This window comes from Lachnospiraceae bacterium, from assembly GCA_022794035.1.
Classification (GTDB): Bacteria; Bacillota; Clostridia; order Lachnospirales; family Bianqueaceae; genus CALWPV01.
Window position 1 is genome coordinate 1 of record JAAWDX010000014.1, and the last position, 57671, is coordinate 57671.

Below are 57671 nucleotides of genomic sequence, written 5' to 3' on the forward strand. Positions count from 1 at the left end.
AGAAGTGGCATTTGCATGTCGGTAGACGTCCAAGCACCAATACATACCAACATGCAGAAGTGGCATTTGCATGTCGGTAGACGTCCAAGCACCAATACATACCAACATGCAGAAGTGGCATTTGCATGTCGGTAGACGTCTAAGCACCAATACATACCAACATGCAAAAGTGGCATCTGCATGCTGATATAAAACAAACCCCAGTACCCATCAACAAGACAACAAGTACTGGGGTTTTTAAAGCAATCCCAACTTTTAATCGTTGCTAAGCTGTGAGGTGTAGAGGTGATAATAAAGCCCCTCTTTTTCCATGAGCTCATTATGGCTGCCGGATTCGGCGATCACGCCATCATTGATGTACATGATGCGGTCACAGTCTTTAATCGTGGACAAGCGGTGCGCAACTACGAAAGAGGTACGGTTTTTTAGCAGCTGCTTAATGCCTTCCTGCACCAACAGCTCGGTGTTGGTGTCGATGGAGGAGGTCGCTTCATCCAGAATGAGGATCTTAGGATCGCTCAGCAGCGTGCGCGCAAAGGAAAGCAGCTGACGCTGACCAGCCGAAAGCATATCGCCTCGTTCATTGATGACGGTGTAGTAGCCTTGTGGCATCTTAGAGATGAAATCATCGGCAAATACCTGCTTAGCGGCGGCGATACATTCCTCATCCGTAGCATCAAGACGGCCATAGCGGATGTTTTCGATGATCGTACCGGAGAAGATAAAGGTATCCTGCAGCATGATGCCCATCTGACTGCGGATAGAACGCAGCGTAGCGCCGGCGATATCGGTGCCGTCGATTTTAACTGCGCCGCTCTTGATGTTATAGAACCGGGAAATCAGGTTGATAATGGTGGACTTGCCGGCGCCGGTAGGACCAACCAGAGCAATGCTCTCACCGGGAGCCACCTGAAAGCTGACATCCTTTAGAATCGGACGGTCCTTCTCATATTCAAAGATGACATGGTCAAAATCAACGCCGCCCTGGATCTGCGGCAGCGGCACCGCGCCCTCCGGATCGGTTACCGTAATCGGCTCATCCATCAGCTGGAAGATACGCTCCAAATAAGAAACAGTATTCACCATCTGATTGTAATAGTTAGAAAGCTGCTGGATGGGGCCCCAGAAACGGTTTGCATAGCTGGTCATAGCCACCAGCATACCCACGGCAATTGCATCGCGCAGATAGATAACGCCAATGATATAGATTAAATAGAAAATTGCTTTAGAAATAACCATCGTGATCGGCCAAATGCTGTGGTTGATCGTAACCGCTCGCAGATACGCTTTGCGGGCATCTGTTGCCAGCTCCTCATTGATCCCATAGTTGACCTCTTCTCTGGCGAAGCTCTGCGTAACGCGCTCGCCGTTGATGCTTTCTGCCAAGTAGGCAGTGAAGTTACTATGCTTATTGGCCTGCAGCTGCCATGCACGGCGCTGCTTACGCTTGATACTAAAGATATACACGCAGAATACCGGCAGGCCGGCAAACACGACCAGCGCCAGCTTTACATTCAGCGACAGCATAAAGATGGCAATCAGAATCAGGCTGATGACCTGCAGGATGACGTTGACAATCCCGTTGGTCAGAAAGTCAGATACGGAGTTTACATAGTTAATCACACGCACCAGGATTTTGCCATGGGGGCGGCTGTCAAAGTAGTCAAACGGCAGCTCCTGCAGATGAGTAAACAAATCGCGACGAATATCGCGGATGATGGCCTGTCCGGCCAGTGCAGAGCACCGGGAGCGGAAGCGGTTGCAAAGCGCCTGAACAACAACGATGACAACCAGAGAAAGACCGGCGATGATCAGGCTGCGGATATCCCGGTTAGGGATCATCTCATCGATGGCATTCGCGGTAAAAAGCGGCATCAAGAGTCCGCAGAGAATGGATACCATGCTAAAGAAGAAGGCACCGAAGAAAAGCTTTTTATAGCGCTTGATGTACTGGAAGCTTCTCATGAGGTGCTTAAAATTAAACTCAGTTTCCAGCGTTTCGTCAACATTATATTTGTTGCGTGCCATTATGCCTCACCTCCTAAGCTTAAATCAGCGGCGGTTGCATAGCCCTGCTGAATGCGGTAAATATTGTAGTAATAGCCCTGTTTTTCAAGAAGCTCCTTATGCGTTCCCTGCTCGGTGATCTTGCCGTCTTCGATGATGAAAATGATGTCAGCATTTTTTACAGACGAGATACGCTGCGCAACGATCAAGGTGGTAGCCTTGACCGGTCTTTGCGCTAAGCGCTGCTGTATGTACTGCTCAGTTTCAAGGTCAACAGCAGAGGTGGTGTCATCGAGAATCAGTACGGGGGATTCCATGGCCAGCGCACGTGCCAGTGCAAGGCGCTGCTTTTGGCCGCCGGAAAGACCCATGCCGCGCTCGCCGACGATGGTGTCATAGCCATCAGGCAGGCGGGTCACGAAGCTGTCGGCGTCGGCATCCTCAGCGGAGCGGTACACGACCTCATTGGGGGCGTCGGGCACGCCGTAAGCGATGTTGGACTCTACGGTATCGGAGAATAGAAATACATCCTGCAGGGCAATGCCGATGCTGCGGCGCAGATCCTGCAGATTGTAGCGGCTCACATCGACGCCGTCAAGCTTGACATGTCCCTTATTGGGGTCGACAAAACGCGTGATCAGGTTGAGCACAGAGGATTTGCCGGAGCCGGTGGGGCCCATGATGCCAACCACAGAGCCGGCGGGAATGTGCATGTTGATATCCTTCAGCACAGTGTTGCCGTCGAAGGTGAGAGAAACATGCTCCAGATCAATGTCGCCGCGGATGTTCTGCGCGGAAACAGGCTGATCGGGGCTGAGAATCTCAGGGGTAGAATCATAAAGCTCATGCACACGTTCACAGCTGACTAAAAAGCGCTGTGTATCGTTGATTAAAAAGCCCAGCTGCTGCATGGGCTCGTTGAGCATCCATGAAAGAGAAGTGAAAATGACCAGATTACCCACGGAAATGTCACCCGTGATGACGAGGAGCGCGCCGATAATGATGGCGCAGGCATTCATGATATTGCCGACGGTCTCCATGATGGGCGAATAGGTGACCCATGCCTTGTTGGCGGTCAGGTTCATATCATAATACTTTTCATTTTCGGTATCAAATTTTTCGATCTCGAATTTTTCGCGGCAGAATGCGCGTACCACGCGGTTACCGCTGATGTTTTCCTGGACTACCGTGTTCAGCTTAGAAAGCTGCTGGCGCGCGGCGCCAAAAATCGGACGTACGGTTTTGCCAAGCTTAATGGCTGTCAGGAGCGCAACAGGCGCCAGACAAAGCTCGATTAAGGTGAACTTCCAGCTGATGGAAAAGAACACGATGAGCACAACAATCAGCATGACGAAGCTTTCAAAGATAGAAAAAGCGACCCAGCAAACAAAGTGGTTGATGGCTTCTACGTCACCGGTGCATTTGTTGATCAGATCGCCGGAGCGGTTCGACATGAAAAAGCTGCGGCTTTGCTCGCCAAGCTTTTTGTAGAGAGCGCGGCGAATTTCAAAGGTAGCACGCTGTGAAGCCTGTTCACGAAAGATATTCGCAATAAAGCGAAGCGTGGAGCGCAGCACGATGAGTCCAAAGGCCAGAAGCGCCAGAGGCAGAAGCTGTCCCATGACGGTTTCGGTGGTGATAGAGGCGTCCTCAAACATAGGATAGAGGATATCATCCACGATCTTGCTGACAATGGTGGGGTCTACAACTGTTAATAAATTAAACAGTAGTGCAAGCGCCCAAGCCGTGAAGAGCTTGTACTTTGATTTCCCTAAAAAGGAAAAAGCCCACTTGATTTGATTCATTATTTATACCTCCATTTTCAAGTGTCACTGTATTTTACATCATTTAAAAAGGCTTGGAAAGAAGTTTTTTAAAGTGTTTTGAATAGTCTATTTAAAAATGGAAAATACGCCCCTATGAATTGAAAGGTTCGTTTAAATTCATGCTGGAAAAAAGCGATGGCCTGCGCTATAATAAGAAAAAATCATATTCTTAGGAGGCACTATGCGGTCGATTAATGTTGGAATCATTGGTTTGGGAGGACGAGGAGAAAGTCTGTTAAAGGGCGTGATTCTGCATATGGATCAGGTACGGGTAGTAGGCGTATGCGATTTGTATGAGGACAGAACGCAGATCGGCTTTGAGGCGGTAAAGGAAGTGCAGCATGAGGAGCCGGTAAAGAGTCAGGATTACCATGATATACTTAAAATAGAAGGACTGGACGCCGTTGTGGTCAGTACCTCCTGGGAGACCCATATTCCGATTGCGATTGATGCAATGAAGGCGGGGGTGCGTCCCGGTGTCGAGGTGGGCGCGGCATATTCTTTGGATCAGCTGTGGCAATTGGTCAGAGTATCGGAAGAGACCGGCGTGCCCTGCATGCTGTTAGAAAACTGCTGCTATGGACGCGAAGAGCTGATGATTAAGGGCATGATTGAAAAGGGCGTCTTTGGTTCTATTGTTCATTGCGAGGGCGGCTATCGCCATGACCTGCGGGATGAAGTAAGCTATGGAAGAGAGAACCGTCATTATCGCAATGCGAACTATAAGCACCGCAATACAGAGAACTATCCCACACATGAACTGGGGCCGATCGCGCAGATGCTGGGAATCCACCATGGCAACCGGATGGTCAAGCTCACCAGCACGGCTTCCTGCGCCAGAGGATTGAATGCATATTTAGCTAAAGAAAAGGGTGCAGAATATGATCTGACAGCATATCCCTTTGCACAGGGGGATGTGGTGACAACGGTGATCACCTGTGCGCATGGCGAAACGATTGTGCTGACGCTCGATACCACGCTGCCCCGTTTTTATTCGCGTGGACTACTGGTACAGGGAACGAAGGGCATGTATATGGAGGATAACCAGTCAATTTTTATTGACGGCGTACATAATGAGGATGACTTTTATTGGGATCGTCAATGGGGCAATGCCAAAAAATACAGGGATGAATATGAGCATCCGATCTGGCAGCAGTATCTAAAAGAAGGTGTGCGCGGCGGACATGGCGGTATGGACTATCTGGTATTAAAAGCATTTTTTGAGAGCGTTGCAGAGCAGACGGAGTCGCCGATTAACGTATATGACATGGCAGCATGGATGAGTATTGGCGTGCTGGCAGAAGAGTCGATTGCCAAAGGCGGCGCGCCGGTGGCGATTCCCGATTTTACGAATGGACGTTGGTTAATGGTTCGCTGATTACATCAGCGAACCATGGAAGTTGCTTGCGCAACATTTTTGAATAGAAAATAGGAAGCTGACTACGTCAGCGAACCATGGAAGTTGCTGGCGCAACTTTCCTGATCGGGCAGCGTCTGTTTGTTTTTGGCAGAGTGAGCAGTTGGTTATTTAGCTCATATCGAAAATTAACTGCCCTTTTTCCTTTTTTCAACGTTGCTACCTAGTCATCGCATCGCTTTTAACGTACCTAATCTGCTATTTTCTACGTTATTTTGGCCTAGTCTAGCACCATCAACGTACTAATCTGCCTGTTTGGCACGTTAAAAGCTATTGTTTCTGATTCGCGTAACGTGCTTATGAGTCGTTAAATACGTTAATTTCCACATTTATTCGCGATTCTAACTACCATTGAGGCGATATAAAAATGGCTGTAGGAAAAAGGATTCAGCAGAGCCAAATGGCCCTCTGAAGAGATATACCGTACACGATTACATATCATAAAAAGGAGGAGAAGATGATTCGATTTGGAACGGGCGGATGGCGCGCCGTGATAGGCGATGATTTTATTAAAGAAAATGTTTATAAAGTAGGGCAGGCCGTATATGAATATTTAAAGAGGCATGATCAGCTGGATAAGCCCGTAGTCATTGGTTATGACCGGCGGTTTCTGTCCAGACAGGCTGCTTCCTGGCTGGCGGAGGTACTTGCAGGAAATGGCGTTTCGATTTTAGCAATGAAGCGGAGCGCGCCAACGCCGCTGACAATGCATATCGTTAAAACGCGCGGACTTCATGCAGGGCTGGAGGTCACGGCAAGTCATAATCCCCCGGAGTATAACGGCATTAAATTCTTTACCGATGAGGGCCGCGATGCTTCGCTGGAGGTCACGCAGGAGCTGGAGGAGATTCTGGATAGTCTGACGCCGGAGGAGATTCATGTTTTGCCATTGGAGCAGGCAGTACAGCAGGGGCAGATCGAATATCTGAAGAATCCTTTTAATCCTTTTATGGATGATATTTTAAGGCAGATGGATACAGAGGCGATCCGCGAACGCGGGCTTCGTATTTTGCTTAATCCTATGCATGGCGCCGGTGTGTATCCGCTGATGGTTATTTTCTATACGACCCGCTGTACGGTAGATCTGATCAATGGAGGGCTCGACGCCTATTTTGGCGGGCATATGCCCGCACCGGAGGAATCTACGCTGAAGGATCTGATCCAGAAGGTGGTGGATGAGAAATATGATCTGGGCATTGCCGTAGACGGCGATGGCGACCGGCTGGGCATTATCGACAGCAATGGCCGTTATATCAGTGCAAATGAAATTCTGGTGATGTTGTATTATTATCTGCATGAATATAAGGGATGGAAGGGGCCGGTGGTGCGCAATCTGGCGACGACACATATGCTGGATGCGGTGGCGGCTTCCTTTGGAGAAGAGTGCTATGAGGTGCCGGTTGGATTTAAGTATATTTCGGCTAAAATTGATGAGGTAGAGGCCGTGCTTGGCGGTGAGTCGTCGGGAGGACTGACGGTGCGCGGGCACATTCATGGAAAGGACTCGATCTATGCGGCTTCGCTTTTTGTGGAGATGATAGCTGTCACCGGAAAGTCGCCCTCGCAGTTTATGGACGAGCTGGTAGAAAAGTATGGGCGCTATGAGATGGTGGAGGCCAACCTGCGGTTTGCAGCGGAGAAAAAAGATGCCATCTATGAGCAGCTGATGGTGAAGCGGCAGCTGCCTGATTTTGGGCGGCCCATCCAAAGGACAAGCTATGAGGATGGCTGTAAGGTATATTTTGCGGACCGATCCTTTATTATCTGCCGGTTTTCCGGTACGGAGCCGCTGCTGCGGATTTTTGCGGAAAGCAATCGGAAGGACACGGCGGCGGATTATATTGAGCGCTTTAAGAAGCTGCTTGGCCTGTAAGGCTGGCAGCAGAAAGAGGATGAAGGCGGCAGGGAGAAAATTCCTGCCGCCTCTTGCATTTTGTGCTGCTTTGAGTATAATAAATCATATGATGCAAAACATTTGATTTAGAAAGGGGCCAGCTATGCCGCCAAAAGCGAAATTTACAAAGGAGGAAATCATTGAAGCAGCCTTTAGCCTTGTTAAAACAGAGGGAATAGAAGCCTTAACTTCCAGAGAGCTGGGATCATACCTCGGCAGCTCGGCGAGACCGATCTTTACTGTATTTAAAAGCATGGAGGAAGTACAGCAGGCCGTGATGGAAGCAGCCAAGACGTTGTATAAAAAATATGTTGATAAAGGACTAAGGCAGGAGCATCCTTTTAAGGGTGTGGGGATGCAGTACATTCTTTTTTCGGTTGAGGAGCCCAAGCTTTTTCAGCTTTTGTTTATGACAGAACAAAAGCTGAGGCCGAATCTATCGGGGGTACTGCCTTTGATCGAGGAAAGCTATCAGGAGATTCTTCTGTCAATTCAGAATGAGTATGATATCAGCGAATCTTTAGCAAAACGGCTGTATCACCACCTCTGGATCTATACGCATGGGATTGCCACGCTCTGTGCTACTCAGATGTGTTATTTTACAGAGGATCAGCTCAGCTCGATGCTTTCAGAGGTATTTCTCAGCATTTTGAAAAGGATGAAGGAGTAAAAACGATGATTGAAGTAAAAAACATTATAAAATCATACGGAAACGGAGCAAGCCGGTTTCAGGTGCTGCAGGGAATCAGTCTGGAGATTAAGGAAGGGGATTTTGTCGTGATTCTCGGAGCCTCGGGTTCGGGCAAATCTACTCTTTTGAATGTGATCTCAGGACTTGAACGCCCCGACAGCGGCAGCGTGCTATATGACGGGACAGATATTACAGCGCTTTCTGATCATGAAGTAACAGCGTTTCGCAGGGAGCAGGTTGGATTCATTTTTCAGCAGTATTATCTGCTGCCGCATATGGATGTGGCTCAAAATGTGAAAATGGGTGCAGATCTGGCGGATAACAAAACGTATAAGGAAATAATCGAAGCAGTTGGGCTTGGGGAGAAGCTGCATAAGTATCCGGGTGAGCTTTCGGGCGGCGAGCAGCAGCGGGTTTCTGTGGCCAGAGCATTAGCTAAAAGGCCTAAAGTGTTATTTCTCGATGAGCCAACAGGAGCGCTCGATGAACAAACGGGGAGGCAGGTGCTGGATTATATCTGTACATTAAAAAATCAACATGCTTTTACAGTTGTCATGGTGACGCATAATCTGAATATCGCGGAGATGGCTAGGACGGTTGTCAAAATGAACAGCGGCAAAATATCGGATATCTATCAAAACGAAATTCAAAAGACGGCTTATGAGATTGGATGGTGATCGTGTGCTGATTAGATTCAAAGATGCCTTTAAGCTGATTGGAATTTCTGTTGTTTTAGGCTGCGCTGTGCTGGTATGCACCATGTTTCTGAATTTTTATTTGGATGTGCAGGCGATTCAAAATGAAATCACATCAGAGCTATCTATGATTTTTTATAACGCGCAGGTATCGACGGCTAAGGTTGTCTGTCTTGTGAGCGGCGGCTGCTTGCTCATTACTTCTGTTATTATGCTTTTGTTTTATATTAGACAGTATATCGAGGCTCATAAAAAGGAGCTTGGCATCTTAAAGGCCCTAGGCTATTCAAATTTAAGGATCGCAAGAAGCTTCTGGGTATTTGGCATGAGCGCCTTGGCGGGAGCGGCCATTGGCTTTGCCGGAGCATTTCTCCTCATGCCGCAGTTTTATGCTTTGCAAAATGAGGATAAAATGCTTCCCGAGATGATGATACAGTTTCATTCGAGCATTCTGCTGTATCTCGTAGGATTGCCAGCCGTGCTTTTGGGCGTGCTTTCCATCGGCTATGCCTGGTATAAATTGCATCAGCCTGTATTGCAGCTTTTAAAAAACAGCGGGCAGTCGGCTGTTTCCCCTAAAAAACATAGGACGCCTCAAAAAAAAGCGCTTTTATTTATAGAGGATTTGAAAAAGGATACCTTACGGTCTAAAAAGGCGCTCGCATTTTTTATGATTTTTGCTTCCTTTTGTTTTTCTGCGATGACGCAGATGTCTTTTAGCATGAAGGATTTGTCAAGTGAAATGATGGGGGTCATGATGCTCATCATTGGTCTTGTCTTAGCATTTACGACCCTATGTCTTGCCGTTACAACCGTGATTCAGGGAAATATAAAGACAATTGCGATGATGAGAGTTTTTGGGTATTCACAAAAGGAATGCTGCCGGGCGATTCTCGGCGGATATAGACCGCTGTCGTATATTGGCTTCATCCTTGGAACAGGATATCAGTATGCGTTGCTCCGTGTTATGGTGGATATTGTGTTTAAAGAGGTGGCGGATATGCCGGCATATCAATTTGACTTTCCGGTTATGCTGGTCTGCTTTGGTGTTTTTGCGGCAACTTATGAGTTTCTGATGCACCTGTATGCTAAAAGAATCAAAAAGGTTTCCATTAAAGAAATCATGATCGAATAATGGAAAGTTTTTTTATAAAAAAGCTTTCCATTGAGGGAGAAGGAAAAGCATTGCTATAATACTTTCATTAAAAGAAGGGAGATGAGAGAATGAGGACAATCATCACAAGACAATTTCAGCAATTAACAGACAGTCAGATGGTCTGGGATCTGCTGGTTGATGCGTATCAGGAGAATGAGGTGAAAGCGCCGTTCTTTGAATATGCGCTTACCTCGAGCTGGGCCGATAAGCGCTATTTGCACCGAAATCGTCTGTGGCTAGAGGAGGGTCTGCCGGTGGCCTTTGTGTTTTATGAATCGCCGGTTACGGATATATATTTTTGCCTGAAAAAAGGGTATGAGGAGCTGGCCGATGAGCTGATCGACTATGCGGAAAATGGTATGCCGGGCAGACCAGAGGAAAAAACACTGAAGCTAAATCCCAAGCAGGAGGCGCTCATCAGGGCAGCAGAAAAAAGAGGATATCACAGAGCCTATATAGAAGAGGAATATGTGATTGATCTGGATCAGTCAGAATTAAATTATGAGCTGCCGGCAGGGTTTCACTTTGTCGATGTGCAGAATGTGGATATGGCAGAGCTTGCGCGCTGTACGTGGAAGGGCTTTAACCATGAGGATAAGGGCGCATTTGAAAACTGGACAGCAGACGATCCGGGCACGACCTGGAATCCGCAAAAAGCTTATCTGGGCATCGAAAGCAGCTCGATGGCGCCGCCGCCTCACGCGACGCATGACCTGAATGTAATCATTGCCAATGAGCAGGGAGAGTATGTTTGCTTTTCCGGCATGTGGTGGGTGCCTCAGAATCAATTGGCGTATATGGAGCCGCTTTGCACGATTCCAGCATATCGGCATAAGGGGCTGGCCGCCGCCGCGCTTTCCAGGCATTATCATAGAATGAAAGCGCTGGGCGCCGTTTGCATGACCGGCGGTGAGAGCCCATTTTATAAAAGCATTGGCTATAACAGAAAGATTCAGGAATACGGCTATCGAAAAACAGCGTTCAAGGAGGGATAAACGATGATGAAGCAGGAGAAACAAAAGCTGCAGGAGTGGCTGCTGCAGAAGATTAAGAAAGAGTATCCGGAGGATATCAGTCTGGTCGTTGTGCATGATCATCTGGTGCTTCCCGGCGATGACTTCAAAAAAGCCTTTGACTATTACGTCCCCGCTACGCCGCGGGGCAATGAGCTGGCGCGCACCATGATCATCCACGAGATCGGGCTGGATCTGTACCCGCGCTCATGGGAGCGGCTTGAGGGCATGGCGCGCATGGAGGATTTTAACACCTGCGTTTTGGCAGACGCGCGCATTATCTACAGCCGTACGCCCGAGGAGGCCGCCCGCTTTACAGCCCTGCAGGCAAAGCTGCGCGCCAATCTGCAGGATCCGGCGTTCATGTATCAGAAAGCCCTCGAAAATCTGGACACCGCCATGGAGCTCTTCAAAACCATGATCTTTAAGGAAGATATGAGCTCTTTGCGGCTGGCCGCAGGATATATCCAGAACTATCTGGGCATGGCGCTGGCGTGCCTCAACCATACCTACCTAAAAAATTCCCAAGAGGATCTGTTAGAGGAGCTTCGCGAGATGCCGCTGCTGCCGGAGGGACTGCTGCCAGCGATGCAGCGCGTGATTTATACGCAGGAGGGCGCAGCGCTGAAGCAGCTGTGTTATCAGCTGATCCGGATGGTGCGCCATCTGATAGAGCAGCATCCGGCGCCCGCAGAGGCGGGAAAAGCTTCTAGTCTGCTGGGATTGGCGGATTGGTACCGCGAGCTGTCGTACACGTGGCGCAGGATTCGGTATTATGCAGAGCGCGGCGATGCGCAGCGCTGCTATCAGTGGGGCTGTATGCTGCAGGAGGAGCTGAATGTGGTGAGCGCGGAGTTTGGGCTGGCGAGCATGGACCTATTGGGATGCTATGATCCTGCACATCTGACAGATTTTGCGGAGAAGGCGGATGAGCTGGAGGCGCAGATTGAGGAGGTGCTGCAGGCGCAGGGTATGGCGCCTGTCCACTATGCCTGTGTGGATGATTTTATTAAAGATGAGCAGACGATATAAAAATGCGGCGGATATTCTGCCGGATGATCTGCTGAAGCAGCTGCAGCAGTATGCGGCGGGGGATATCCTGTATGTACCGTCGCCGGAGAAGAGAAAGCCGTGGGGCGCAACGGGCACGCGGCAGTTTTATCTGCAGCGCAACGAGGAGATCCGGAGGCTTTATGCCGGCCGGATGTCAATTGCAGAGCTGGCAGAGCGATATGGCCTCTCGGCGGAGACTATTCGCAAGATTATTTATCAGTAAAAACAGGGCTTGACTCTGACGCTGCGTGATAGCATATACTATGGGCACACGAGGAGGGAGAGCAGATGCGGACAGTAAAGGAAGTCAGTAATTTAACAGGTGTCAGTGTGCGCACACTGCATTATTATGATTCGATTGGCTTGCTGAAGCCGGCGGAGGTTACGGAGGCGGGCTACCGGCTGTATGACGATACGGCGCTGGAACGCCTGCAGCAGATTTTATTGTTTCGTGAGCTGGAGTTCCCGTTAAAGGAGATCAAGGAGATCCTGGAGAGCCCGAATTTTGACCGCAGCAGGGCTCTGGAGCAGCAGATTACGCTGCTGACGCTCAAAAAAGAGCATCTGGAAAATTTGATCGATCTTGCTCGTGGAATTAAAGCGATGGGAGTAAGCAAAATGGATTTTAAGGCATTTGATACCAGAAAAATTGATGCGTATGCCGCGGAGGCCAAGGCTGCGTACGGACACACAGCTCAGTACCGGGAGTTTGAGGAAAAGTCCAAGGGCCGTACAGCGGAAGAAACGCAGCAGATCAATCAGCAGATGATGCAGGTGTTTACCGAGTTTGGCAGTATGCGTCAGCTTTCGCCGGAAGCGGAGAGGGCGCAAAAACAGGTGAAAAAATTGCAGGCGTTTATCACAAAGAATTTTTATACCTGCTCGGATGAAATTTTATATGGGCTTGCTAAGATGTATGCCGGCGGTGGAGCCTTTACAGAAACGATTGATACGGCCGGCGGAAGCGGTACAGCGGAATTTGTCTACCAGGCAGTGAAGCGGTACTGCGGAAAATAACAGCAAAGAGGATGCCTCTGAGAGACATCCTCTTTTTTGTTTATGTGCTTCTGATAGATTATTTTAAGAATGGGAAGGATCCGACAATGGGCGCATCCTTGGCTTTGCCATTGGCAACCTGGAAAAAGCAAATGATCTTTACGACAAAGATAATGCCCATGCAGATAACGCCGGCAATCGGAATTAAGATGGTCCAGCACAGTACTAGGCTGATGATACCAATCAGCATGGTGATGATCTCCAGCTTCAGTGCCTGACGGGAATGGAAGCTGGCATACGGTGAATCGGAAGCAGCCAGCAGAGAAATGATAATGCCCATCGTGCCGAGCAGATAAGCCGCCATAGCGGTGACTTTGTTTTTAGAAATATCCTCTGTCGTATAATCAGCGGTGTGATCGTTGCTGGCATATACGGGAGGAGCCTGATAATACTGCTGATACCCTTGCTGAGCATTGTTTTGGAAGCCCTGCTCATTGGTCTGCTGTGTCCGAGGTCCGGACTGAGGGGGCGTCTGCTGTGTAGTCTGCTCTGAAATCTGAGATTCCGGCGCTGTCTGGGGCTCCGGTGCTGTTTCGGTCGCCGCCTGTTTCATGGAAGCTCCGCATTGCGGGCAGAAAGCCGCCTCGTCAGAAACCTGTGCACCACATTTTGTACAAAAAGCCATATGTATCATCCTTTCGTAACCGGTTCTTGATTAAAAAAGAGACCGGAAATTGATTATTGTTGATAGAAAGTATAAAACAATTTGTTAAAGTTGTAAATAGTAAATTAAATAAAGATTTGCTTAAGATTTGTTTAGGAGAAAGGGAGGAGGGACCCTATTTCACTGCTTCCCTGACCGAGCGGCAAAGCCGCGTGATGTCATCCCATTTTTTCTCCTTTACCAGCGCATCAGGAGCCATGAAGCTGCCGCCGACAGCCAGTACATTGGCGAGCGCCAGATACTCATGCATATTCGAGGCATTCACGCCGCCCGTCGGCATAAAGCGGATACCGGCATACGGACCAGCCAGCGCTTTCAGCGTCTTTACGCCGCCGTACGCCTCAGCCGGGAAAAACTTGCACACCGAAAGACCGAGCTCAAGCGCCATTTCCAGATCAGAAGGGGTTACCGTTCCCGGAATCACCGGAACGCCCTGCTCCTGACACCAGCGCACGACCGAAGGATTGAGCCCCGGCGTCACAATAAAGCGCGCGCCGGCCCGAACGGCCTTTTCTGCCTGCATGGTAGTATGCACGGTGCCCGCGCCCACCAGAACCTCCGGAACCTCGCGGCTCATGCGGGCGATAGTTTCTTCCGCCGCCGCCGTGCGGAAAGTCACTTCCGCGATCGGAATGCCGCCGTCTGCCAGAGCCCGGGCAAAGGGAGCCGCATCCTTAGCGTCGTCCAGTACCACGAGGGGCACAAAGCGGATGGTTTCAAGGACAGATATGATATCAGACATGAGCTTCAGCCTCCTGCATAAATTGTCTTAGCTGCTGCCGGTTAGGAAGCCCGGTGTTGTCGCCGCGGCTCATTACCTGCAGCGCACCGATCGCATTGCCGCGCCGCGCTGCTTCGTCTAAGGTAGCGCCCTCCAGCAGAGCGCTGATCAGTCCGGCGGCAAATCCATCGCCGGCTCCCACGGTGTCCACGACTTTTTCTACGGCGAAGCCGGGGATGAGGGAATGGTGAGCCGAATCAGCCACATAAGCGCCGCGGCTTCCGAGCTTGGTGATTACAGCGCCGGCACCCCGCTGCAGATAAAAATCGCTGATCATCTGGGCGTTGGCACTGCCGCAGAGAATCTCGCCCTCGCCCTCACCGGGCAGAACATAGTCGGCTTTAACCGCCAGCTCATTTAAGGTAGAGACCATCGTCTCCTGATCGGGCCAAAGCTGCGGCCGTAGGTTTGGATCGAAGCTGATCTTGGCGCCGGCCCTACGCGCCTTTTGTACGGCGTAGAAAGCGGCTTCGCGCGTGCTTTCAGAAAGGGCGGGGAAGATACCGGTCAGATGCAGCAGAGAACAATGAGAAAAATCAATTGCATCAATATCTGCGCAGGAAAGCGTGGAAGCGGCGGAGTTCTTACGATAGTAGAAGATCTCGGGATCGCCGCTAGAGACAAGGCTTTTTAGCATGAAGCCGGTCGTATGGGACGAGCTGTAGCGAATCAGTTGTGTGCCGATCTGGTTATCGGCCAGACAATGAGCAACAACGCGTCCAAACGGATCGGAGCCCAGCTTGGTCATATAAGTAACGGCATGCTCCAGCCGGCTCAGGCCGATGGCTACGTTAAGCTCCGCCCCAGCAACAGCAAGGGAGTAGCCCGTAGCCTGATCCAGCGGGCCCTCGCTCTGCGCCATCAAAAGCCCCATCGGCTCGCCGATTAAAATAACACCCTTTTTCATAGGAAATGCATCCTCCGTTTCAAAATATAAGGGTATTATATTGCATTTAGCAGGCGACTGCAAGAGGAAATAGGGACAGGCAGATTATAGATAATACAGGAGCTGCGTATAGGTGGGCAGCGGCCAATCGGCGGCAGCCACCAGCTGCTCAGCCTGATCGGCATCAGCGCGGAGCGACGCCATAGCAGGCAGTACAGTATCCCGATAATAGGCGGCCTGCTCAGAGAGAGAGGGCAGCTGCTGACTGCTCTGCAGAGAAGATTCGAGCGCCTCCAGCTTGCTCAGGAAGGAGGCCGACAGGTCAGAAAGCTGACGGATCAGCGAGAGCTCCGAATCGCAGGTGAGCGAGGCGGAAAGAGCCTTTTTGTCCAGAGCCGCCTTGGTGAGCTTATGCGTGTACTGCAGCACAGCCGGAAGGATCTGATGGCGCGCCATATCCACCATAATGCGCCCTTCGATGAGAATCTTTTTGCAGTATTCCTCCATGAGGATTTCATAGCGGGAATGGATTTCAGAGACCGTAAAGATTTTATGCTTGGTGAACAGCGCTATGTTTTTCTGGGCAATAAAGGGGGCGATTGCCTCTGCCGTACTGGAGAGGTTCAGAAGACCGCGGCGCTCTGCCTCCTGCACCCATTCTTCGGAATAGTTATTGCCGTTAAAGATGATGCGGCGGTGCGCGGCGATATTTTCTTTGATCAGCTGCTGCAGAGCGGCATTAAAATCATCCGCGGCCTCTAGCGCATCGGCAAATTCCGTTAAAGCCTCTGCCACAATCGTGTTTAAAATGATGTTGGGGCCGGCGATGGAAAGGTCGGAGCCCAGCATACGAAACTCAAATTTATTGCCGGTAAAGGCAAAGGGCGAAGTGCGGTTGCGGTCGGTTGTGTCTTTGGGGAAGCGGGGCAAAATATGGACGCCCACCTTCATGACCTCGCTGGAACGCGCATCATAGCTGGAGCCCTGCTCGATAGAATCCAGAATGCCTGTGAGCTCATCGCCTAAAAACATAGAGACAATCGCGGGAGGCGCCTCTTGTGCGCCGAGCCGGTGGTCATTGCCGGCGCTGGCGACCGACATGCGCAGCAGATCCTGATACTCATCCACTGCCTTGATCACAGCCGTTAAGAAGAGGAGAAATTGTGCGTTATCCTGCGGAGAATCGCCCGGCTCCAAAAGATTCATTCCGGTATTGGTGGAGAGGGACCAGTTATTATGTTTACCGCTTCCATTTACGCCGGCAAAGGGCTTTTCATGCAGCAGGCAGGCCAGACCGTGGCGGCGCGCTACCTTTTTCATCGTTTCCATCGTCAGCTGATTATGATCGGTGGCTAGATTGGTATTGGTAAAAATGGGAGCCAGCTCATGCTGCGCAGGCGCTACCTCATTATGCTCTGTTTTGGCATAGATGCCAAGCTTCCAGAGCTCTTCATCCAGCTCCTTCATAAAAGCAGCCACGCGCGGCTTGATACTGCCAAAATAGTGGTCGTCCAGCTCCTGGCCTTTGGGAGGCATGGCGCCGAACAGCGTACGGCCGCAGAGGCGCAGATCCTCACGCTGCGCATACAGATCCAGATCAACCAAAAAATATTCCTGCTCTGGACCAACAGTGGTGATCACGCGTGATACATCGGTGTGGCCGAATAGACGCAGGATGCGAAGCGCCTGCTTGTTGAGCACCTCCATAGAGCGCAGCAAAGGCGTTTTTTTATCGAGGGCCTCGCCGCTGTAAGAATAAAAAACAGTAGGGATGCAAAGCGTCCCGTCTTTGATGAATGCATAAGAAGAAGGATCCCAGGCGGTATAGCCCCTAGCTTCAAAGGTGGCGCGCAGGCCGCCGGAGGGAAAGCTGGAGGCATCGGGCTCGCCCTTAACAAGCTCCTTGCCGCTGAACTCCATGATCACGGCGCTGTCGCCCTGCGGCGTAATGAAGCTGTCGTGTTTTTCAGCAGTAATGCCGGTCATGGGCTGAAACCAATGAGTAAAATGCGTGACGCCCTTTTCGATAGCCCAATCCTTCATTGCGTTGGCAACAACGTTAGCAATGTCCGGATCCAGATGCTTTCCTAATTCAATAGTTCGGCGCAGCGCCTGATAAGTGGTTTTGGGCAGGCGTTCCTTCATGACACGATCATTAAAAACCATCGTACCAAAGGTTTCGGGTACAGATACAAAGTTCATAGCGATTCCTCCATTTCAAAGCATGTATACTCTTCATATAAAAAGGCGCGGCAGAGAAAACCCTGCAGCGCCTTTGCTGTATCTGCCAGAGAGTATAGCGATAATTTGCAGGATTGTCAATAGAAAATTGCAAAAAATAGAAAAAGCGTTGACAGGACAAAACGAAGGTGCTATAATACCAGCCAGTAGACAAGGACGTCTATGGGTAGGCCTTTGGAGGAAGGGCACTCATAGACGCTTTTTTTATAGATGAAATGGAGAAAGCGATGAAACAAACCGAACAGGAGCTGCTGCAGTTTGTGCAGGAGCATGATGTGAAATTTGTCAGATTGGTTTTTTGTGATTTGTTTGGACGGCAGAAAAATATTACGATCATGGCGCAGGAGCTGCCCAAAGCCTTTGCCTATGGCATTTCCTTTGACGGCTCCGCCGTCCTCGGATACGCGACTGTGGAGTGCTCGGATTTATTTTTGGTGCCGGATTGTTCCACCGTCGTCATTCTGCCATGGGAAGAAGAAGCCGGCCGTATGGTGCAGATGTTTTGTGATATTAAAAGGCCGGATGGCAGCGATTTGGAGGAGGCGCCCAGAACGATTCTGAGAAAAGCCGTGCAGCGTGCCGCTAAGCTGCGGTATATCTGCCGCATTGGGACAGAATGTGAGTTTTATCTGTTAAAAACAGAAGAGGGAGCGCCTCTTTTAAAGCCGATGGATCAGGGAAGCTATGCGGATACCACGCCGCTTGATCAGGGCGATTTAATCAGAAGAGAAATCTGTACAGCGCTGGAGGCGCTTGGCATGAAGCCGGAAAGCGCCCATCATGAGAGAGGCAAGGGCCAGAATGAAATCGATTTTCGCTATTCCGATGCGCTCACGGCGGCCGACAGCTTTATGACCTTCAAGTGGGTGGTCAAATCCGTTGCCCATCGGCACCAGCTTTTTGCCAGCTTTCTGCCCAAGCCCTTTTGGGAGGACAGCGGCAACGGGCTGCATATCAATCTTTCTCTGGCGCAGGGCGCGCAAAATCTGTTTCAAACGGGAGATCAGCATAACCCCTATGCGGAGAGCTTTATTCAGGGAATTTTGGATCATGCCGCCGAGATCACAGCCTTTTTGAATCCCATCAACAATTCCTATTGCCGGCTGGGCTGCTTTGAAGCGCCGCGCTATGTCACGTGGTCGCATCAGAACCGGTCACAGCTGGTGAGGATTCCGGCCTCCTCCGGCGAATACAGCCGCATGGAGCTGCGCTCAGCGGATCCGGCCTGCAATCCCTATCTGGCCTTTGCGCTGCTGATTCATGCCGGCATGGAAGGTGTGGAGCAGGGAAAGAAACTGGAGCCGCCCTGCAATCGTAATTTATATGAGGTTAAAGAAGAAGAGGGACTTCCGCTTTTGCCGCGCAATCTGCGGGAGGCCATAGACATAGCAAGGGAAAGCGAGTTTATCAAAAAGGTACTGCCCGAATCGCTGCGGCAAAAATATTTTGCGCAGCAGGAGAGATGGTGGCGGGAATACGGCAATGAAAATCTGAAAGAAGAAATTGCCGCGAATCTGTTAATTTATTAAAGAAATAGATAAGGAAGAGCAGCGCATGGAAAAGGTTTTACTGGTCTCTCACGGAGAAAAAAATCGGGATATTTTCACGCAGCTGTTGGCTGAGTGCGGGCTGACAGAGGTTTATATAGCCAAAAACACAGTGCAGGCCAGACGGCTTCTGGCAGAATATGAGTTTGCGCTTGTGCTGATTGTCTCGCCGCTGTCGGAGGAATATGGCTGTGAGGTTGCTAAAACGGCAGCGAAAACAACGGCCGGCGTGATGCTGATTGTGAAAAAGGATCACGCGGAGGAGATGACAGAGAAGATGGAGCCGGAGGGCATTTTGGTATTCACACCGGGAATGGGCAAGGGCTTTTTCCGCCATGCGGCGAAGCTGCTTCTCGCTGTGCATCAGCGGCTTGTCAAAACCATGCCGCAGCAGGCCAAGCTGGAACAGAAAATCGAAGATATCCGACTGGTAGGCAGAGCCAAATGCCTGCTGATTCAGTATGAAGGCATGACAGAGGAGGGCGCGCACCGCTACATTGAAAAGGAGGCCATGAACCGGCGCATCACGCGGCGCGAAATGGCTGAGACCATATTGCAGAGCTATGAAATAGAATAAACGGAGGAAATTATGAAAACAGTGTATCTATTACTTGAAAACGGCGCATGCCTCGAGGGGCAAGGCTTTGGCGCCCCCATAAACGGCGACGGCGTCCTCGGCGAAGTCGTCTTCACCACGGCGATGACCGGCTATCTGGAAAGCATTACCGACCCCAGCTACTACGGTCAAATCCTCGTTCAAACCTTTCCGCTCATCGGAAACTACGGGGTGATTCCCAGCGACTTTGAAAGCGCAGCCCCCCATCTAACTGCCTATATCGTGAATGACTGGTGTCAGATACCCTCCAACTTTCGGAGTGAGGGAGATCTTGACACCTTTTTTAAGGCCCAAAATATTCCTGCCGTCTGCGGCATTGATACGCGGTATCTCACCAAGCTGCTGCGTGAGCAGGGCACGATGAACGGATACCTCAGCTATGAAAAGCCGGAGTATCAGACGCTTCAGGAGCCGCTTGCCGGCTATCGCATTCAAAATGCCGTCCAAAATGCGGCCAGAGGCTATTTTAAGGAATATCCTTGTCCCAATGCCCGTTATCATGTGGCCGTATGGGACTTCGGCGCCAAAGAAAACATCATCCGCGAGCTCACAAAGCGCGGCTGCTGGGTCACGCTAGTGCCGCCGGATGCATCGGCGCAGGAAATCAGCCGCCTGCCGCTCGACGGCCTGATGCTGTCCAACGGCCCTGGTGATCCGGCTGAAAACACAGCCATCATCAGCGAGCTTCGTCGGCTCTGCCACGAAACCCGCCTGCCGATGTTCGGAATCTGCCTGGGACATCAGCTCCTAGCCCTCGCGCACGGCGCGAAAACAGGCAGGCTCCCCTATGGACATCGCGGTGCTAATCAGCCGGTTAAGGGGCTGGATTCGGGGCGCATCTATATGACCAGTCAAAATCACGGATATGCGGTAGAAAGCTCCAGCCTGCCGCCGGAGGCGCAGGAAAGCTTTATCAATCTAAACGACGGCAGCTGCGAAGGGATCACCTATACAGATCATCCGGCTTTTTCCGTGCAGTTTCATCCGGAAGCAAGCGCCGGGCCGCTGGACACTGGATTCTTATTTGACCGCTTTTTAGAAAAAATCGAGGAGGAAAAGCAACATGCCGCTGAGTAAAACCATTCATAAGGTGCTGGTGATCGGGTCAGGCCCCATTGTGATCGGGCAGGCCGCCGAATTTGACTATGCAGGCACGCAGGCCTGCCGCGCATTAAAAGAAGAGGGCCTGGAGGTGGTGCTGGTCAATTCCAATCCGGCCACCATCATGACCGATCATGCCATGGCCGATCATATTTATATCGAGCCGCTGAATCTGGAGACGGTCCAGAGAATCATCGAAAAGGAGAAGCCCGACAGCCTGCTTTCCACCCTTGGTGGCCAGACGGGGCTCACGCTCTCGATGCAGCTTGCGAAAAGCGGCTTTCTGGCGCAGCATCATGTGCAGCTTCTGGGAGCGGATCCGGAAACCATCGATAAGGCGGAGGACCGGCAGCGGTTTAAGGATACGATGGAGGCCATCGGCGAGCCGGTGATCCCTTCGGCGGTGGTGAATACGCTGGAGGAGGCGGAGGCCTTTGCCGCGCAGATTGGCTATCCGGTGATCGTGCGGCCGGCCTTTACGCTGGGCGGATCAGGCGGCGGCATTGCGCAGGATGAGAGGCAGCTGCGGGAGATTGCGGAGGCAGGGCTGCGTCTGTCGCCGATTACGCAGGTGCTGGTAGAGCGATGCATTGCCGGCTGGAAGGAGATCGAATTTGAGGTCATGCGCGACGGCAGCGGCAACTGCATTACCGTATGCTCTATGGAGAATATGGATCCGGTGGGGATCCATACCGGTGATTCGATCGTGGTTGCGCCGGCGCTCACGCTGGCGGATAAGGAATATCAGATGCTGCGCTCGGCGGCGCTGAATATCATTCAGGCCATGGGCATTGAGGGGGGCTGCAACTGCCAGTTTGCCCTTCATCCGGGCAGCTTTGAATATGCGGTGATCGAGGTGAATCCGCGGGTGTCGCGCTCCTCGGCGCTGGCTTCGAAGGCAACGGGCTATCCGATTGCACGCGTGGCGGCAAAGATTGCGCTGGGCTACCGGCTGGATGAGATCACCAACGAGGTTACGGGCAAAACGAAGGCCTGCTTCGAGCCGGCGCTCGACTATGTGGTGGTTAAGCTTCCCAAATGGCCGTTTGACAAATTTGTGTACGCAGACCGCAGGCTCGGCACGCAGATGAAGGCGACCGGCGAGGTAATGGCCATCGGAAAGAGCTTTGAAGAGGCACTGCTCAAGGCCGTGCGCGGCGCGGAGATTGCGCAGTATGATCTAAACAGAGAGAGGATGCGCACTTTGACGGATGAGGCCCTGCAGGAAAAGCTGCTGGCGCAGGATGATGAGCGGCTCTTTGCCCTCTATGAAGCGCTGCGCCGCGGCGCCAAAACGAGCGAGCTGCATGCGCTGACGGGGATTGATCTATGGTTTTTGGAAAAGCTGCTGCATATTCAGAGGCTCGATGAGGCGATGCACCTCCAAGAGGTGGATCAGGCGCTGTACCGTACGCTGAAAAAATGGGGCTTTCCGGATCAGGTGATCCCGGCCGGCAGCTGGCAGCATGAGCCGGCGGCCTATCAGATGGTGGATACCTGCAGCGCGGAATTTGCCGCGCGCACGCCCTACTTTTACGGCGCGCACGGCTGCTGCGACGAGGCCGGCGCTTTTATTGCGGCGCGGCCGCAGAAAAAGCCGGTGGTCATGGTGCTTGGCTCCGGGCCGATTCGCATTGGACAGGGCATTGAGTTTGACTATGCCTGCGTGCACTGCGTATGGGCGCTGCAAAAAGCAGGCTATGAGGTCGTGATTGTTAACAACAATCCGGAGACCGTGTCTACGGATTTTAATACGGCCGACCGGCTCTATTTTGAGCCGCTTACGCCGGAGGATGTGCTGGATATCGCAGCCATTGAGCAGCCCGTCGGCGCCGTGGTCTCGTTTGGCGGTCAGACAGCGATCAAGCTTACCCAGTGTTTGGCGGAGCATCAGATCCCGATTTTAGGGACGCCGCCCGACAGCATCGACGCGGCGGAGGACCGCGGTCGCTTTGACGCGCTGCTGGAAAGTCTGGGCATCAAACGGCCTGACGGGCGGGTCGTGCACACTGAGCAGGAGGCGCTTGCCGCGGCAAAAGAGCTGGGCTATCCGGTGCTGATGCGGCCGAGCTATGTGCTGGGCGGCCAGAATATGATCATTGCCTTTGCCGATGCCGATATCGAAGAATATATGAAGATCATCCTCGCGCAGGAGGGAGAAAATGAGGTGCTGATCGATCAGTACCTGATGGGGACGGAGCTGGAGGTGGATGCGATCTGCGACGGCGAAACAGTCCTGATCCCCGGAATTATGGAGCATATTGAGCGGGCCGGTGTGCATTCGGGCGATTCCATTGCCGTCTACCCGGCCTGGAACGTATCGGCAAAGCAGACAGAGCGCCTGATTGAGTATTCAACGCAGCTGGCGCTTTCCCTGCAGACCAGAGGGCTGATCAATATTCAATATGTGATCTATGAGGATCAGATCTATGTGATCGAGGTCAATCCGCGCTCCTCGCGCACGGTGCCCTATATCAGCAAGGTGACGGGCGTGCCGATGGTGGAGCTGGCCAGCCGCATCATGGCCGGCGAGACGCTGCGCTCAATGGGCTATCAGGGCGGCCTCTATCCGCATGGCCAGCAGTACGCGGTCAAGGTGCCGGTGTTTTCCTTTGAAAAGCTGCACAACGTGGACACGCAGCTCGGTCCGGAGATGAAATCCACCGGCGAGGTGCTGGGCGTGGCGCGGACGATGGAGGAAGCGCTCTATAAAGGCCTCGTGGCCGCCGGATATGAGATGAAGAAGCAGGGCGGCGTACTGATCACGGTGCGCGACACCGACAAAAAGGAGATCGGCGAGATCGCGCGCCAGTATGCCAAGCTGGGCTTTGCACTGTTTGCGACAGAGGGAACGGCCCGCGTGCTCAGGGAGCAGGGGCTGACGGCGCAGCCAGTAAAGAAGATTCATGAGGGCGCAGATAACACAAGAGCGCTTCTGGAGAGCGGCCGCATCCAGTACATCATTTCGACCTCTGCCAAAGGCCGGATCCCGGCGAGGGACAGCGTCAAAATCCGCCGCAAGGCGGTTGAACTGGGCATCCCCTGCCTGACATCGCTCGATACGGCGAGAGCGCTGGCCGGCAGCCTGCAGAGCCGCTACCGCGCATACAACGTGGAGCTGGTGGATATGAACCGGCTGCCGCACGAAAGCCGCAGGAGAGCCTTTGTGAAGATGCAGGGCTGCGGCAATGACTATATCTATTTTGACTGCTTTGAGCAGCCGCTCGAAAATCCGGAGGCGCTCAGCGTGCAGCTTTCGCAGGAACACTTTGGCATCGGCGGCGACGGCATCATCCTGATCGAACCCTCGGCGGTCGCAGACGGGCGGATGCGGATCTTCAACAAGGACGGCAGTGAGGGCCGCATGTGCGGCAACGGGATCCGCTGCGTCGGCAAATACTTATACGACAGCGGAAGGGTGAAAAAAACGGAGCTTACGGTCGAGACAAAGAGCGGCATTAAGCGGCTTTCGCTGGAGGTGTTTGACGGCCAAGTGCTGAGCGTGACGGTGGATATGGGACCGGCGGTGCTGGCGCCGGAGCAGATCCCAGTGCGGCTGGAGGGGCCGCAGGTGGTGGACCGACCGGCTCTGGTAGGCGGCCGCGAGCAGCGGATCACCTGCGTGTCGATGGGCAATCCGCACTGCGTGATCTTTGAAACGGATGTAGAAGGGCTGGCGCTGGAAGAACGGGGCGCCTGCGTGGAGACGGATCCGCTGTTTCCGGAGAGCGTGAACACGGAATTTGTACAGGTGCTGGATGCGCACACGCTGCGCATGCGGGTTTGGGAGCGCGGCAGCGGCGAGACATGGGCATGCGGCACTGGAGCCTGCGCGGCGGCTGTGGCAGCGGTTTTGAATGGATATTGTGCGAAAAATGAAGAGATTACCGTGCATCTGCGCGGCGGCGATCTGAAGATCCGCTACACCGACGAAACGGTGTACATGACGGGCGCGGCAGTGACGGTATTTACAGGGGAGGTTGCAATCTGATGGCGGCAAAATATATTTTTGTAACGGGCGGCGTGGTATCCGGGCTGGGAAAGGGCATTACGGCGGCCTCACTGGGGCGGCTTTTGAAGGCGCGGGGCTTTAAGGTGGCCGCACAGAAGCTGGATCCTTATATCAATATTGATCCCGGCACGATGAGTCCCTATCAGCACGGAGAGGTGTTTGTGACGGAGGACGGCGCGGAGACCGATCTGGATCTGGGGCATTATGAGCGCTTCATCGACGAAAACCTGAATCAGTATTCTAACCTGACAACCGGCAAGGTATACTGGAATGTGCTGAATAAGGAGCGGCGCGGCGAATATCTGGGAGAGACCATTCAGGTGATTCCGCATATTACCAATGAGATTAAAGCCTTTATTTATTCGGTGCAGAAGAAAACAGATGCCGATATCGTGATCACGGAGATCGGCGGCACCACCGGCGATATCGAGTCGCAGCCGTTTTTGGAGGCCATCCGTCAGGTCGGACATGAGGTGGGCTATGAAAACCGGCTGTTCATCCATGTGACACTGGTGCCCTATCTCGAATCCTCGGGCGAGCATAAGTCCAAGCCCACGCAGCATTCCGTGAAGGAGCTGCAGTCATTTGGCATCATGCCGGATGTGATCGTGGCGCGCTGCGATCAGAGGATTGATGCGCCGGTGCTGCAAAAGATCGCGGCCTTCTGCAATGTTAAGCCGGACTGCGTGATCGAAAATCTGACGCTGCCGGTGCTGTACGCTGCACCTATGATGCTGGAGGAGGCCGGACTTGCACAGATCGCGCTCCGGGAGCTGCATCTGGAGGCGCCGCATGCGCCGGAGCTTAGCGGCTGGCAGGCCATGCTCGGCCGCATCGAAGGCTGCCGGCAATCGGTGCGCATTGCGCTGGTAGGCAAATATGTCAAGCTGCATGATTCTTATCTTTCGGTGAGCGAGGCGCTGAAGCACGGCGGCTATGAGAGCGGCGTCAGGGTCGAGGTCGACTGGGTGGACAGCGAGCAGATCACGCCGCAGACGGCAGCCGCGCTGCTAGGCGGAGCCGATGGCATCATTGTGCCCGGCGGCTTTGGCGGGCGCGGCATCGAAGGGATGATCGAGGCCGCCCGCTACGCCAGAGAGCAGCATATCCCCTATTTCGGCATTTGCCTGGGCATGCAGATCGCCGCCATCGAATGGGCGCGCCATGTGCTCGGCTATGCGGATGCCAATTCCCGTGAATTTGACGAGGCCAGCCAGCATCTGGTCATCGATCTGATGCCCGACCAGCAGGGGAATCTGCCTAAGGGCGGCACCATGCGGCTGGGAGCTTATCCGTGCAGGGCTGCCGCAGGCAGCAAGCTGCTCATGGCTTATGGGCAGGACGAAATCGCCGAGAGGCACCGGCACCGCTATGAATTTAACAACGTCTTCCGCGAGGCCTTTGAGGCCTCCGGCGCCGTGTTTAGCGGCCTATCGCCGGACGGGCGGCTGGTGGAGGCGCTGGAGCTGCCGTCACATGATTTTTATGTGGGCGTGCAGTACCATCCGGAGTTTAAGAGCCGGCCCAACAAGGCGCATCCGCTATTCAGAGAATTTATCCGCGCCGGCATCCGCTATCAGGAAGGGAGAGCAAAATGAAATTAAATCATCAGTATGAGAAATTAGAGGAAAGCTATTTGTTTTCAACGATTGCGGGCAAGGTGGCCGACTTTCAGAAGCAAAATCCGCAGGCCAGCATCATTCGGCTGGGGATCGGCGATGTGACGCGGCCGCTGTGCACGTCGGTCGATATGGCGCTCGTGGAGGGCGCGCAGGAGCAGGGAAAGGCAGAAAGCTTTCATGGCTACGGGCCTGAGCAGGGCTATGCGTTTTTGCGGGAGGCCATTGCCGCATATTATCAGACGCAGCTGCAGGCAGATGTGAAAACAGAGGATATTTTTGTGAGCGACGGTGCGAAAAGCGATCTGGGCAATATTTTAGATCTGTTCAGCGCCGATAATACCGTGCTGATCCCGGATCCTGTATATCCGGTGTACCGCGATACCAACGTGATGGACGGTCGGCGTATTGTCTATCTGCAGGCGACAAAGGAAAACGGCTTTTTGCCGATGCCGCCGGCCGGCCAGCAGGCGGATCTGATTTATCTGTGTTCGCCCAATAATCCCACTGGCGCGGTGTACAGCCGGGAGCAGCTGGCAGCGTGGGTCGCCTATGCGCTGGAGCAGAAGGCGGTCATCCTGTTTGACGCGGCCTATGAGGCCTTTGTGCAGGAGGGCTATCCGCGTAGCATTTTTGAGATTCCGGGCGCCAGAGACTGCGCCATTGAGTTCTGCTCGTTATCCAAGACGGCCGGCTTTACCGGCACGCGCTGCGGCTATACGGTGGTGCCGCAGGAGCTTAGCAGAGAAGGCATGCGGCTGCATGCCATGTGGCTGCGCCGCCAGATAACCAAGTTTAACGGCGTGTCCTATCCGGTGCAAAGAGCAGCGGCGCAGGTGTTCACGCAGGCGGGCATGATGGGATGCCGGGCGAATCTGGCAGTGTATCAGGAGAATGCGCGGGTCATCGCGGAGACGCTCGATCAGATGGGCATCTGGTACACGGGCGGCGTGCATTCACCGTATATCTGGATGGAGTGCCCGGATCAAATGACCTCTTGGGAGTTTTTTGATGACTTGCTGGCCAAAACGGGCATCGTGGGCACGCCGGGCAGCGGATTCGGCCGAAACGGCGAGGGCTTCTTCCGGCTTACTGCCTTTGGCAGCGTAAAGGATACCCGGGAGGCCATGCGGCGGCTGAAGAGCGTATATGGTGAAGCCTGATGCGGAAAATCAATGAGGAGTGCGGCGTTTTTGGAGCGTATCAGGTGGAAGATGCGGCTTCGGCTGTGTATTTTGGCCTGCACAGCCTGCAGCACCGCGGGCAGGAGGGCGCCGGCATTGCGGTGAGCGACGGCAAAGCGATTGCTCTGCATAAGGGCGCGGGGCTGGTGACGGAGGTGATGGATGCGGCGCATCTAAGGCAGCTGGGCGGCGTGCATGGGATTGGGCATGTGCGCTATGCGACGGAGGGCGGCGCGGAGCCGGAGAATATCCAGCCGCTGATTGCGCGGGCGCAGATCGGCAGCCTGGCCGTGTGCCATAACGGGCAGATTGTGAATGCGGCGAAGCTGCGGCTGGAACAGGAGGAAAAGGGACATATTTTTCACGGCACCAGCGACAGCGAGATTATCCTGCATCTGATCCAGGGGCAGAAGGGGCCGCTGATGGAGAAAATCAAAAAGGCCTGCCGGCAGCTGGAGGGGGCGTTTGCTTTTTTGATTCTGACGGACCGGAGCCTCTATGCGATCCGCGACCGGCATGGGCTGCGGCCGCTTTCGATCGGCTATTACGGAGACGGCTATCTGATCAGCAGCGAGACCTGCGGCTTTGATGCGGTGGGTGGCGTTTTTTGGCGCGATGTGGAGCCGGGCGAGGTGGTGAAGTTTTCGCAAAAGGGGATTGAGTTCTGCTATTACACCGAGGAAATCGAGCAGAGGCTGTGCAGCATGGAGCACATCTACTTTGCGCGCCCTGACAGCAATCTGGACGGGCTTAACGTGCATACAATGCGCAAAAGGACAGGGCGCCTATTGGCGCAAAAGGACGAAGGCACCTTGGAGGCCGATATGGTTGTGGCGGTGCCGGATTCGGCTATGTCGGCGGCCAGCGGCTACAGCGAGACGAGCGGACTGCCGCTGGAGATGGGGCTGATCAAGAACCGCTATGTGGGACGGACCTTCATCGAGCCCACGCAGCAGCAGCGGGAGATGGGCGTGCGCATGAAGCTTTCGGTGAACCGGAGAGTGGTAGAGGGCAAACGGGTTGTCCTGATCGATGATTCTCTGGTGCGCAGCACGACAGCGCGGCGGATCATTGCGCAGCTGCGCAGTGCCGGCGTGAAGGAGGTGCATCTGCGGATTGCAGCGCCTGAGTACCGCTATCCGTGCTTTTACGGCGTGGACACGGCTACGCGCGAGGAGCTCATTTCGGCGCAGATGGACCCGGAGGAGCTGTGCGCCTATCTGAAGGCGGATTCTTTAAAATTTTTAACGGTGGAGGATCTGAAGAAAGCGTATGGCAGCGACCGCTTTTGCTTTTCCTGTTTCACGGGAGAGTATGTAACAGCGCTTTACAAATAGGCCGGGATTTCTTATAATAAATAGAAATACGGATGAGGAGGACGGCCTGTGATTTATCTTTCTTCTTTTGAATTTCCTAATATCGATCAGGAGCATACTTTTTTTATGAATCAGAAGCGAAAATGCTATGACAGCTACTATCCGTTTCAGATTCTGTCAAAGCATGCGCTCACGCATCTAGATTTTGAAGAAATCACGATTTTATATGGCGGTAATGGCTGCGGCAAGAGTACGGCGCTGAATGTCATGGCCGAGACGCTTCGGCTGCAGCGCGATACGCTGTATAACCGGAGCAATTTTTTTGAGACCTATATCGACCTGTGCAGCTACGAGGCGGAGCAAGCGATCCCGGCAGCCAGCCATATGATTACGAGCGATGATGTGTTTGATTATATGCTGAATCTGCGCAGCGTGAACGAGGGGATCGATGAACGGCGCGAGGAGATGTTTCAGGAATATTTGGATGTGAAGCATGCCAAGTTTCAGATGCGGTCGCTGGATGATTATGAGCAGCTGAAAAAGATGAATCAGGCGCGGCGCAGGACGCAGTCTAAGTTTGTACGGGAAAATCTGATGGATAATGTGCGCGAGTATTCAAATGGGGAGAGTGCGTTTACTTATTTTTCCAATAAAATCGGGGATGACGCGCTGTACCTGCTGGATGAGCCGGAAAACAGCCTTTCGCCGGTCAGGCAGCAAGAGCTGGTTCGTTTTTTGGAGGACTCGGTGCGCTTTTTTGGCTGCCAGCTTGTGATTGCTACGCATTCGCCGTTTTTGCTGGCGATGAAGGGCGCGCGCATCTATGATCTGGATGCGGATCCGGTGCAGCTTAGCAGATGGATGGAGCTTCCTAACGTAAGGGCCTACTATGAATTTTTCAAAATGCATGAGCGTGAATTGGAAGAAGGCTCGGTATGAGGCACAAAATTTTAGTAGTGGATGATGAGGCCATGATCACGGAGCTGCTCTCCGATCATTTAGACGATGAGGGCTATGAGGTGTATGCGGCCAACAGCGCGGCTGAGGCGCTGCAGCTGCTGGGGGAGCAGCCCAATCTGATCATACTGGATATCAATATGCCGGGGACAGATGGCTTGGAGATTTGCAAAAACATAAGAGATCATGTTGCCTGTCCGATTCTTTTTTTGACGGCCAGAATTAGCGAGCAGGATAAAATAAACGGCCTGCAGTACGGTGCGGATGATTATATCACCAAGCCCTTCAGCCTAAAAGAGCTTTCGGCCAGAGTGGCGGCGCATCTCAGGCGGGATGAGCGCATGCGCAGTCATGCGGCTTCGATGCTGACATCGGGAGAGCTTCTTGTGGACCTTTCGCAGCGGCGGATTTTTTACCGGGATATAGAAATTGAGGTATCTAAAAGAGAATTTGAGCTGATTGAATTTCTGCTGACAAATGCCGGGCAGGTATTTGACCGGGAACGGATCTATGAACGGATATGGGGATATGATGCAGAGGGCAGCACAGATGTGATTAAGGAGCATATCCGCAGGATCCGCGCGAAGCTCCGTGAGGCGACGGGAGAAGACTATATCGAAACGGTCTGGGGAGTGGGGTATCGATGGAAACGCTGAAAAGAAGATGGCAGAATCTGCCCCTGCGCCGGTTTCTGATGCTGACGGTTTGCCTTTCTATCGCAGCGGTCACATTGCTGTCAGCGCTGATCATTAGCGGCTGCGCTGCGTTTCGGCACTGGCTGCTGCCGGATCCCAATGCGGTATATCTTACCGTAGAAGAGACTTTTTCTGACGGAACCGTTACTAGCAGCATATATCTGATGAATATGGGAGAGGGTTTATCGTTTGCACCGTTTATACGCAGTGAACCAACAGAAGAGGATATAGCACAGATGCGCTATTCTATCGAGAAGATTGAAACCGGCATAGAATCCTTGTCACCGAAAAGAAGGTTCGCTTATCAGTTCTGCGGGATCGTGATGTTCGCCGCGCCGATGGGGCTGGCTTTTGCGGCAATCCTGTGGTGCAGCATGTATTTTTACCGGCGGAAGCTCAAAACGCCGCTTTCTGTTTTATCAGGAGCGGTCAAGCAGATTGCAGAGCAGAACCTGGATTTTGAACTGGCCTATCCCTATGAGGATGAAATGGGTGATCTGTGCCGCTCCTTTGAGGCCATGAGGAGGGCGCTTGATGAAAACTATAGAGCGATGTGGAACATGCTGGAGGAGCGGCGGCTCATGCAGGACTCTGTCGCACATGATCTGCGTAATCCAATCGCCATTATCGAGGGTTACGCCGAATATCTGGAAAAGGGGCTTAAAACCGGAGACATGAGCCGGGAGAAGACAAGCCGTATTGCGCAGAATCTCGGTGCGGCCGCCAAACGGCTGGAGCAGTATACGGAATCCGTCAGGCTTCTGAATCAAACGGAGGAAATGCAGCTTGAACGGAAGGCTGTCAGTGCAGTGCAGCTTTCAGCGAATATCGGGCAGGATCTAACCCTCTTGGCAGAGCAAAAGGGAATTGCCTTACAAATAACAGATGATCTGCCGCAGAAGGAAATCCAGATTGATGAAGCTTTGCTGCACCGCGTTTTGGAGAATATCCTGAGCAATGCGCTGCGTTATGCAAAGCAGGGAATTCAGCTGGCATTTGCAATGGAAGGCCGGATGCTTGTGGTCACGGTAACAGATGACGGAAGCGGTTTTCCTCTGGAAATATTAAAGGAAACGGGAAAGCATTGGATCGCGGCCAACCAAGACGGCCATAGGGGAATTGGCCTTTCCATCAGCCGGCTCCTGTGCCAAAAGCACGGCGGGCAGTTGGAGCTGTCCAATACTTCTGGCGGAGCCTGCGTAAAAATTTCTTTATCGGTTTGACAGATTTTTGACCTTTATCTGCTACGATCTCCTTGTATTTTTACAAGGAGGTCTTTTTTTATGAAAAAATCAATCATTCTTTTGGCGATAGCTGCGCTGATCTGTTCTTTGCTGGGGGCATGCGGACAAAAAACAGAGCCACCTGAGGCCAGCAGCAGACAAAATTCAGAGATACAGCAAAGCAGTGTTCCTTCTGAAAACGGAGAGCTGCAGCTTTTGTCAAACCGATATGGCGAAAGCGCCTGCAATACGGAAAACGGATATTATTATCTGACGACGGAAGGAGCAAAGCTGAGGGACGATACTTACGGAATGCATCTTATGTATATGGATTTTGCTACCGGACGTGAGATTTATCTATGCAGCACGGCAGGGTGCAAGCACGACTCGCTTGACTGTCCAGCCGTATTTTCCTATGATGATTTCCCGTTATACAGCACCCTTCTTTTTGTATTTGGGGATCACCTTTATATAATAAGCCGTGAATATGATTATGACAACACGCTTTCTCAGGGTGTTATAAGCTTCGGAGGAGATGGCAGTACGGTAGAAAGCCGGTCGGCTGCCTTGTATCGCGCCAACCTTGACGGTACAGATCGGGAAAAAATCTATACCTTTGATGCGGCGCTCACGCTTGAGGATAAAGTAATCGGAAACGATAAAGGCATTTATGTCATTACCAAAAAGCTTTCCTCCGATCATGATGGCAATCAGACCTATACCACCTCCTCTGAACGAAAGCTGATGTTCTTAGATCTGAGCACGCTTTCGCTCAGCGAGGTCTGCTCGATGGATTTTGGTGATTCTATTTCATGGAGGATCCTTGACTGCTGTCAAAACAATTTTTTGCTGTGCGGCACCGATTTCGGCCGGGAGATTTCGCGGGAGGAGAAATGGGACGAGGATACGTATAAAGAGATATACAGAAATTCCTCTGAGGTGTATGCCCTATTAAGCAAAGAGGGTGGTGCGCTGAGAGAAATTGCCAGACAGTCAAACGCATGCAGCAATTCAATAAAGCTTCTGGGAGAAAATCTGTATCTGTCTTCGGAAGAGAATCAAAATATCGAAGTGCTGAATATCCAAACAGGTGAAAAAAGGACGCTTTGCGCGCTTGCGCAAAATTTGATCATGGATGCGATGGACGATATGCTTTGCTGCCGGGCCTGGGATCTTTCCGGAGATCCAATATGGTATTTTGTCGATACAAAAACAGGATCTATCACGAGCTCTCCCTTAGTCAATCTGTGCAATGGCTGGTCAGTGGAGTTTCGGGCAGAGACAAAGACGGATGTTTTATTTGTATATGATTATGAGGCAACGGATCATCATGACGGTTCCTATGAAATTCATCAGTATAAGCATGCGCTGATGGCAAAGGAGGACCTGTTTGCCGGAAAGGACAATTACCGAAAAATCGAAATGATCGGACCGGGACAGTAAGGAGAGAAAGAACGATGCTAACACTTGACCATATTACGAAAAAATATAAGGATAAAACCGCGCTGCAGGATGTTGTTTTGGAGCTGGACTGCGGAATATACGGTCTGCTCGGGCCCAACGGCGCCGGCAAGTCAACGTTGATGAATATAATTACCGGGAATATTAGCGCTACGGAGGGCAGGGTCCTGTGGGATGGTACGGAGATTCAAAAGCTTGGCGCGCGCTTTCGCAGCCTGATTGGCTATGCGCCCCAGCAGCAGGGCTTGTATAACAGCTTTTCCGGCAGGCGGTTTCTGGCTTATATGGCGGCGCTTAAGGGAATTCCCTCAAAAGAGGTGCGCGGCGAGCTGGAAAGAGTGCTTTCCTATGTGAATATGCAGGAGGCTGCGGATAGGATGATCGGCAGCTATTCCGGCGGTATGAAGCAGCGGATTTTGATCGCTCAGGCAATTTTAGGAAGCCCGAAGCTCCTTGTGCTCGACGAGCCCACGGCAGGGCTTGATCCTAAAGAACGAGTGCGCGTTCGCGAGCAGATCAAACAGCTTGCCGGGGACAAGATTATCCTTGTCTCTACGCATGTGGTCTCTGATATTGCGCCGATTGCGAAAGAGATCATTTTGATCCGCTCCGGCAGTATCATTGACAAGGCCCCGGTGGAATCGCTTTGCCATCGATATGGGGAGAGCCGTGACCTGGAGGAGGTATATATGCATATTTTCGGAGAGGAGGAGCGCCATGCTGAGGCTGATCCTGTTTGAGCTGAGTAAGATATGGAGAAAACGAAGCTTTCTTTTATCGATGTGCGTGCTGCTTTTAATCCATCTGTTTCTACTCTGGTATACAAATCTGCCGGATGAAACTACAGCGCCGCTTTCTGCGTACAGGCAGCTTCATGCAGAGCTTTCCGGCAAAACAGAAGAGGAGAAGGGGCGGTATATAGCCGGGCTGAAGGAGCAGATAGACGGCGTGTGCTCTGTGCAGAATATTCTTTCCCTGCAGTCCTTTGAAAATGAGATGGGCAGCAGTTTGGCAAAGCAGGAGCTGCAAAATAATCCCGGTGTATTTGAAAAGTATTATGAGCTGTACCAATCGGGGGATTATCTGCAATTTACCGACTCACTTGAGCAGGAGCAGGCGTTTATTGAGGAAATTTACGGCGAACAGCAAAAGGTTTCCGGATATGGAGAGTATCTGCGCTCTATTCAGGAAAATAAAGATAGGCTCAGCGGCATATCTATTTTTGGCGGACAATCAGGCGATGCTTATAGCCTGCGTAACCTGCAGAAGAGCGCGGCGGACTTTGCAGGTCTAACGGACAGCAATATATGCTTTGCTCTCTCGAAGGGGATTGCAGCTGCTATGCAGGGAATGTGGACCGATCTTTTGCTTGTGCTCGGCATAATGCTGTTTGTAGGCAGCCTGATTACGGAGGAAAAAGAAAAAGGGCTGTTTTTGATTACCCGCGGTACGCAGCGCGGTGTGCTGCACAGCATCACGGCAAAGCTGGGAGCGCTATTGATTCACTGTACTTTGCTGGCAGCCTTGTTCTATATTGTTAGCCTGCTCTTCTTCGGGATGACTACTGGATGGGTCAATTTAGGCGCCAGCCTGCAGTCCATCGCTGCCTATAGGGAAAGCAGCCTGAATATTAGCATATTTGACTATCTTGTGCTTTCGGTGATGACAAAGGCGCTTGTATTATTTGGCATCGGGGCAGTGCTGACTGTTTTATGTATAAGGTCCCGCATTGTGGCCCTGCCGTTTCTGGCGGGGATAGGGATCATCGGCATCAGCGCACTGCTGTATTATCTGATTCCGGCAGGATCGGCAATGGCGGTGTGTAAATATCTAAGCCCGGTAGGCCTGATGAAAACAGAGAATTTGTACGGCGGATATTTGAACTTTAATATTCTGGGGTATCCGGTTTCCAGACTGAGCTTATCCCTTGGGCTGATATTTTTGCTCTGCATAGCTGGCGTAGGGGGCAGTTTTGCCGCGTTTTGCCGGATGCAGAGCTTTGCGATAAGAAAGCTGCATCTGCCGTTTTCTATGCCGTTTCATCCGCATACCAATATTTTTCGCCATGAAGGCTATAAGCTGCTGATAGCGAATCATGGATTACTGATTCTGCTATTGTTTGCAGCTCTTTTGGCATATCAAAGCCTAGACCGCAGCTATACGCCGTCTGTGGGCGAGCAGTATTATCAAAGTATTATGACGGAGCTAGAGGGAGGCCTTACAGAGGAAAAGGAGTCGCTTATTTTATCGGAGAAAGCGCGGTACGAAGAGGCATTTCAGGAAATCGAGCAGATTGACAGGATGGCAGAGGCGGGAGAGCTGAGCGCCGATACAGCAGATACCTTAAAATCGCAGGCCAATATGACGCTTGCATTTTACCCGGCCTTCCAGCGGGTGGAGGCGCAGTATGAGCACGTCAAAGCGGACGGCGGCAGCTTTGTCTATGATACAGGCTATCTTTATCTGTTCGGCATTTTAGAGGATGTTTTTTCTGGTGATTTTCTAATTCTGTCTATTGGAATGATACTTGCTGTGAGCGGCGCAGTATCCATGGAATATCAGACAGGTTCTTTTTTCCTGATCGGTGCGACCAAGGCCGGAAAACGGAAGATATTGATTTACAAAGCATGTATATGTGCCTTGATGGCGGCGGCTCTGACTTTGGTTCCGGTACTATGCCGCATATACAGGATTTCTGCAGTTTATCCCCTGCATAGCCTGGGGACGGCGATACAGGATGTGCCTCATTTCAGCGGTTTTGCCGTTCCGATGCCGATTTTATGGTTTATTCTGCTTTTCGTGTTTTCTCAGATATTGTCGGTGGTTTTGGTTTCGCTGTTTACTATGGTGATATCGGCATGGAGAAAAAATCAGACGCAGACGGTGTTTTTTACGCTGCTGGTTCTGGCGGTGCCTATGCTGCTGAAGCTGATGGGATTTGAGGTGGCTAAGTGGTTTTCGCTGTATCCGCTGTATGGGTGGACGGGGATGTAGAGGGGGGGATGATGAAATGAAAGCAAGCGGAGGTAGGCTTCGCTTGCTTTCATTTTATAAAAAAGAATTATGTTAAGTTTGATTGACAATATTCCGAAGATAATTTGACAAAGTTCTTTAATTTGGGTATAGTATACACATGAAATTATACGGGGGAGGTATCGTTCTATGGCTGAAATGATTTCAGTGAAGGAAGCGGCAGCGCGCTGGCATGTAACAGAGCGGAGAGTTTCTAGTCTCTGCAAAGACGGAAAGATTACCGGAGCAAAGAAACAAGGCAATCGCTGGATGATCCCGGCTAATACGCAAAAGCCGGCAGACCAGAGAATTAAATCAGGCGTTTATCGAAAAACGAAGCGGACGCTTAAACTTCCTCTTCCCATTGGTGTATCGAACTATTGCCTAGCATCCTCCGAATATTACTACATCGATAAGACGATGATGATTAAAGATTTTATTGATGAACGGCCTATGGTGACGCTGTTTACCCGCCCCCGTCGTTTTGGTAAGACTCTCAATATGGATATGCTGCGCACTTATTTTGAAAAGAGTGACAGAGATACTTCTGTTTATTTCCAAGATAAAAAGGTCTGGGCCTGCGGTCAGAAATACCGGGATTATCAAGGTAAGTATCCGGTGATTTTCCTGACCTTTAAAGATGTAAAGTTTAATACCTGGGAGAAGAGTTTTAAAGCAATTCGGGATATTTTTGCGAGGGAGACCCAGCGCCATGAGGAGCTGCGAACTAGCAGCAAGTGTGACGAGTACAATAAAAAAATTTATGAAAAGCTGGCCAGTGGAAAGGGCAGTGAAGTGGAGCTTGCCTCGGCGCTGCTTGACCTGTCGAAGATGCTCCACAAGCACTATGATATTGCGCCGATCATTATCATTGACGAGTATGATACGCCTATCCAGCAAGGATATATGCAGGGCTATTATGATAAAGTTATTCAGTTTATGCGCAACTTATTTTCAGGGGGATTCAAGGATAATCAGCATTTGTCCTTTGGTTTTCTCACGGGTATTCTGCGCGTGGCCAAGGAAAGCATTTTCAGTGGAATGAATAATCTGTCCATCAATTCGGTGCTGGACAATAAATATAGCTCCTATTTCGGCTTTACCGCGGATGAGGTGAAGGAGATGGCGGAGTACTATGGTGCAGTTGATAAATACGATGAGATTTGTCAGTGGTATGACGGCTACTGCGTTGGTAAGAGCGAAATTTTTAATCCGTGGTCGGTCATTAACTATTTCAGTAACGAATGTGAACCGAGACCATTTTGGGTGTCCACTGGCAGCAATGATATTATCGGGGAGATCCTTACACAGGCTGATGAGGAAATCTATAATCGACTAACGGCGTTAGTCAATGGAGAAGCCTTCACCACGTTTATCGATACTGGCGTGATTTATCCGCAAATTAAGAATAATCCCTCTACGATCTACAGCTTTTTGCTGGTAACGGGCTATCTGAAAGTGCTTAAAACAACACCTTCTTTTAGTGGAGACTTTATGTGTGAGGTGGCATTGCCAAACCGAGAGATTTCTCTGGTGTATAATAAAGAGATTTTGCAGCGGCTGGAAAAGCTGATCCCTCAGTCTACGGCGATCTCTGTTCAGGAGGCAATTTTTTCCGGGGATACTGTGCGATTGAAATCACAGATTCAAACGCTGCTGACGCAGTCAGTGAGTTTTTTTGATACAGCGGGAGAAAACTTTTATCATGGTTTTATGCTAGGTCTGTGTGCTTTAATGAGCGGCTTCTTTATAACCTCTAACCGTGAATCCGGAGACGGGCGCTATGATATTCAGCTAAGACCAACTAAGGCGGGACTTCCGGGTATCCTGATTGAGTTAAAAGCAGAGAAGGGTTGCAGTGATGAGAAGTTGAAAAAATTGTCTGAAGCTGCCTTGCAGCAGATCAATGATAAGAATTATGACAGTGAGTTGATCAATGCGGGAGTCAAGACGGTCTATAAGTATGGCGTGGCCTTTAGTGGAAAGAAGGTTGAAGTGACGGTTAGGTGAGAATCTTTTCATCATCAGAAAATGGAACCAGAATGGCTAAAAGATAAGGAGTAACATCAGTGGCTGATATAAAGAGAGATCAAGAGCGGGACGAGCTGTTCCGCACTATATATAAAATTGCGACCGACCTTGTCCATGCGGGACATGTGTCGGAATGGGATTTCAAATCTTATGTTCTCGGTACAATGTTTTACCGCTATATTTCCGAGAATTTTGCGGCCTATATCAATGTGGGTGAACATGCGGCTGGGAATATCGATTTCGATTATGCAAAGATGTCCGATTCGGATGCAGAGCCTGCCCGAGAGGGACTAGTGCAGGAAAAGGGATTTTTTATTTTACCGAGCGAGCTATTCTGCAATGTCCGTGCCCAGGCAGATAAAGACGAAAATCTTAATGAAACATTAGAACGTGTTTTTAATCATATTGAAAGCAGTGCTGCCAGCGGAGAGGCAGAAAATGATTTTGCAGGTTTGTTTGATGATTTTGACGTGAATAGTAAATCTATTGGCGAAACGGTCGCAAAGAGAAATAAAGTGCTTGCAGAGCTTTTGAATGGTGTAGATAAAATGCCACTGTTTCAGGCAGATGGTATCAATCCTGATTTGTTTGGTGATGCATATGAATATCTGATGGGTATGTATGCTGCAAATGCAGGGAAAAAAGGTGGGCAGTATTTCACTCCGGCGGATGTCTCGGAATTGCTTGCCCGTCTCGGTACGATAGGAAAAAAGAGAATCAACAAGGTATATGACCCCGCTTGTGGTTCTGGTTCGCTTCTTCTTAAAGTAGAGAAGGTTTTGGGCAAGGAGAATATTGAACAGGGATTTTTTGGGCAGGAAATAGACCTGACTACTTATAACCTTTGCCGCATCAATATGTTCTTACATAACATTGCCTTTGATGAATTTAGTATTGTGCGCGAGGATACACTTCTCAGTCCTCAGCATTGGGATGATCAGCCCTTTGAATTGATCGTTTCTAATCCGCCCTTTTCTGTTCCATGGGAGGGGGATAAAAATCCGCTGTTGATTAACGATATTCGCTTTTCTCCTGCCGGTGTACTGGCACCTGCCTCCAAAGGTGATATGGCGTTTATTATGCACAGTCTTTCATGGCTTGCGAATAACGGAGCCGCCGCAATTGTTTGTTTCCCTGGCATTATGTACCGCGGCGGCGCTGAACAGAAGATCCGCAAATACCTTGTAGATAATAACTATGTGGACGCAATTATTCAGCTACCGTCAAATTTATTTCTTAATGTTACTATATCCGTTGATATTATGCTGTTGAAAAAGAACAAAGCGGATAATGCTATTTTGTTTGTAGATGCATCTAAAGAGTTTGTGAAGGTAACGAAAAATAATAGGCTTTCCGAAGCGAACATTCAACGTATTATTTCTGCTGCCGCCGAGCGAAAGAACGAGCAGTATTTCAGCCGGCTTGTACCAAATGACGAGGTTGGCAATGAACAGAATGCTTATAACCTTTCAGTTTCTACATATGTGGAACAGGAGGATACGCGGGAAAAGATTGATATTGTAAAGCTGAATGAAGAAATCAAGCGGATTGTGGCACGGGAACAGGTATTAAGGGACGAGATTGATAAGATTATTGGGGAGATTGAGGGATGATGGCAATGAATGAAAAAGAACTATTAAAAAAACTGATTGATGAATCTAAGAAACCTTCTATTAGTGAGTGGGTTTATGAAGTTGAGACATTTCTTATCGATACTAAAAATGAAACAAAAGAATCTTCTGATCTTATAAGAACTATTAAACTTTTAGGAGATTTTTCTAATAACTGTGAAAATTTAGTTGCGTTACTTCGTCAGATTTATAAGAAAAAATATGATTGTATAACGATACCGTCTATAACAAAACGAAACCAAATATTTATTGCAATGATGTTTTCCGATGAAACTAATGTATTCTATGAGCAGGCTTATAAAACTGTTATTCAGTCTCTTAACTATTCCGCTATGCGTATTGATGAAAAAGAATACACAGGTTCTATTATCGGAGAAATTCAAATCGAGATATCCGATTCAGTTGCTCTTATTGCCGATTTGACAGGTAACCGAGGCGGCGTTTATTATGAAGCAGGAATAGCAAGGGGATTACAGCTTTGCAATCATCCAATTAAATTGATTTTAACATGTGAGCAAAGCTTTTTTAGCACAGAAAGAGTTCATTTTGATGTAAGTGGAGATAATATCCTTTTGTATAATTCTGTGGATGATTTGAAAAACAAGTTAAAAAATCGATTAAAAACAGTTTTGAATAGTGAGGAAAAATCATGACCAAACTTAAAGAACTGATAGCTGAATTTTGTCCAGATGGAATAGATTATATACCTATCGGTGAAATAGTTAGTTATGAGCAACCTTCAAAATATATTGTACAGTCTACTCAATATGATAATAGCTATAATACCCCTGTGTTAACGGCGGGACAATCGTTTGTTTTAGGATATACCAATGAAACTAACGGAATTTATCAAGCCTCAAAAGGAAATCCTGTTATCATTTTTGACGATTTTACTGGTGCATTTAAGTGGGTTGATTTTCCATTTAAAGTGAAATCATCTGCTATGAAGATGCTACATGCGAATAATGAGCGAACAATACTTAGATATATTTATCATGTAATGGGGAATATGAATTTTTTATCAGATGAACATAAGAGGTTATGGATTAGTATATATTCAACCTTCAAAATCCCCCTTCCCCCGTTGCCCGTACAGCGTGAAATTGTCCGTATATTGGACAATTTCACAGAACTTACGGCAGAACTTACGGCAGAGCTTACGGCAGAGCTTACGGTCAGAAAGAAACAGTATGAGTATTATAGGGATGAGTTGTTGACTTTTGGTTCAGAATACAGAAAGGGCAGACTTATCGATATGCTTTCGCAACCTATAACCGATGGTCCCCATATAACACCAACTCTTGTAGATAAGGGTGTTCCCTTTCTTTCAGTTGAAGCTGTTTATAATGGACAAATTCATTTTGAGAAAAAGCGCGGATACATAACAGAAGATTTTGATTTAGAATGCTGTAAAAAATATAAACCACGACGAAATGATGTTTTTATGGTCAAATCTGGTTCCACAACTGGAAAGGTTGGGTATGTTGATACGGACGAGCGTTTTAATATTTGGTCGCCATTGGCTGCACTGCGTGTAAATAGTGAAAACTCTTCTCGCTATTTGTTTCATTTGCTTCAATCAAAAATGGTACAGCGGCAGGTTGCAGCAAAGGCAAGTCACGGTTCACAGCCCAATTTAAGTATGAGAGCCTTAGAACAGTTTGAAGTTATTATTCCACCAATAAATATACAGCTTCGCATCGTGAAAGTCCTTGACAATTTCGATGCTATCTGCTGTGACTTGAACATTGGTCTGCCTGCAGAGATTGAGGCTCGAAAAAAACAGTATGAATTTTACCGTGATCAGCTCTTGACATTTGCTGCACAGGGTGAGACAATTTTGACAGACAGACAGACAGACAGACAGACAGACAGACAGACAGACAGACAGACAGATAGACAGACAGACAGATAGATAGAGCATAATTAGGCTTATTCAGTATGTATTTGGTTGGATACAAATTGAGTTGTCCGATGTCGGTAAGGTATCTATGTGCAAGAGGGTAATGAAAGAGGAAACATCGCCTGGTGGAGAAGTTCCATTTTTTAAAATTGGAACCTTTGGAAAAAAGCTGATGTATTTATCAGGCAAGAAAAATTTGAGGAATATCGCCGAACATATTCGTACCCCAAAAAAGGAGATATTTTAATATCTGTTGCAGGAACAATCGGAAAAACAGTTATATATGATGGTGAAGATGCCTATTATCAGGATTCAAACATAGTTTGGATTGATAATGATGAAACGATCGTTTTGAACAGATATTTGTATTACTGCTATCAACTACAGCCATGGGTAGCTTCTGCTGGTGGAACAATCACAAGGTTATATAATAATATCAGCAGAGCAAAAATCAATGTTCCATCAATAAGCGAACAGAAAAGGATTATTTCGATTCTTGACCGTTTTGATACCCTTTGTAGCGATCTTTCATTTGGTCTGCCTGCAGAAATTGAAGCACGACAGAAGCAATACGAATATTACAGGGACAAGCTATTGGCTTTTAAGGAGGTTTTGTAAAATGTTAATTAAAGGGTATGATATACAAAATGAAACGGTTTTTGAGATTGGAAAATTCTCAATTCTATGGAACTGTTTTGAGCACAACTGGTGTGATAGCAACTGCAATCCCGATAAAATAAAATCTATCGTAAATTTGATTCGTATTGATATGAAAAAGCAAGCTCAATTTGCCGATGTACTAAATAAACGTCGTAATTGGTTTGGACAACTTGAAATAGATTATGTTAGGGATTCCTTGCACCCGGGCAACGCCAGAGCATCGACAGAAGTTGATATGCAGATGATGCGTCAATTTCTGGCACAAGAAGGCGATGCTTTACTTTATGGTTGTCTTTTAGTGATATATCGTATACGAAATAATCTAATGCATGGTATAAAACTTCTTGAAGAATTAGACGGACAAATTGAACTTTTTCGTGCTGCAAATAATGTTTTAGAGAATATTGGGTGAACAATATGAGTTATTTTAATATCATTGCCCAATCTGGCGAAAGCACCGTTGTAACCGAATATAAACCACAGGAGAAACGCTCTGATGCTTACCAAAGTGAAGCGGAGCTTGAAAAAGAATTTATAAACTTGCTTGGTGAGTTAGGATATGAATATCTGACGATTCATAAAGAAAAAGATTTGATTGACAATCTGCGTGTACAGCTTGAAAAGTTAAATGATTATCACTTTTCTGATGAGGAATGGAGTCGTTTCTTTCATGAAATTCTTGCTAATTCCAAAGATGGCATTGTTGAAAAGACTCGTCTGATTCAGGAAGATCATGTACAGGTGTTAAAGCGTGATAGTGGAGAGAGCAAGAACATTACGCTTGTTGATAAAAAGAGTATCCATAACAATACGCTTCAAGTTATCAATCAATACATTGTTTTTGCTGATGAGGGGGCGGCACATGATAATCGCTACGATGTCACGGTTCTTGTTAACGGTCTTCCACTGATACATATTGAATTAAAGCGCCGAGGTGTGTCAATTCGCGGAGCGTTTGATCAAATTGATCGTTATCAGCGTGACAGCTTTTGGGCGGCAAGTGGATTGTATGAATTTGTGCAGATATTTGTTATTTCCAATGGTACGAACACTAAATATTATTCTAATACCACTCGTTTTAATCATATCAAAGACGCAAATTCCCATAAGGCGAAAAAAGAAAAAATGAGCAACAGCTTTGAGTTTACTTCCTTTTGGGCGGATGCAAATAATCGTATTATTCCCGATCTTGTGGACTTTACAAAGACTTTTTTCTGTAAACATACGATTTTGAATATATTGACGCGTTATTGTGTCTTTACAGCGGAAAATATGCTTCTTGTTATGCGTCCCTATCAGATTGTTGCAACGGAGCGTATTTTGAATCGGATTGAAATTGCCAATAATTATAAGAAATACGGGCGTGTTGCCGGTGGGGGGTACATATGGCACACCACCGGCAGCGGAAAAACATTGACCTCTTTTAAGACGGCGCAGCTTGCGTCTAAGCTTGCCTATATTGACAAGGTTTTGTTCGTAGTTGACAGAAAAGACCTTGACTATCAAACCATGAAGGAATATGATCGTTTCGAAAAAGGCGCGGCAAACAGCAATTCTTCTACGGCGATACTGAAAAGACAGCTTGAGGATAATAATGCCAAAATTATTATTACAACCATTCAAAAGTTGGCCACTTTTATCAAAAAGAATGTGGGACACAGTGTTTTTGATAAGCGTGTTGTTATTATTTTTGATGAATGTCATCGTAGTCAATTCGGCGATATGCATTTGGCGATTACAAAGTATTTTACAAAGTATCATTTGTTTGGATTTACGGGAACGCCGATCTTTGCAGCCAATGCCGGAGTGAGTAAAAATCCAACGCTTCGCACTACCGAGCAGGCTTTTGGTGATCAGCTGCATACCTATACCATTGTAGACGCTATCAATGATAAGAATGTACTGCCGTTTCGTGTGGATTACATTCAAACAATGGATAAAGAACCAGATATCGACGATAAAGAAGTTTGGGATATTGACCGTGAAAAGGCATTTCAGGCACCCAAACGTATTCGCTTGGTAACAGAGTATATTCTTACACATTTTGATCAAAAAACCTATCGCGGAGTTAGGATCTATACTTATAATGTTTTGCAAAATATTGCGGAGGTAGCTTCTTCAAAAGAGCGGGATGCGATTGAGGAAATCAAGCAGAAGCAGCGTATCAGCGGGTTTAACGCTATCTTTGCGGTTTCATCCGTGGATGCTGCAAAGTTGTATTATGCGGAATTCAAACGTCAGATGGCTGAAAATCCACAACAGCGGCTAAAGGTTGCTCTTATTTATAGCTATGGTGCAAATGAAGCAGAGACAGATGGTATTCTTGACGAGGAAAATCCGGAAGATACCTCTGCGCTTGATATGGCTTCCCGTGATTTTCTCGATGCAGCTATTGCCGATTATAACGAGATGTTCCATACCAACTATTCAACAGACAGCGATAAATTCCAGAACTACTATAAAGATGTGTCCCTGCGAATGAAAAACAAGGAACTTGATTTGCTCATTGTGGTTAATATGTTCCTGACAGGTTTTGACGCAACTACGCTGAACACGCTGTGGGTAGATAAAAATCTGAAGATGCATGGCCTGATTCAGGCATATTCCCGCACCAATCGTATTCTCAATTCTATTAAGTCATTCGGAAATATTGTTTGCTTCCGAAATCTACAGAGACGCACAGACGATGCTATCTCACTTTTCGGCGACAAGCAGGCGGGTGGTATTGTATTGATGCGCGGGTATAAAGATTATTATTTCGGTTACGAGGATGACGAGGAAAGATATCATTCTGGCTATACTGATATGATAGAAGAACTGACAACAAAATTTCCTCTTTCCGATGAATCAATTATGGGTGAACAAAATCAAAAGGAATTTATCGTCTTGTTTGGTGCGGTTCTACGCATGCGCAATCTGCTGACTTCCTTCGATGAGTTTGCCGGAAATGAAATTTTGACTGAACGAGACTTTCAGGATTATCTTGGTCGATACCAAGATCTTCGGGATGAATGGAAAGATCGTAAACCTAGCGGTGAGAAAGAGGATATCACCGACGACATCGTTTTTGAAATCGAGTTGATAAGGCAGATCGAAATTAACATTGATTATATTTTGATGCTGGTGAAAAAGTATCATGACTCTCACTGCGATGATAAAGAGGTACTTATTACCATTCATAAAGCGGTGGATGCCAGCCCGGAGCTGCGAAGCAAGAAGGCGCTAATCGAAACCTTTATTGCCAATATCAATGATGTGTCTGATGTAATGCTAGAATGGCGCACCTTTGTTGCAGAAGAAAAAGAAAAACAGCTTGTTGCCATCATAAAAGAAGAAAATCTTAAAGAAGAGGAAACGCGAAATTATATTGATATCACTTTTCGAGATGGCTCGGTAAAGACAAATGGTACAGCAATTGATAAGCTGATGCCGCCAATGTCTCGTTTTGTCGGAGGAAATCGCGCTGAGAAGAAACAGGGTGTGATTCAAAAGCTGCAGACATTTTTTGAAAGGTTTTTCGGAATAGGATAATCGAGACAGGGGTGAGGACAAAAAGTTGGACTCTCTAAGGGCTCGGAAAGGAGTTGGAAGAGAATGTATTCACAAGATAAAATTGATATTGCCCTACAGGTCTACCACCAGTGCGGTTCCGTGACGGAAACAGTCCGTATTCTGGGCTATCCTACTAGAAGAGCCTTATATACATGGATTGAAAATGAGGCAATGCCTAAGTCTCCCCAAAAAGAATTAACTCATGTCAACACAGCAGAGCATCCCAGAAATCCGCCCCTTGAAGTAAAAATGGATGCATGCTAGAAAGTAGACAAGGGCTAAACAGTATTTCATGCCATTCAGCCCTCAATCAATCTTATATAATTTTTATTAAACCTATGATTTTTTTCACTAATCTAAGAGGTTTACACAATATTTGTTACACTACTGTTGCTAAATGGCTAAACGTTTATTTAGGGCTATTTCTTGAAGTTGGAATTTTGATTTAGCTCTTCAAGAATTTTCTTGCTCATTTCAGATTGAACCTCGGGGGAATTCATAGCTCCGCTCAAAACGCCATTGAACAAGCCTGTCATGACATTTCCCATTGCGTTATATTTTGCAGTATTTTCCTGTTCTTTTTCCTGACGAATCAATTCGTTTTCATGTTCTTTCTGCATGATTTCAAGTTTATGCTGATGTTCTTTTTCTTTTGATTCTATCTCCAGACGATGCTGCTCTCGAATAGCATCAATATTAACTTTATGTTGTTCCATCAGTCGCTCAATTTCGTGTTGGTTAGATAATTGAAGTTTCTTGTTTTCAGATTTTGCTTGACTTTTTGCCAAAACAAAACTGATAATGCCGCTTATGATTGCTGGAACACATGCTATCAACAATGTTTCCATATAAATTCACCTCATTTTGTACATACTTGTCCTTTTATCATCATAAACATAGACTAATCACAAAATTTTATTAATTGTATTATATCATAAATCGTGATTTTTCTCAACAAAAAAACAATTACAGAAAAACACCGGCAGCTATTATCTGTCAGCATAGCTTCCCACGATAAAAGATTAAGATGGAGACATCTTCTATATGAAAACATGAAAAAGCTACATTTTGATTTCTTAAAACGTAGCTTTTTATTTGTCTAAGCCACATGAAAAAGATATTTTCGGCTTTTCGGCGGAGGGATTTGAACTCTTGTAGATTGATTTCTCTATTTAATTTATCGTCCGCAACATTTTTTATACTTTTTCCCACTTCCACAAGGACATAATTGGTTTCGCCCAATTTTACCTTTATGCGTTTGATGATATTGAAACATTCGTCTCTCAGCCACTTCTTTTCCTAATTGGTAAATTTGATCCGATTCTTCTGGTTTGATATCTTGTGAGGTAAAACATTTCAATTCTACTTTAATAAAATTTCCAACGGAGTCAAAACTTAAATCGATTAGATACCGATCGGGATCATTATTCCAGGACAAACATGCTAATGTATACTCTCTTTTTTGAGAATAGGAAGGCTCTATTAAGCCTTGTTGACTAATAAAGCAGGTATATCTAAGAGAATTATCACCTATACCTGCTGCGTGTATAGGAATCTCTCTCTTTATTTCTTTTTGTCTATTTAGAACATAGTCAACCTGATTGCAAAAGTCATTTTTAGCATCAGTGGAAAAATTCAAAAAGTAATTGGCGATGGATGAACGTCCTTCAATAGATTCGACTTCTAAATATGAAATTATCCTAAGAAATAAATCTGGGATATTAGGTAAAGGTTTCTTCGGAAATAATTGGGGATGATATAATTTGCAAAAATAATCATCTAAATCTTCACGATACCCAATAAAATTCCCAACAGATCCTGGGGGAATAATATCCGTTTGGAAGCAATAACAATTATGTTTAATATACATTCCCAAATGATCTAATTCACCATTTAACGCCAGCTTAGATTCTTGAGTGGCTAAACTTCTTTGTTGAAGAAAATGCAAAAACATTAAAGGCGAATTGAAATATTCTCTATAAACCATCAAATCATCAACAGCAATACTTATAGCATTGCTTTTTAATTGCATAAAACGTAGTTTTTCAGCTTTGGCCGCAAACGCATTGATATTGTCTATTGTTACCGACATCATAAATATCGAAGATATTTTATCCATATCTATAACAGCTTTGACTTTATGATTTTCATCGTATAGTAACGGCTGGGATTTTCCTGTCAAATAGTCTTTTGTTCGTTGACACTGCCAGTCAGCTTTTTCTATTAAAGACTTGTATGATTTTATATGAGCGTGAAAATCCAAAATTGGAGGGGTATAGACAAAAGAGCCTGCCTTAACTTCTACAATTATAAGAACATCATCATATAAAACAATGAGATCATTTTCGGCAGCCTGTTTCATCGAATTATTGATCGGATAATAGTTTGAACGGTAAGTTAAACAATGTGGTAGAAGTGATTGGAAAATATTTTCGACCATTTTTTCGCTGGCTACTTGCTGATTATCCGACCATCTGTAATGAGGTCTTAATCGAGTAATAGTTTTTTGAATTACTCTATAAAAATTATCAATAAATGAATAGTAGTCAAAACAATAAGAAATATTATTTATTCTGATAAACGGACGTTTAAATACCGGCAAATCTATAATAGGCCAGCCCGCAAAGGGAGAGTCATTAAAAAAATTTGTATTATCATTAAGTTCCCAAGACAGTTCTTTAATAAAGTTCTCTGGCCATTGTGTAACCTTAGCTACATCGCGCAATTGTGTCCCGAAAAATTTATTGTAAAAGTCCTCGCCTTCTTGCTTATGCTCAGCAAAAAAAGTATCTTGGTCTTCAACTTCATAATTTTGAAATTCTTCAAAAATATTCTGAAATTGATTAAGAGCATCCGCCTTTGCTTGTGTCAACGAATATTGCAATTTGGAAATACCGTTAATAATATCCTCCGTACTAATTCCGAATATATCTTTAAAGATATCGTCGTGTTCTTTTAAAAGTTCCTGGTAGTATTCTATTTCGAATACCTGGTAACGATTACCTCTTACCAAATACATCATCTGTGCTTCAACTATACTTTTTAAAATGTCATCTTCTATTCCTGGAAGTAAATCTTCTAATTTTGCTCCCCAGAAAATATAGAAATTTTGTATAAGGATGTGAAGGTCTTCAATATCTTTTAAAATTTCATGAAACAAAGGGGGTGGATCACCATCCAGATGTTCAAGCGAATTACATGAAGCTGAGACTAAAACGCTTTGTATGTACTCAGTTGCTCTTACAATAGGGATATCTTGAAAAGAACCTTGAGATTCCGAAAACAAGTTTATAAAAGTCAGTAGTCCCATGTCAGAAGAGAACGACAAAAGTTGAATAGGATCACATCTTAAGATTTTTTCTTTTATAGCAGAAATTTTCTCATTTACCTTTTGGATTTCCTCGAAATATTTTGACTTTAAATATGCAGTTAACTGTTTATGCTGATTTGACGACATATTATTTTTTAGCACGATATGTTTACCAAAACGAGCTAATTCAGCTAAGCCATTATTAAAGTACTCATCAGGAGCTATTCTTTTCATTATTCTTCTTCACCTATCTGTTTCAACCACATAATAAGGCTATCAATCGTTTTACGGTTTGTAGCCAATGATATTTAGTACTTATAAATTTTCAATTTATTCTTAGTCATAGCTTTGATTTTTTTCTTGCTCATTTATTTGCAATAAACTTTCATCCCACAATGGTTCATCTTCTGGAAAAACTTCATCGTGAGTTTTGAAATACGCCTCTCTAATTACATCTATCCAATGGTTGATATTTTGCATTTGAATGATCGTATCACTCTCTGGAAAAAGGGTGAAAAACATAGCAGAAATTTGAGCGAGAGAAATTGCAGAATGTTCTCCTGGTGTTGTAATTCCATAGTCACTTCGTCCTACGGGTATCACAGGATGAGTCCCCATATTGCAAAGCCTGCCAAATGTACCTTGTGGTGAAGCATGAACAGTTTTATTTGCAAGGTCATATTGCCTTTTCCAAACATCTGAATTAATATCGCAAGCTTTTTGTATATCATTAAATGTAATGTGTTTTTTCTTTATTGAAAAGATTTTACTTTCTCTTGCCCATTCGTATCGATCATCGGTTTCTGATGCTTCATAAAACTTTTTTGCAATATTTTCTCCATATTGTATGATAAATGAGCTTATAATGGACAACTCATACATAGAACGCCAGCGAGCATATGCCCCATCAGCAAATCCGTTTTTCATTAAAGTAATTATTTCGAGAAATTCCTGCAAAGCACGTCCGTGAATATGTTGCATTACAACGTATGTCCAGTACTTTGCTTGGAATTCATCTTTAGATAACGATTCAACATATTCTGAATATGACTCTGCCGCTTCTAAAGTCATAATATACATTGCTTCAGAAGCCACAAATGCACGATACCATTTCTGCTCTTGATGAGCTATAAATTCCTGTTCGTCTGCCCGAAATCCCATAACTTCTTCAAACATAGTGGATTTCATAAATGAAAAGGTATCTTTTGCTGCGTCTTTCATCATATCATTAAACAGTACTTGAATATCCAAAGATTCAAAATGATCCAAAATTTTTTTAGCTTCTTCTTCCGTTTCTGCCTTATTAATTTCTTCTTCTAAAGTGGATTTTATGGCTTTTGAAAAAAGTTCCGCAAGGCTTTCGGTTCGTGACATAATCATTTTCCTTTCACCCTTTCCATTACTTAATATCTGTTTCCATTCTTGAACTCATGAAATACTTCAGTACCTCATATCGAAACTGCATATCATTCCACATTTCAAAATCACAGGCAATAAACGGGTGAGCCATTGTGCCTCCGTTTTTGCCTCGCTTGGATTCAAGTCCGATAGCGTTCACAGTTTCAATCCATCTCTTTGGCGTCAATGTATAAGAAGGAGAGCGAACATCTTTCAGCAACTTTTGAAATGCTTCCTCGTTGAATTGCTTATTGTTATTGCGCTCCCATTCTCCAAGAAACGCAATCGTATTTCTGCTGCGCAGCCAGCTTTGAATCAGATAACTCGGATTATCCGGTTGGAATCTCCTCGTAATATCTGTCAGTGATATAGGCTCATCCGTCGGGCGCAAATATTTGTATACTGTGTCTTCCAGATATGCATTCATTTTAGGCTCATATATAGATGTCTCGCCTTTACTCATCGCCTCAAATAGAGTATCGCGGATATCTTCCCAATCCTTTGGATGAAGTTCAACTTTATCATTTACCCGTTTTAGGAACTCCTCACGCGTTATAGCATAAGCCCACAGTAATTCTGTTTTGATTGCTCGTCCCATTCATCCTCATCCTCTATAACTCGATTTGGATTTCGGCAATTACTTTCCTTCAGATTTTCTACAGCTTCAAACATCTCATGGCTAACGATACCAAAGGTGTATTTGTAGTTATTTAATAACTTATTCAAAACGTCCCGGCTCCATTTTTCTTTCCCGGATGGAGACGGTATCTGTGTTTCAAATAAGTACTGCTGGATATCTTCTAAACTGTTTCCGTTCAAATAAAGTGCGAATATCCTTGCAACAACTGCTGCTTTATCAGGTATCGTTTCAACAATACCGTCTTTATTTCGACGGAATTCATAACAAACCTTGCCGAAAATCTTTGATTCAATATAAGACAATTTCATATCAAAATTTCCTTTCTAATTATATCACTAATTTGTGTGTTTAACAATAATAAAATAGATATTAGTGGATTTTCAATTTTCTTTGGGCTGTTGCTTATAGCTATAACACGCAAATTAGTGTATTTATAAATTGTAATTTCAACGACAAAAGAAAAAACGACCCGATTTTCATCAAAACCAAGTCGTTATCAATGCCATAATTCTATTTTTAGCCTATTTGTGGATAAAAGAAGAGACAAACCTGCCCTAAAACAAGTTTGTCTCTTTTTGGCGAAGGGGATGGGATTTGAACCCTTGTGCGATTGCTCGCAAACTGATTTCGAATCACCCCTATTATAACCACTTCGATACTGGTCTGTATTCAATTAATCTAATGAATATAGCCGTCCATCTCACCCTACCAACTCCCTCAACAATTTAACCCCCAACACAGTTGCAGGGATCCGATAGCTCGGTGAGAGATTAGAGAGCACAACAACCGCCGTCCCGGTTTCAACATGAAAGCCCAAATAGCTGTTATAATCCCCTGTACCGCCATTGTGCCATATGATTCCATTTTCGTTATCGATGATCCAGGACATTCCAATCCCATCCATACGAATGCCGAGGGTCTCATAAAATTCGGGAGTAGCGTTGATCATGTCAATTTGCTGATGGCATTCTGTAAAAAGCGGATTGCCTGCAAGCTGCATTTGTGCATATAAAAGTAAATCCGATATATCGGATTTGAGCGCGCCTGCGGGCAGATAAGCATCTTCATATTTCCAGTCCCAATAGTTTCCTAGATCTCCGTCTTCTGCAAAAACTCCCGTGTTTTTTAAGCCGAGGTCATTTTGTACAAAGTCATTTATCAGCATTGGATAGTCGGTGTCATATACCGTTTCAAGCACAAGCCCTAGAACTGCATAGCCAAAGTTAGAATAGGTAAAATCGTGGTTTTCTGTACCTGCATTTAGATCACCTGCTTTATCAAGCACCATTTCCTTGGTGATACCATAAAAATCATTTCGACCGATAAGAAAATTGATAATCATTGGAGCTTCAAAATAATAGCTTTCATATCCCGACGTGTGTGTTAAGAGTTCTTTGATTGTTGGATATTTACCGCCTTCGGGGAGAGAAAGATAGGTATCGATTGTACGATCAAGATTGATTTTTCCTTCAGTAGCAGCCTTGTAGATCAGAGCAGCAGTGAAGGTTTTGGTTAGAGAGCCGATTTCGTATGTATGGAGCTCAGCGGGGAGTTCTTTTCCATCTTGACCATAGACGGTATAGGATGACTGTCCATCCTTTATAATTCCGACGGTTATGACGGCATCAGGATTGTTTTTCGTTGTATAGGAAAGAGCCTCTGCGAAAGTGAGATCCGGCAGTTTATTCATCTGTCTCGTACCGTAAATCGCATAGACACTCAAACCCAGAACCACACAAAGCATGATGGAAATGACCCTGATAACCCTCCTTTTCTTTGAACGCGGTCTGTCAAAAATGAAATACCGGCCCGTGCACTTTTGATACGCAGTATAGGCTTCGCCAAAGACCTTGGTCAGGTATTTTTCCTCCTGTAATATCTGCAGGTGGAGCATGACAGCAGCGTAAAGCACGAAAATCAAATGCAGATAATTGAAAAATGCGATCAGCACACCGAAATACAAGAGGTCGAATCCGAGAAAAGCGGGATTTCGGCTGATACGATATATACCGGTTGTGACAAGCTCGGTTTTGTCCTTTTCGGGTATGCCGGCGCGCCAGCTGTCTCTCATTGTTTTCATAGCTGCGATGAAAATAAGAACGCCGAGGGCTGCAAGAGCTATGCCTATCCAGGCATAAGAGGATTTCCACATGCGGAAACTGCATATAACGCTGATTAGCTCTACGGCAACGACCAGATAGGTGGCGATTTTCATCAGTATTTCGATGATCAGCAGTCTTCGGGGCTTGCGGCCCTTGCCGATCTGATTCGTTTTTAGGCCTTTTCGGCGCTGCAGCATCATTTTAGTAAAGTATGCAATATAAAATACTGCGATTATGGCGAGAGCCACAATTTGTATCAATTTCATTTTCATCCATCCTTTCCAGGCCATTGTAGCATATGCATGTGAATTTTTCTATTTATTTTATCCTGCAGGTGTGTATAATAAATCATGTTAGGGACTGAGAAAAGCTGTGCAGCACTGTAAGGAGGAGATATAATGCACTTTGTGGAGGCAAAAGGAATATTATCAGCTAAAAATGGGATGAATTTGTACCGCGGCTGTTCGCATGGGTGCATTTATTGCGACTCCAGAAGCAGATGCTATCATATGGAGCATGCTTTTGAAGATATTGAGGTCAAAGCCAATGCAATTGAATTATTGGAACATGCGCTTATCCATAAGCGCAAAAAGTGTATGATAGGCACCGGTTCGATGACGGATCCTTATATTCCGCTGGAAATGGAGCTGGGGCATGTCAGAAAGGCGCTGCAGCTTATCTATGAGCATGGGTTTGGCTTTACGGTTATTACAAAATCCAGCCGCATTGTCAGAGATATAGATCTTTTGCAGAAAATCAATGAGAGAGCAAAATGCGTTGTGCAGATGACGCTGACTACGTATGATGAAGGGCTCTGTAAAAAGCTGGAGCCGAACGTAAGCACGACGTCAGAGCGTTTTGAGGTGCTGAAAACGCTGAGAGATGCAGGAATACCGACGGTGGTATGGCTTTCGCCGATTCTGCCGTTTATTAACGATACCAAGGAAAATATTGCGGGCATCCTGGATATGTGTGCAGAGGCGAAAACGTATGGCATTCTTTGCTTTGGAATGGGGCTGACGCTCCGGGAGGGCAATCGGGAATATTTTTATGAGCAGTTAGACAGAGTGTTTCCGGGTCTAAAGGAAAAATATATCCGTACATATGGAAATCAGTATATGATAGAAAGCGCGAATAGCAGAGAGTTAATGCGGTTTTTTCATCGGAGATGTGAGGAAGAGGGAATTGTGCATCATAATGAGCTGATATTTGAGTATTTGCATTCTATGGAAGAGAAGAAGGGGAGCGAGCAATTGAGTATTTGGGATTGAATCGTGGTAGAAAATAAAATCTATTCAATCTGCCTGATTGGATTGACTTGATTGAGTTGATTTGCTATACTGATGTTACTCTACTGGGAGAGGAGGGCCGATATTATGTTTTTTCAGGAGAGTGAAACGATAGAGTTAAAGGAAATAATGGTTGATGATGTGAAGAAGGAGCTGATTGCTTTTGCAAATGGCGAGGGCGGAATGCTTTATATTGGTGTAAGGGATGATGGAACGGTCGTTGGAGTGGAGAATCCTGATCAGGTTTCTCTGCAGATTAGCAATATGGCACGGGATGCGATTAAACCGGATATTACGATGTTTCTGCATTATGAAACGCTGGAAATCGAGAGTAAAAAAATTGTGGCAGTCCGTGTCCAGCGGGGAACGGACCGTCCCTATTATATTGCAAAAAAGGGACTTAGACCGGCGGGGGTCTATGTTCGGCAGGGGTATTCTTCTGTGCCGGCTACGGATAATGCGATTCGCAGCATGATTAAGGAGACGGATGGAGATCGCTTTGAAGCGATGCGTTCTTTGAGGCAGGAGCTTACTTTTGAGGCGGTGAAAAAGGAGTTTGAAAGCCGCAATCTGGAATTTAGCGCGCAGCAGATGAGGACTTTGAAGCTGATGGATCATAATGGCATTTATACCAATCTTGCCATGCTGCTGTCAGAGCAGTGCAGCCACAGTATTAAGGCAGCTGTTTTTCAAGGAAATGATCAGGCGGTATTTAGGGATCGGCGTGAGTTTGTCGGTTCTTTGCTGCAGCAATTAAATGAGGCATATGCGTTTATTGATTTTCGTAATCAGACGCATGCAACCTTCAGTGGGCTTTTGCGGACGGATACCAGAGATTATCCGGAGGTAGCGGTGCGGGAGGCGCTTTTAAATCTGCTGGTGCATCGCGATTATTCTTTTAGCGCTAGTGCCTTGATCAGTATCTATGCCGATAGGATTGAATTTGTATCCATCGGCGGCTTATTGCCGGGAATTGAGCTGGAGGATATCATGATGGGGGTTTCTATATGCAGAAATCAGGATCTGGCTAATATATTCTATCGTTTGCAGTTGATAGAGGCATATGGGACCGGAATGGGAAAAATCATGAAGGCCTATGAAGGTACAGCGAAAAAACCGACGATTGAAGTAACGCAAAATGCCTTTAAGATTACGCTGCCCAATATCAATACTGTATATGAGGCGGAGCCCGCGGCGGCGTCTTCTGTGATGATGCTACATGAGGCAGTGGCGACGCAGTTTGGAAAACTGGACCCCGATGAGCGCAGGGTACTAGAGCTCGTGAGCAATCAAGGTAAGGTGACGAGAAAGGATGTAGAGGACCTGCTGGAGGTAAGCGCTTCTACGGCCTCGCGGATTCTCAGGCGGCTGGTAAAGGGCGATCTGCTGACGCCGCAGGGCAAGGCGCGGAGGATCAAATATATCCTGTCCAAATAAGAAAAAGCTGTGAAGATAAATCATCTTCACAGCTTCTTTTTTAGTCAAGCACTTCTTCTAAGGTTTGAATCAGCTTGTCAATATCAATCGGCTTTGCAATGTGCCCATTCATACCAGATTGCAGAGCGGCCTGCTTATCCTCATCAAAAGCATTGGCCGTCATCGCCAAAATGGGAATGGAGGCGAGAGCCGGATCTTCTAGCTTCCGGATCGCAATCGTGGCTTCATAGCCATTCATGACCGGCATCTGCACATCCATCAGGATTAGCTGATAATAGCCGGGCTGCGAAGCCTTCAGCATATCCACCGCAATTTGGCCATTGGCAGCCGTCTCTACTGAAAATCCGGCCTCCTCCAAAATGGCCTGCGCAATCTCCAGATTCAGATCATTATCATCGGTCAGGAGAATGCGTCCGCTATGATTTCCGATTTGCAGTGGAGAAGCCGGCTCTGCATTTTGATCCTGATGAAGGACCGACTGCAGGCAGCTTTTCAGCTCTGAAAGAAACAGTGGCTTGCTGCAGAAAGCATTAACGCCCGCCTGCCGTGCCTCTTCTTCAATATCAGACCAGTCATAGGCCGTCAGAACGATAATAGGGACCTCATCGCCTATCTCCTGACGGATGCGCCGGGCGACCTCGATGCCATTCATATCGGGCAGGAGCCAGTCGATAATATACACAAAATAGCGATCGTCCCGCATACTGGCCTGACGGGTGCGCAGCACAGCCTCCTTGCCGGAAAGAGTCCATTCCGCACGCAGGCCGATCTGGTGCAGCATCCAGGACACACTGTCGCAGGTATTAAAATCATCATCTACCACCAAGGCACGCAGCCCCTTGAGCTCGGGAATGATACGCGGTTCTTTTTCGCCGCCATGAAGGCGGAAGGTGAGGGAAACGATACATTCTGTACCAAATCCCTGTTTACTTTTAATTTCGATGGATCCATTCATCATATCGATGATATTTTTCGTGATGGCCATGCCAAGACCAGTCCCTTGAATGCCGCTGATCGTCGAATTACGTTCGCGCTCAAAGGGTTCGAAGATATGAGAAATAAACTGCTCGCTCATTCCAATGCCAGTATCCTTGACATGGAACTCATAGCTGGCATACCCGGCCGGAGCGCCTGCCTTTTCAATGACCTTTACGCTCACCATACCGCCGGCGGCTGTATATTTGATGGAATTGCTTAAAAGGTTTAAAAGAACCTGATTGAGGCGCAGGCGGTCACAGCAGATGTCCTCATTCTGGACATCAACAGCATCCATGTACAGGTCCAGCTGCTTGGCGTGGATATCCGCCTGGATGATGTTATGAAGACCGTGCAGAATATCGGGCAGGCTGCAGGGCTCCTCCTTGAGGTGGATCTTGCCGCTTTCAATGCGGCTCATATCCAGAATATCGTTGATCAGGCTCAGCAGATGATTCCCGGAGGTCATGATTTTTTTGAGGTATTCCTCCACCTGATTGCGCTGCTCGATATGGGTGATCGCAAGCGTTGTAAAGCCGATGATGGCATTCATAGGCGTGCGGATATCGTGGGACATATTGGAAAGGAAGGTGCTCTTAGCCTTGCTGGCACGGTTAGCC

The 57671-nt window shown here is 47.6% G+C and carries 43 protein-coding genes and 2 pseudogenes (1 of these 45 running past the window's edge); 32 read left to right on the plus strand and 13 right to left on the minus strand.

Annotated features, from left to right (window positions below):
• Positions 1-255: 255 nt before the first annotated feature.
• Entirely contained in the window at positions 256-2028 is a 1773-nt protein-coding gene (locus HFE64_10425; GenBank protein ID MCI8633878.1) for an ABC transporter ATP-binding protein, read from the minus strand.
• A complete protein-coding gene (locus tag HFE64_10430) occupies positions 2028-3812 on the minus strand; it encodes an ABC transporter ATP-binding protein (GenBank protein ID MCI8633879.1) in 1785 nt (594 codons plus the stop codon). The genes HFE64_10425 and HFE64_10430 overlap by 1 nt, the downstream gene beginning before the upstream one ends.
• 202 nt (positions 3813-4014) lie before the next feature.
• On the opposite strand from HFE64_10430, the gene HFE64_10435 reads away from it, so the two are divergent.
• The 9 genes from HFE64_10435 to HFE64_10475 all read left to right on the plus strand — a co-directional run bounded on the left by HFE64_10435 (position 4015) and on the right by HFE64_10475 (position 12769).
• Positions 4015-5211 carry a Gfo/Idh/MocA family oxidoreductase gene (locus HFE64_10435; protein ID MCI8633880.1) on the plus strand — a complete coding sequence of 399 codons (1197 nt, stop codon included), beginning with the start codon at positions 4015-4017 and terminating at the stop codon, positions 5209-5211.
• 496 nt (positions 5212-5707) lie between these two features.
• Positions 5708-7123, plus strand: a complete 1416-nt coding sequence (locus tag HFE64_10440) for a phosphoglucomutase/phosphomannomutase family protein (GenBank protein ID MCI8633881.1) — start codon at positions 5708-5710, stop codon at positions 7121-7123.
• Positions 7124-7247: 124 nt separating this feature from the next.
• Entirely contained in the window at positions 7248-7814 is a 567-nt protein-coding gene (locus HFE64_10445) for a TetR/AcrR family transcriptional regulator (protein ID MCI8633882.1), read from the plus strand.
• A 5-nt stretch (positions 7815-7819) separates the two neighbouring features.
• Positions 7820-8512, plus strand: a complete 693-nt coding sequence (locus HFE64_10450) for an ABC transporter ATP-binding protein (protein MCI8633883.1) — start codon at positions 7820-7822, stop codon at positions 8510-8512.
• Between the two features lie 4 nt (positions 8513-8516).
• Entirely contained in the window at positions 8517-9665 is a 1149-nt protein-coding gene (locus tag HFE64_10455) for an FtsX-like permease family protein (protein MCI8633884.1), read from the plus strand.
• A gap of 89 nt (positions 9666-9754) precedes the next feature.
• Positions 9755-10681, plus strand: a complete 927-nt coding sequence (locus HFE64_10460) for a GNAT family N-acetyltransferase (protein MCI8633885.1) — start codon at positions 9755-9757, stop codon at positions 10679-10681.
• Positions 10682-10684: 3 nt separating this feature from the next.
• Positions 10685-11731, plus strand: coding sequence for a hypothetical protein (locus HFE64_10465; protein ID MCI8633886.1), 1047 nt, complete (start codon positions 10685-10687; stop codon positions 11729-11731).
• Positions 11715-11975 carry a hypothetical protein gene (locus HFE64_10470; GenBank protein ID MCI8633887.1) on the plus strand — a complete coding sequence of 87 codons (261 nt, stop codon included), beginning with the start codon at positions 11715-11717 and terminating at the stop codon, positions 11973-11975. Before HFE64_10465 ends, HFE64_10470 begins: the two co-directional genes overlap by 17 nt.
• 65 nt (positions 11976-12040) lie before the next feature.
• Positions 12041-12769 carry a MerR family transcriptional regulator gene (locus HFE64_10475; protein MCI8633888.1) on the plus strand — a complete coding sequence of 243 codons (729 nt, stop codon included), beginning with the start codon at positions 12041-12043 and terminating at the stop codon, positions 12767-12769.
• A 58-nt stretch (positions 12770-12827) separates the two neighbouring features.
• Here the strand turns inward: HFE64_10475 and HFE64_10480 are convergent, their stop codons facing one another.
• The 4 genes from HFE64_10480 to HFE64_10495 all read right to left on the minus strand — a co-directional run bounded on the left by HFE64_10480 (position 12828) and on the right by HFE64_10495 (position 17341).
• Entirely contained in the window at positions 12828-13433 is a 606-nt protein-coding gene (locus HFE64_10480) for a zinc-ribbon domain-containing protein (GenBank protein ID MCI8633889.1), read from the minus strand.
• 154 nt (positions 13434-13587) lie between these two features.
• Positions 13588-14214, minus strand: coding sequence for a bifunctional 4-hydroxy-2-oxoglutarate aldolase/2-dehydro-3-deoxy-phosphogluconate aldolase (locus tag HFE64_10485; protein ID MCI8633890.1), 627 nt, complete (start codon positions 14212-14214; stop codon positions 13588-13590).
• Positions 14207-15160 carry a sugar kinase gene (locus tag HFE64_10490; protein ID MCI8633891.1) on the minus strand — a complete coding sequence of 318 codons (954 nt, stop codon included), beginning with the start codon at positions 15158-15160 and terminating at the stop codon, positions 14207-14209. Before HFE64_10490 ends, HFE64_10485 begins: the two co-directional genes overlap by 8 nt.
• 84 nt (positions 15161-15244) lie before the next feature.
• Complete coding sequence (locus HFE64_10495) at positions 15245-17341, minus strand: glutamine synthetase type III (protein MCI8633892.1); 2097 nt, start codon at positions 17339-17341, stop codon at positions 15245-15247.
• A 266-nt stretch (positions 17342-17607) separates the two neighbouring features.
• On the opposite strand from HFE64_10495, the gene HFE64_10500 reads away from it, so the two are divergent.
• The 21 genes and pseudogenes from HFE64_10500 (at position 17608) to HFE64_10600 (ending at position 46158) form a co-directional block, all read left to right on the plus strand.
• On the plus strand, positions 17608-18909 hold the full coding sequence (locus HFE64_10500) for a glutamine synthetase (protein MCI8633893.1): 1302 nt from the start codon (positions 17608-17610) through the stop codon (positions 18907-18909).
• A 25-nt stretch (positions 18910-18934) separates the two neighbouring features.
• Positions 18935-19504 carry an ANTAR domain-containing protein gene (locus HFE64_10505; GenBank protein ID MCI8633894.1) on the plus strand — a complete coding sequence of 190 codons (570 nt, stop codon included), beginning with the start codon at positions 18935-18937 and terminating at the stop codon, positions 19502-19504.
• 9 nt (positions 19505-19513) lie between these two features.
• Positions 19514-20620: a carbamoyl phosphate synthase small subunit gene (locus HFE64_10510; protein ID MCI8633895.1), complete on the plus strand. Its 1107-nt coding sequence runs from the start codon at positions 19514-19516 to the stop codon at positions 20618-20620.
• Positions 20607-24635, plus strand: a complete 4029-nt coding sequence (gene carB / locus HFE64_10515) for a carbamoyl-phosphate synthase large subunit (GenBank protein ID MCI8633896.1) — start codon at positions 20607-20609, stop codon at positions 24633-24635. The genes HFE64_10510 and carB overlap by 14 nt, the downstream gene beginning before the upstream one ends.
• Entirely contained in the window at positions 24635-26254 is a 1620-nt protein-coding gene (locus tag HFE64_10520) for a CTP synthase (protein ID MCI8633897.1), read from the plus strand. The genes carB and HFE64_10520 overlap by 1 nt, the downstream gene beginning before the upstream one ends.
• A complete protein-coding gene (locus HFE64_10525) occupies positions 26251-27438 on the plus strand; it encodes an LL-diaminopimelate aminotransferase (protein MCI8633898.1) in 1188 nt (395 codons plus the stop codon). The genes HFE64_10520 and HFE64_10525 overlap by 4 nt, the downstream gene beginning before the upstream one ends.
• On the plus strand, positions 27438-28796 hold the full coding sequence (locus HFE64_10530) for an amidophosphoribosyltransferase (GenBank protein ID MCI8633899.1): 1359 nt from the start codon (positions 27438-27440) through the stop codon (positions 28794-28796). The genes HFE64_10525 and HFE64_10530 overlap by 1 nt, the downstream gene beginning before the upstream one ends.
• 48 nt (positions 28797-28844) lie before the next feature.
• Positions 28845-29714, plus strand: a complete 870-nt coding sequence (locus HFE64_10535) for an AAA family ATPase (protein ID MCI8633900.1) — start codon at positions 28845-28847, stop codon at positions 29712-29714.
• On the plus strand, positions 29711-30388 hold the full coding sequence (locus HFE64_10540) for a response regulator transcription factor (protein ID MCI8633901.1): 678 nt from the start codon (positions 29711-29713) through the stop codon (positions 30386-30388). The genes HFE64_10535 and HFE64_10540 overlap by 4 nt, the downstream gene beginning before the upstream one ends.
• Positions 30376-31650, plus strand: a complete 1275-nt coding sequence (locus HFE64_10545) for a HAMP domain-containing histidine kinase (GenBank protein ID MCI8633902.1) — start codon at positions 30376-30378, stop codon at positions 31648-31650. Before HFE64_10540 ends, HFE64_10545 begins: the two co-directional genes overlap by 13 nt.
• Before the next feature lie 60 nt (positions 31651-31710).
• Positions 31711-33093, plus strand: a complete 1383-nt coding sequence (locus tag HFE64_10550; protein MCI8633903.1) for a hypothetical protein — start codon at positions 31711-31713, stop codon at positions 33091-33093.
• A gap of 14 nt (positions 33094-33107) precedes the next feature.
• Entirely contained in the window at positions 33108-33851 is a 744-nt protein-coding gene (locus HFE64_10555; GenBank protein MCI8633904.1) for an ATP-binding cassette domain-containing protein, read from the plus strand.
• Positions 33829-36105, plus strand: a complete 2277-nt coding sequence (locus tag HFE64_10560; GenBank protein MCI8633905.1) for a hypothetical protein — start codon at positions 33829-33831, stop codon at positions 36103-36105. The genes HFE64_10555 and HFE64_10560 overlap by 23 nt, the downstream gene beginning before the upstream one ends.
• Positions 36106-36273: 168 nt before the next feature.
• Positions 36274-38133 carry an AAA family ATPase gene (locus tag HFE64_10565; protein ID MCI8633906.1) on the plus strand — a complete coding sequence of 620 codons (1860 nt, stop codon included), beginning with the start codon at positions 36274-36276 and terminating at the stop codon, positions 38131-38133.
• Between the two features lie 59 nt (positions 38134-38192).
• A complete protein-coding gene (locus tag HFE64_10570) occupies positions 38193-39767 on the plus strand; it encodes a type I restriction-modification system subunit M (GenBank protein ID MCI8633907.1) in 1575 nt (524 codons plus the stop codon).
• Positions 39764-40438, plus strand: a complete 675-nt coding sequence (locus tag HFE64_10575; GenBank protein MCI8633908.1) for a hypothetical protein — start codon at positions 39764-39766, stop codon at positions 40436-40438. The genes HFE64_10570 and HFE64_10575 overlap by 4 nt, the downstream gene beginning before the upstream one ends.
• Positions 40432-41700, plus strand: coding sequence for a restriction endonuclease subunit S (locus HFE64_10580; GenBank protein ID MCI8633909.1), 1269 nt, complete (start codon positions 40432-40434; stop codon positions 41698-41700). Before HFE64_10575 ends, HFE64_10580 begins: the two co-directional genes overlap by 7 nt.
• A gap of 76 nt (positions 41701-41776) precedes the next feature.
• Positions 41777-42306: pseudogene (locus tag HFE64_10585) on the plus strand (restriction endonuclease subunit S).
• 1 nt (position 42307) lies between these two features.
• Positions 42308-42760, plus strand: coding sequence for a hypothetical protein (locus HFE64_10590; GenBank protein ID MCI8633910.1), 453 nt, complete (start codon positions 42308-42310; stop codon positions 42758-42760).
• Between the two features lie 5 nt (positions 42761-42765).
• On the plus strand, positions 42766-45879 hold the full coding sequence (locus HFE64_10595; GenBank protein MCI8633911.1) for a type I restriction endonuclease subunit R: 3114 nt from the start codon (positions 42766-42768) through the stop codon (positions 45877-45879).
• Positions 45880-45942: 63 nt separating this feature from the next.
• Positions 45943-46158 (plus strand): annotated as a pseudogene (locus tag HFE64_10600) (helix-turn-helix domain-containing protein).
• 161 nt (positions 46159-46319) lie between these two features.
• Here HFE64_10600 and HFE64_10605 read toward each other — a convergent pair.
• The 6 genes from HFE64_10605 to HFE64_10630 form a co-directional block, all read right to left on the minus strand.
• On the minus strand, positions 46320-46748 hold the full coding sequence (locus tag HFE64_10605; GenBank protein MCI8633912.1) for a hypothetical protein: 429 nt from the start codon (positions 46746-46748) through the stop codon (positions 46320-46322).
• A gap of 329 nt (positions 46749-47077) precedes the next feature.
• Positions 47078-49444: an SEC-C domain-containing protein gene (locus HFE64_10610; GenBank protein ID MCI8633913.1), complete on the minus strand. Its 2367-nt coding sequence runs from the start codon at positions 49442-49444 to the stop codon at positions 47078-47080.
• A 102-nt stretch (positions 49445-49546) separates the two neighbouring features.
• Positions 49547-50584, minus strand: coding sequence for a hypothetical protein (locus HFE64_10615; protein ID MCI8633914.1), 1038 nt, complete (start codon positions 50582-50584; stop codon positions 49547-49549).
• Between the two features lie 25 nt (positions 50585-50609).
• Positions 50610-51206 (minus strand): hypothetical protein, encoded by a 597-nt coding sequence (locus HFE64_10620; GenBank protein MCI8633915.1) that lies wholly within the window; start codon positions 51204-51206, stop codon positions 50610-50612.
• A complete protein-coding gene (locus HFE64_10625; protein ID MCI8633916.1) occupies positions 51161-51556 on the minus strand; it encodes a hypothetical protein in 396 nt (131 codons plus the stop codon). The genes HFE64_10620 and HFE64_10625 overlap by 46 nt, the downstream gene beginning before the upstream one ends.
• 392 nt (positions 51557-51948) lie before the next feature.
• Positions 51949-53142 (minus strand): beta-lactamase family protein, encoded by a 1194-nt coding sequence (locus tag HFE64_10630; protein MCI8633917.1) that lies wholly within the window; start codon positions 53140-53142, stop codon positions 51949-51951.
• A 606-nt stretch (positions 53143-53748) separates the two neighbouring features.
• Between HFE64_10630 and HFE64_10635 the strand changes: the two genes are divergently transcribed.
• Positions 53749-54621, plus strand: coding sequence for a radical SAM protein (locus tag HFE64_10635; GenBank protein ID MCI8633918.1), 873 nt, complete (start codon positions 53749-53751; stop codon positions 54619-54621).
• A gap of 105 nt (positions 54622-54726) precedes the next feature.
• Positions 54727-56076, plus strand: coding sequence for a MarR family transcriptional regulator (locus HFE64_10640; GenBank protein MCI8633919.1), 1350 nt, complete (start codon positions 54727-54729; stop codon positions 56074-56076).
• Between the two features lie 40 nt (positions 56077-56116).
• Here HFE64_10640 and HFE64_10645 read toward each other — a convergent pair whose 3' ends face one another.
• Positions 56117-57671, minus strand: partial view of a response regulator gene (locus tag HFE64_10645; GenBank protein ID MCI8633920.1) — the 3' portion only. It continues 1598 nt past the right edge of the window; 1555 of the gene's 3153 nt are visible here — the last part of the coding sequence; its start codon lies off the right edge, out of view; it ends in the stop codon at positions 56117-56119.

Coding starts and splice junctions, on each gene's coding strand:
- HFE64_10475 (MCI8633888.1), top strand. CDS start 12,041: ATGCGGACAGTAAAGGAAGTCAGTAATTTAACAGGTGTCAGTGTGCGC.
- HFE64_10520 (MCI8633897.1), top strand. CDS start 24,635: ATGGCGGCAAAATATATTTTTGTAACGGGCGGCGTGGTATCCGGGCTG.
- HFE64_10470 (MCI8633887.1), top strand. CDS start 11,715: ATGAGCAGACGATATAAAAATGCGGCGGATATTCTGCCGGATGATCTG.
- HFE64_10615 (MCI8633914.1), bottom strand. CDS start 50,584: ATGTCACGAACCGAAAGCCTTGCGGAACTTTTTTCAAAAGCCATAAAA.
- HFE64_10640 (MCI8633919.1), top strand. CDS start 54,727: ATGTTTTTTCAGGAGAGTGAAACGATAGAGTTAAAGGAAATAATGGTT.
- HFE64_10605 (MCI8633912.1), bottom strand. CDS start 46,748: ATGGAAACATTGTTGATAGCATGTGTTCCAGCAATCATAAGCGGCATT.
- HFE64_10595 (MCI8633911.1), top strand. CDS start 42,766: ATGAGTTATTTTAATATCATTGCCCAATCTGGCGAAAGCACCGTTGTA.
- HFE64_10550 (MCI8633903.1), top strand. CDS start 31,711: ATGAAAAAATCAATCATTCTTTTGGCGATAGCTGCGCTGATCTGTTCT.
- HFE64_10440 (MCI8633881.1), top strand. CDS start 5,708: ATGATTCGATTTGGAACGGGCGGATGGCGCGCCGTGATAGGCGATGAT.
- HFE64_10480 (MCI8633889.1), bottom strand. CDS start 13,433: ATGGCTTTTTGTACAAAATGTGGTGCACAGGTTTCTGACGAGGCGGCT.
- carB (MCI8633896.1), top strand. CDS start 20,607: ATGCCGCTGAGTAAAACCATTCATAAGGTGCTGGTGATCGGGTCAGGC.
- HFE64_10555 (MCI8633904.1), top strand. CDS start 33,108: ATGCTAACACTTGACCATATTACGAAAAAATATAAGGATAAAACCGCG.
- HFE64_10495 (MCI8633892.1), bottom strand. CDS start 17,341: ATGAACTTTGTATCTGTACCCGAAACCTTTGGTACGATGGTTTTTAAT.
- HFE64_10425 (MCI8633878.1), bottom strand. CDS start 2,028: ATGGCACGCAACAAATATAATGTTGACGAAACGCTGGAAACTGAGTTT.
- HFE64_10540 (MCI8633901.1), top strand. CDS start 29,711: ATGAGGCACAAAATTTTAGTAGTGGATGATGAGGCCATGATCACGGAG.
- HFE64_10525 (MCI8633898.1), top strand. CDS start 26,251: ATGAAATTAAATCATCAGTATGAGAAATTAGAGGAAAGCTATTTGTTT.
- HFE64_10545 (MCI8633902.1), top strand. CDS start 30,376: ATGGAAACGCTGAAAAGAAGATGGCAGAATCTGCCCCTGCGCCGGTTT.
- HFE64_10435 (MCI8633880.1), top strand. CDS start 4,015: ATGCGGTCGATTAATGTTGGAATCATTGGTTTGGGAGGACGAGGAGAA.
- HFE64_10430 (MCI8633879.1), bottom strand. CDS start 3,812: ATGAATCAAATCAAGTGGGCTTTTTCCTTTTTAGGGAAATCAAAGTAC.
- HFE64_10625 (MCI8633916.1), bottom strand. CDS start 51,556: ATGAAATTGTCTTATATTGAATCAAAGATTTTCGGCAAGGTTTGTTAT.
- HFE64_10635 (MCI8633918.1), top strand. CDS start 53,749: ATGCACTTTGTGGAGGCAAAAGGAATATTATCAGCTAAAAATGGGATG.
- HFE64_10620 (MCI8633915.1), bottom strand. CDS start 51,206: ATGGGACGAGCAATCAAAACAGAATTACTGTGGGCTTATGCTATAACG.
- HFE64_10505 (MCI8633894.1), top strand. CDS start 18,935: ATGGAAAAGGTTTTACTGGTCTCTCACGGAGAAAAAAATCGGGATATT.
- HFE64_10630 (MCI8633917.1), bottom strand. CDS start 53,142: ATGCTCCACCTGCAGATATTACAGGAGGAAAAATACCTGACCAAGGTC.
- HFE64_10500 (MCI8633893.1), top strand. CDS start 17,608: ATGAAACAAACCGAACAGGAGCTGCTGCAGTTTGTGCAGGAGCATGAT.
- HFE64_10445 (MCI8633882.1), top strand. CDS start 7,248: ATGCCGCCAAAAGCGAAATTTACAAAGGAGGAAATCATTGAAGCAGCC.
- HFE64_10450 (MCI8633883.1), top strand. CDS start 7,820: ATGATTGAAGTAAAAAACATTATAAAATCATACGGAAACGGAGCAAGC.
- HFE64_10490 (MCI8633891.1), bottom strand. CDS start 15,160: ATGAAAAAGGGTGTTATTTTAATCGGCGAGCCGATGGGGCTTTTGATG.
- HFE64_10560 (MCI8633905.1), top strand. CDS start 33,829: ATGCTGAGGCTGATCCTGTTTGAGCTGAGTAAGATATGGAGAAAACGA.
- HFE64_10575 (MCI8633908.1), top strand. CDS start 39,764: ATGATGGCAATGAATGAAAAAGAACTATTAAAAAAACTGATTGATGAA.
- HFE64_10485 (MCI8633890.1), bottom strand. CDS start 14,214: ATGTCTGATATCATATCTGTCCTTGAAACCATCCGCTTTGTGCCCCTC.
- HFE64_10460 (MCI8633885.1), top strand. CDS start 9,755: ATGAGGACAATCATCACAAGACAATTTCAGCAATTAACAGACAGTCAG.
- HFE64_10590 (MCI8633910.1), top strand. CDS start 42,308: ATGTTAATTAAAGGGTATGATATACAAAATGAAACGGTTTTTGAGATT.
- HFE64_10530 (MCI8633899.1), top strand. CDS start 27,438: ATGCGGAAAATCAATGAGGAGTGCGGCGTTTTTGGAGCGTATCAGGTG.
- HFE64_10465 (MCI8633886.1), top strand. CDS start 10,685: ATGATGAAGCAGGAGAAACAAAAGCTGCAGGAGTGGCTGCTGCAGAAG.
- HFE64_10565 (MCI8633906.1), top strand. CDS start 36,274: ATGGCTGAAATGATTTCAGTGAAGGAAGCGGCAGCGCGCTGGCATGTA.
- HFE64_10610 (MCI8633913.1), bottom strand. CDS start 49,444: ATGAAAAGAATAGCTCCTGATGAGTACTTTAATAATGGCTTAGCTGAA.